49 protein-coding genes (1 of these 49 running past the window's edge) are annotated in these 57,671 nt (G+C 65.3%); 31 read left to right on the top strand and 18 right to left on the bottom strand.

The features are described 5' to 3' along the window. The 5 genes in view from B0T44_RS18765 to B0T44_RS18745 are tightly spaced (at most 3 nt apart) and all read left to right on the top strand, a layout consistent with a single transcriptional unit that may run on beyond the window. Positions 1–10: the final stretch of a hydantoinase/oxoprolinase family protein gene (locus B0T44_RS18765; protein WP_077116736.1), read on the top strand. 1,844 nt of this gene lie to the left of the window's left edge; 10 of the gene's 1,854 nt are visible here — the last part of the coding sequence; its start codon lies beyond the left edge, outside the window; its stop codon occupies positions 8–10. Between the two features lie 3 nt (positions 11–13). Beyond that, positions 14–370 (top strand): acetone carboxylase subunit gamma, encoded by a 357-nt coding sequence (locus B0T44_RS18760; RefSeq protein ID WP_077116735.1) that lies wholly within the window; start codon positions 14–16, stop codon positions 368–370. After that, positions 370–2,502 carry a hydantoinase/oxoprolinase family protein gene (locus B0T44_RS18755; protein WP_077116734.1) on the top strand — a complete coding sequence of 711 codons (2,133 nt, stop codon included), beginning with the start codon at positions 370–372 and terminating at the stop codon, positions 2,500–2,502. Before B0T44_RS18760 ends, B0T44_RS18755 begins: the two co-directional genes overlap by 1 nt. Beyond that, positions 2,499–4,628 carry a hydantoinase B/oxoprolinase family protein gene (locus tag B0T44_RS18750; protein ID WP_081512293.1) on the top strand — a complete coding sequence of 710 codons (2,130 nt, stop codon included), beginning with the start codon at positions 2,499–2,501 and terminating at the stop codon, positions 4,626–4,628. The genes B0T44_RS18755 and B0T44_RS18750 overlap by 4 nt, the downstream gene beginning before the upstream one ends. Beyond that, complete coding sequence (locus B0T44_RS18745) at positions 4,629–5,420, top strand: hypothetical protein (RefSeq protein WP_077116732.1); 792 nt, start codon at positions 4,629–4,631, stop codon at positions 5,418–5,420. A 135-nt stretch (positions 5,421–5,555) separates the two neighbouring features. Here the strand turns inward: B0T44_RS18745 and B0T44_RS18740 are convergent, their stop codons facing one another. Further along, a complete protein-coding gene (locus tag B0T44_RS18740; protein WP_139347801.1) occupies positions 5,556–5,993 on the bottom strand; it encodes a hypothetical protein in 438 nt (145 codons plus the stop codon). Between the two features lie 650 nt (positions 5,994–6,643). Between B0T44_RS18740 and B0T44_RS18730 the strand changes: the two genes are divergently transcribed. Together B0T44_RS18730 and B0T44_RS18725 are read left to right on the top strand one after the other, a co-directional pair. Beyond that, positions 6,644–7,030, top strand: coding sequence for a VOC family protein (locus tag B0T44_RS18730; RefSeq protein WP_077116730.1), 387 nt, complete (start codon positions 6,644–6,646; stop codon positions 7,028–7,030). 336 nt (positions 7,031–7,366) lie between these two features. Continuing rightward, entirely contained in the window at positions 7,367–9,373 is a 2,007-nt protein-coding gene (locus B0T44_RS18725; protein ID WP_217697489.1) for a polyprenyl synthetase family protein, read from the top strand. Between the two features lie 68 nt (positions 9,374–9,441). On the opposite strand, the gene B0T44_RS18720 is transcribed toward B0T44_RS18725, so the two are convergent. From B0T44_RS18720 to B0T44_RS18700, 6 genes are all read right to left on the bottom strand, one after another. After that, positions 9,442–10,245: an ABC transporter permease gene (locus B0T44_RS18720; RefSeq protein ID WP_077116729.1), complete on the bottom strand. Its 804-nt coding sequence runs from the start codon at positions 10,243–10,245 to the stop codon at positions 9,442–9,444. Then, entirely contained in the window at positions 10,242–10,847 is a 606-nt protein-coding gene (locus tag B0T44_RS18715; RefSeq protein WP_077116728.1) for an ATP-binding cassette domain-containing protein, read from the bottom strand. Before B0T44_RS18715 ends, B0T44_RS18720 begins: the two co-directional genes overlap by 4 nt. Positions 10,848–11,140: 293 nt before the next feature. After that, the gene (locus tag B0T44_RS18710; protein ID WP_077116727.1) at positions 11,141–11,365 is read right to left on the bottom strand and encodes a hypothetical protein; all 225 of its coding nucleotides are present in this window, start codon (positions 11,363–11,365) and stop codon (positions 11,141–11,143) included. A gap of 339 nt (positions 11,366–11,704) precedes the next feature. Then, positions 11,705–12,493 (bottom strand): SDR family NAD(P)-dependent oxidoreductase, encoded by a 789-nt coding sequence (locus tag B0T44_RS18705; protein ID WP_077116796.1) that lies wholly within the window; start codon positions 12,491–12,493, stop codon positions 11,705–11,707. A gap of 673 nt (positions 12,494–13,166) precedes the next feature. After that, a complete protein-coding gene (locus B0T44_RS26655; protein WP_139347800.1) occupies positions 13,167–13,382 on the bottom strand; it encodes a hypothetical protein in 216 nt (71 codons plus the stop codon). Continuing rightward, positions 13,379–13,885 (bottom strand): DNA-directed RNA polymerase subunit beta, encoded by a 507-nt coding sequence (locus B0T44_RS18700; RefSeq protein WP_077116726.1) that lies wholly within the window; start codon positions 13,883–13,885, stop codon positions 13,379–13,381. The genes B0T44_RS26655 and B0T44_RS18700 overlap by 4 nt, the downstream gene beginning before the upstream one ends. A 224-nt stretch (positions 13,886–14,109) precedes the next feature. On the opposite strand from B0T44_RS18700, the gene B0T44_RS18695 reads away from it, so the two are divergent. Both B0T44_RS18695 and B0T44_RS18690 read left to right on the top strand, forming a co-directional pair. Next, positions 14,110–14,994, top strand: a complete 885-nt coding sequence (locus B0T44_RS18695; RefSeq protein WP_077116725.1) for a helix-turn-helix domain-containing protein — start codon at positions 14,110–14,112, stop codon at positions 14,992–14,994. After that, positions 14,991–15,200 carry a DUF397 domain-containing protein gene (locus B0T44_RS18690; protein ID WP_077116724.1) on the top strand — a complete coding sequence of 70 codons (210 nt, stop codon included), beginning with the start codon at positions 14,991–14,993 and terminating at the stop codon, positions 15,198–15,200. The genes B0T44_RS18695 and B0T44_RS18690 overlap by 4 nt, the downstream gene beginning before the upstream one ends. A gap of 97 nt (positions 15,201–15,297) precedes the next feature. On the opposite strand, the gene B0T44_RS28720 is transcribed toward B0T44_RS18690, so the two are convergent. Together B0T44_RS28720 and B0T44_RS18680 are read right to left on the bottom strand one after the other, a co-directional pair. After that, positions 15,298–16,098, bottom strand: a complete 801-nt coding sequence (locus tag B0T44_RS28720; protein ID WP_077116723.1) for a barstar family protein — start codon at positions 16,096–16,098, stop codon at positions 15,298–15,300. Between the two features lie 42 nt (positions 16,099–16,140). Further along, complete coding sequence (locus B0T44_RS18680; RefSeq protein ID WP_139347799.1) at positions 16,141–16,518, bottom strand: hypothetical protein; 378 nt, start codon at positions 16,516–16,518, stop codon at positions 16,141–16,143. Positions 16,519–16,706: 188 nt separating this feature from the next. On the opposite strand from B0T44_RS18680, the gene B0T44_RS18675 reads away from it, so the two are divergent. Both B0T44_RS18675 and B0T44_RS18670 read left to right on the top strand, forming a co-directional pair. Then, on the top strand, positions 16,707–17,354 hold the full coding sequence (locus B0T44_RS18675; RefSeq protein WP_077116721.1) for a TetR/AcrR family transcriptional regulator: 648 nt from the start codon (positions 16,707–16,709) through the stop codon (positions 17,352–17,354). A gap of 199 nt (positions 17,355–17,553) precedes the next feature. Next, positions 17,554–18,654 (top strand): alpha/beta hydrolase, encoded by a 1,101-nt coding sequence (locus tag B0T44_RS18670; RefSeq protein ID WP_077116720.1) that lies wholly within the window; start codon positions 17,554–17,556, stop codon positions 18,652–18,654. Here B0T44_RS18670 and B0T44_RS18665 read toward each other — a convergent pair. Continuing rightward, complete coding sequence (locus B0T44_RS18665) at positions 18,628–20,784, bottom strand: MMPL family transporter (RefSeq protein ID WP_077116719.1); 2,157 nt, start codon at positions 20,782–20,784, stop codon at positions 18,628–18,630. The genes B0T44_RS18670 and B0T44_RS18665 overlap by 27 nt on opposite strands. A 470-nt stretch (positions 20,785–21,254) precedes the next feature. On the opposite strand from B0T44_RS18665, the gene B0T44_RS18660 reads away from it, so the two are divergent. The 6 genes from B0T44_RS18660 to B0T44_RS18635 all read left to right on the top strand — a co-directional run bounded on the left by B0T44_RS18660 (position 21,255) and on the right by B0T44_RS18635 (position 34,214). Further along, positions 21,255–27,746 (top strand): type I polyketide synthase, encoded by a 6,492-nt coding sequence (locus B0T44_RS18660; RefSeq protein ID WP_077116718.1) that lies wholly within the window; start codon positions 21,255–21,257, stop codon positions 27,744–27,746. Positions 27,747–27,765: 19 nt separating this feature from the next. Further along, entirely contained in the window at positions 27,766–29,169 is a 1,404-nt protein-coding gene (locus B0T44_RS18655; RefSeq protein ID WP_077116717.1) for a condensation domain-containing protein, read from the top strand. A 12-nt stretch (positions 29,170–29,181) separates the two neighbouring features. Then, the gene (locus B0T44_RS18650) at positions 29,182–29,880 is read left to right on the top strand and encodes a hypothetical protein (protein ID WP_077116716.1); all 699 of its coding nucleotides are present in this window, start codon (positions 29,182–29,184) and stop codon (positions 29,878–29,880) included. Beyond that, positions 29,877–31,334 carry an MFS transporter gene (locus B0T44_RS18645; protein WP_077116715.1) on the top strand — a complete coding sequence of 486 codons (1,458 nt, stop codon included), beginning with the start codon at positions 29,877–29,879 and terminating at the stop codon, positions 31,332–31,334. The genes B0T44_RS18650 and B0T44_RS18645 overlap by 4 nt, the downstream gene beginning before the upstream one ends. Positions 31,335–31,507: 173 nt before the next feature. Then, positions 31,508–32,791, top strand: coding sequence for a PucR family transcriptional regulator (locus B0T44_RS18640; protein ID WP_081512289.1), 1,284 nt, complete (start codon positions 31,508–31,510; stop codon positions 32,789–32,791). Positions 32,792–32,828: 37 nt separating this feature from the next. Continuing rightward, positions 32,829–34,214 carry an ABC1 kinase family protein gene (locus B0T44_RS18635; RefSeq protein ID WP_175648012.1) on the top strand — a complete coding sequence of 462 codons (1,386 nt, stop codon included), beginning with the start codon at positions 32,829–32,831 and terminating at the stop codon, positions 34,212–34,214. 12 nt (positions 34,215–34,226) lie between these two features. Here the strand turns inward: B0T44_RS18635 and B0T44_RS18630 are convergent, their stop codons facing one another. Continuing rightward, a complete protein-coding gene (locus tag B0T44_RS18630) occupies positions 34,227–34,823 on the bottom strand; it encodes a TetR/AcrR family transcriptional regulator (RefSeq protein WP_077116713.1) in 597 nt (198 codons plus the stop codon). 440 nt (positions 34,824–35,263) lie between these two features. Further along, positions 35,264–35,845 carry a G/U mismatch-specific DNA glycosylase gene (gene mug / locus B0T44_RS18625; protein ID WP_077116794.1) on the bottom strand — a complete coding sequence of 194 codons (582 nt, stop codon included), beginning with the start codon at positions 35,843–35,845 and terminating at the stop codon, positions 35,264–35,266. Between the two features lie 335 nt (positions 35,846–36,180). On the opposite strand from mug, the gene B0T44_RS18620 reads away from it, so the two are divergent. Continuing rightward, on the top strand, positions 36,181–36,708 hold the full coding sequence (locus tag B0T44_RS18620; RefSeq protein ID WP_081512287.1) for a DUF6924 domain-containing protein: 528 nt from the start codon (positions 36,181–36,183) through the stop codon (positions 36,706–36,708). Between the two features lie 77 nt (positions 36,709–36,785). Here B0T44_RS18620 and B0T44_RS18615 read toward each other — a convergent pair whose 3' ends face one another. Both B0T44_RS18615 and B0T44_RS18610 read right to left on the bottom strand, forming a co-directional pair. Next, positions 36,786–37,337 (bottom strand): hypothetical protein, encoded by a 552-nt coding sequence (locus tag B0T44_RS18615; RefSeq protein WP_077116712.1) that lies wholly within the window; start codon positions 37,335–37,337, stop codon positions 36,786–36,788. 27 nt (positions 37,338–37,364) lie between these two features. Further along, complete coding sequence (locus B0T44_RS18610; RefSeq protein WP_077116711.1) at positions 37,365–39,014, bottom strand: AMP-binding protein; 1,650 nt, start codon at positions 39,012–39,014, stop codon at positions 37,365–37,367. A gap of 162 nt (positions 39,015–39,176) precedes the next feature. On the opposite strand from B0T44_RS18610, the gene B0T44_RS18605 reads away from it, so the two are divergent. The 10 genes from B0T44_RS18605 to B0T44_RS18560 all read left to right on the top strand — a co-directional run bounded on the left by B0T44_RS18605 (position 39,177) and on the right by B0T44_RS18560 (position 51,241). Next, positions 39,177–39,776, top strand: coding sequence for a TetR/AcrR family transcriptional regulator (locus B0T44_RS18605; RefSeq protein ID WP_077116710.1), 600 nt, complete (start codon positions 39,177–39,179; stop codon positions 39,774–39,776). Positions 39,777–39,936: 160 nt separating this feature from the next. Then, positions 39,937–41,913 carry an MFS transporter gene (locus tag B0T44_RS18600; protein WP_245839111.1) on the top strand — a complete coding sequence of 659 codons (1,977 nt, stop codon included), beginning with the start codon at positions 39,937–39,939 and terminating at the stop codon, positions 41,911–41,913. Beyond that, the gene (locus B0T44_RS18595; protein ID WP_077116708.1) at positions 41,910–42,500 is read left to right on the top strand and encodes a TetR/AcrR family transcriptional regulator; all 591 of its coding nucleotides are present in this window, start codon (positions 41,910–41,912) and stop codon (positions 42,498–42,500) included. Before B0T44_RS18600 ends, B0T44_RS18595 begins: the two co-directional genes overlap by 4 nt. Before the next feature lie 442 nt (positions 42,501–42,942). Then, on the top strand, positions 42,943–44,142 hold the full coding sequence (locus B0T44_RS18590) for a low temperature requirement protein A (protein ID WP_077116707.1): 1,200 nt from the start codon (positions 42,943–42,945) through the stop codon (positions 44,140–44,142). Between the two features lie 665 nt (positions 44,143–44,807). Beyond that, positions 44,808–45,596, top strand: coding sequence for an SDR family NAD(P)-dependent oxidoreductase (locus tag B0T44_RS18585; RefSeq protein ID WP_077116706.1), 789 nt, complete (start codon positions 44,808–44,810; stop codon positions 45,594–45,596). A 59-nt stretch (positions 45,597–45,655) separates the two neighbouring features. Next, positions 45,656–46,804, top strand: a complete 1,149-nt coding sequence (locus B0T44_RS18580; protein WP_077116705.1) for an acyl-CoA dehydrogenase family protein — start codon at positions 45,656–45,658, stop codon at positions 46,802–46,804. A gap of 246 nt (positions 46,805–47,050) precedes the next feature. Next, positions 47,051–47,953, top strand: a complete 903-nt coding sequence (locus B0T44_RS18575; RefSeq protein WP_077116704.1) for an SMP-30/gluconolactonase/LRE family protein — start codon at positions 47,051–47,053, stop codon at positions 47,951–47,953. A gap of 14 nt (positions 47,954–47,967) precedes the next feature. Beyond that, a complete protein-coding gene (locus tag B0T44_RS18570; protein ID WP_077116703.1) occupies positions 47,968–49,533 on the top strand; it encodes a class I adenylate-forming enzyme family protein in 1,566 nt (521 codons plus the stop codon). A 106-nt stretch (positions 49,534–49,639) separates the two neighbouring features. Further along, positions 49,640–50,455 (top strand): enoyl-CoA hydratase/isomerase family protein, encoded by an 816-nt coding sequence (locus B0T44_RS18565; RefSeq protein WP_175648006.1) that lies wholly within the window; start codon positions 49,640–49,642, stop codon positions 50,453–50,455. Between the two features lie 24 nt (positions 50,456–50,479). Continuing rightward, entirely contained in the window at positions 50,480–51,241 is a 762-nt protein-coding gene (locus B0T44_RS18560; RefSeq protein ID WP_077116702.1) for an SDR family NAD(P)-dependent oxidoreductase, read from the top strand. Between the two features lie 257 nt (positions 51,242–51,498). Here B0T44_RS18560 and B0T44_RS18555 read toward each other — a convergent pair whose 3' ends face one another. After that, positions 51,499–52,092 carry a TetR/AcrR family transcriptional regulator gene (locus B0T44_RS18555; protein WP_081512281.1) on the bottom strand — a complete coding sequence of 198 codons (594 nt, stop codon included), beginning with the start codon at positions 52,090–52,092 and terminating at the stop codon, positions 51,499–51,501. A gap of 152 nt (positions 52,093–52,244) precedes the next feature. Between B0T44_RS18555 and B0T44_RS18550 the strand changes: the two genes are divergently transcribed. Further along, on the top strand, positions 52,245–53,432 hold the full coding sequence (locus B0T44_RS18550; protein ID WP_077116700.1) for a thiolase family protein: 1,188 nt from the start codon (positions 52,245–52,247) through the stop codon (positions 53,430–53,432). A gap of 112 nt (positions 53,433–53,544) precedes the next feature. Further along, positions 53,545–54,354 carry an enoyl-CoA hydratase/isomerase family protein gene (locus B0T44_RS18545; RefSeq protein WP_077116699.1) on the top strand — a complete coding sequence of 270 codons (810 nt, stop codon included), beginning with the start codon at positions 53,545–53,547 and terminating at the stop codon, positions 54,352–54,354. Between the two features lie 286 nt (positions 54,355–54,640). Here the strand turns inward: B0T44_RS18545 and B0T44_RS18540 are convergent, their stop codons facing one another. Next, positions 54,641–55,528 carry a Rieske (2Fe-2S) protein gene (locus tag B0T44_RS18540; protein ID WP_081512279.1) on the bottom strand — a complete coding sequence of 296 codons (888 nt, stop codon included), beginning with the start codon at positions 55,526–55,528 and terminating at the stop codon, positions 54,641–54,643. 538 nt (positions 55,529–56,066) lie between these two features. On the opposite strand from B0T44_RS18540, the gene B0T44_RS18535 reads away from it, so the two are divergent. Next, positions 56,067–56,597 carry a VOC family protein gene (locus B0T44_RS18535; protein WP_077116791.1) on the top strand — a complete coding sequence of 177 codons (531 nt, stop codon included), beginning with the start codon at positions 56,067–56,069 and terminating at the stop codon, positions 56,595–56,597. Positions 56,598–56,666: 69 nt separating this feature from the next. On the opposite strand, the gene B0T44_RS27215 is transcribed toward B0T44_RS18535, so the two are convergent. Continuing rightward, positions 56,667–56,804: a hypothetical protein gene (locus B0T44_RS27215; protein WP_175648005.1), complete on the bottom strand. Its 138-nt coding sequence runs from the start codon at positions 56,802–56,804 to the stop codon at positions 56,667–56,669. A gap of 268 nt (positions 56,805–57,072) precedes the next feature. Continuing rightward, on the bottom strand, positions 57,073–57,671 hold a 599-nt coding region (locus B0T44_RS18530), incomplete at its 5' end, for a GTP-binding protein (protein ID WP_081512277.1).

Here is a 57,671-nt window from a genome sequence, read left to right as displayed (position 1 = left end):
GAGTAACTGACCGATGAGCAGCGAAGCTGTTCGGATCACCGAATACCTGCAACTGGACCCGAAACTCGAGACGTGGAACTGTGTGCGCTGCGGCCACGTCATCGGTTCGGCACGCGAGAACTACAAACGCGGATTGCTGCTGCACGACCGTGATCCCCGGACCATTTACCCAGCCCGATTCGACGGTGAGCACAGCTTTGCTCCCGATCCCGGATGGTGCCGGATCGTGGAGTACTACTGCCCGGGCTGCGGGGTCCAGATGGAGACCGAGTACCTGCCGCCAGGGCACCCGTTGGCCCACGATATCGAGGTCGACGTCGATGCCTTGCGCAGCGGCGCCGAGAGCAACAGGGAAGGGCGGGCCGGCTGATGGAGATCAACGTCGATATCGGAGGAACGTTCACCGACTGTTTCGCCACGGCGGCGGACGGTCGGGTTACGACAGCGAAAGCTCTGACCACCCATCACGATCTGTCCATCGGTTTCCTCCGCGCAATAGCCGATATCGCCGAGGAAACGGGCTCGGACACCGACACGCTGCTACAGACGACCACGACGATCCGTTACGCGACCACCCTGGGCACCAATGCGCTGATCGAGCGGAGCGGACCACGGCTGGGTCTGCTCACCACCCGTGGGCACGAGGACACTGTTCCGATCGGCCGATGCAGGCAGTGGGCAGACGGCCTGCCCGCGACCGTGACACGTGACCTGTCCCGAGCGCAACGCCCGGTGCCGCTGATCGAACCCGAGCAGATCGCCGGACTCACCGAGCGAGTGGACGCCGCAGGCCGGGTGGTGATTCCACTGGATCCCGACGAGGTTCGTGACAGGGTGCTCGATCTCGTCGACCAAGGGGTCCGAGGTTTCGTGGTGTGTCTGCTCAACAGTCACATCAACGCAGCGCACGAACAAATGGTGCGCGCCATCGTCGAGGAGGAGTATCCGAACGCCTACCTCGGTCGGTTCCCGACGATCCTGTCCCACGAAGTATCCGGGCGTGCAGGCGAATACGCGCGGTCGATGACCGCCACCATCAACGCCTACCTGCACCGTTTCACCGCCGACCGGCTGTCCTCACTGCGTGACGAGCTGCGTGGCCGCGGCTATCGGGGTGAACTGCTGCTGGTGCACAACAGCGGCGGTATGGGTAGCCTCGCGGGCACCACACCCATCCAGACCGTGCATGCGGGCCCGGTGGCGGGCCTCTACGGGTCGCGGCATCTGGCCCAGGCCCGAGGCTTGGACAAAGTGGTCACCACCGATATGGGTGGGACCTCTTTCGATGTCGGGATCGTGGTGCAGGGGTCGGTCCGGTTCTACGAGTTCAACCCGGTGATCGACCGGTGGCGGGTGCAGATCCCGATGATGGATATCTCCGCGATCGGGGCCGGCGGCGGCTCGATCGCACGAGTGGATCCGATCTCCGGTGTCGCGGTCGGCCCGGCGTCGGCGGGATCGGACCCGGGCCCGGCCTGTTACGGACAGGGTGGCACCGAGCCGACGGTAACCGATGCGAACCTGGTACTCGGGTATCTGGACCCGGACAACTACCACGGCGGCAATCTGACGCTCGACATCCGGCGTGCCGAACGCGCGATCGAGCGACGGGTGGCTAAACCATTGGGCATCTCGGTACCGGAGGCAGCGCGGCAGATCCGCAGGGTGGTCGACGAGACCATGGGTGCAGAGATCTTCAAAGGCATCACGGCCAAGGGATACGACCCCCGCGAATTCACTGTTTTCTCCTTCGGCGGTGGCGGCCCTCTTCATGCCTGCGGCTACGCCCGGGCGCTCGACGTCGACGAGGTGGTGGTGCCTGCGCACAGCTCCGTGTTCTCCGCCTCCGGGGCGGCGGGTCTCGAACGGTTGCACATCTACGAGCGGTCGGTGTGGATGGTGCTGTTCAACCCGCTGACCAAGCAACTGTTCGACAACTTCGCCGAATTCAACACCATCGTCGACGAATTCCACGCCGAAGCGGTCTCGGATTTCGGTGGGCAGGGCTTCGGGATCGAAGACATCGACACCGTCGTCGAACTCGATATGCGCTCCACCGGCCAGCTCTATGTCATCACCATCGCCAGCCCGGTACGTCGACTGGAGACTCGTAGTGATCTCGCCGAGATCATCAAGGCGTACTTCGACGAATACGGTGACCGCTTCGGCGATCTGGCGTTGACCAAGGAGATCGGTATCTCGATCGATGCGATCCGTTTACGCGCCTGGATTCCGCGCCCGGCGCCAGGGCAGATGGAACGCCCCGTGTCGAGCGAGCCTGTGAAGGTCGCCCACAAGGGAAGCCGCAGCTGCTGGTGGGTCAGCGCCGACCAGCCGCAGGAGACCGAGATATACGACTACGCGGCGCTGCGCCCGGGCCACCGGCTGACCGGGCCCGCGATCGTCGAAGCCACCGATACGAGCATCCTGATCGAGCCGGGGTGGCAGGGCGAAATGGACAGCTACGGATTCTTCACGATGCGACAGGAGGCCCGCTCATGAGCATGACCGATGCGAGTGCGGAGGAATTCCTCGCCGATCTGCTGAGCAATCAGCCGGTGATGTACGGTCCCGACCTGGAGATCACCGGGGAATACCGTCTGCGTCCGCGAACCCGGCGCGAAGACGAGGCGTTGGCCTCGATCTCCGATCCGACCGATCTGGCGGTCGGGCTCAGCAGGGTCGAGGCCGTGCTGGAATCATCGATGGAAATGCTCCAGCAGATCAGCGCGTCGGCCGCGGCCAAATGGGGTGATCTGATCATCGGGATCTACACCAAGGAGGGCGATTTCGCGATCGCCACTTCCAGTGGCGTGAACATCTTCTCGGCGACCACCTCCTCGGTGCCGAAGTTCATCGCGCGCTACTGGGCCGATGAACCGACCGTGGGTCTCGCCGAAGGCGATGTCTTCTACCACAACGACGCCAATTACGGCGGCACCCACAATCCGGACCACACTCTGCTGATCCCGCTGTTCTGGGAGGGCGAGCACGTGGCGTGGATCGGTGCGATCATCCACGAAGGCGAGAACGGAGCCGCGATCGACCAAGGCGGCCTCTGTATGCGGGCGACAACCACATACGGTGAAGGTATTCGTATTCCGCCCATGAAGATCGGCGAGAACTACGTGGTTCGCCGCGATGTGGTGAATCTGTTCCAGAATCAGGTCCGCGATCCGATGCTGTGGCTCACCGATATTCGCGCCAAGCTCGCGGCTGCGCGGACCGTGGAACACCGGATGCACGAGTTCATGGGCGAGCGTTCGCCGGAGTTGCTGATCGCGACGATGCGCTCGGTCCTCGAGACCACCGAGGCCGAGGTGCGCCGGCGTATCGCGTCCTGGCCGGACGGTATATATCGCGGGGTTCATTTCGGCGACAGCACTCTGATCGAAGAACGGTTGTTCAAACTGTGCGTGGAGCTGGAAAAGCGTGGGGACCGGCTCACCGTTCGCACCGGTGGCAGCGCCCCGTCCATCGACCGCGCGCTGAACGTCCAGGCGCATTTCACCCGGGCCATGGTGGGCAACCTGTTCATGAACTTCCTGTACGGGGACCTGCCGCGTACCGCCGGGTTCATCGCTGCCCTGGATTTCGAGCTGGAGCCAGGGTCCATCGTGACAGCAGGTCCTGAACAGCCGAGTTCACTGTCGCTGCTCACCATGTTCAGCTTCAACGCCGCCCTGCACCAGGCGGTGACGAAAGCGATGTTCGCGGCGCCGGGAACAGCTAAGCCGATGGCGCCGTGGTACGCGATGATTCCCACCCTGCAGTACGGGGGCTTGAACCAGCATATGCAGGTGACCGCGAACGTTTCGACGGAGATGAACGCCGCAGGCGGCGGAGCGCTCTGTGATCGCGATGGTGAGCACGCCGCCGGTCCCGTCTTCGCCCCCGTGTCGGACTGGGGCGAGATGGAACTGCGGGAAGCGGAGCTGCCGGTACTCGGGCTGTGGCGGCGCATACCACCGGACAATCACGGGTTCGGCAAGTTCCGTGGCGGGTCGTCGGTGGAATGGACCTACATGTTGTACGGCAGTCAGATGTTCGCTTTCGGGATCGCAAGCATGGGCGGACGATTCCCGGTAACCGGCGGCATGTTCGGCGGTTACGGAGGTCCATGCACTCCATTGACCAGGATCCGTCCCGAAGGCGGCGTGGACACGGTTCTCCGCTGGTTGGCCGAGGGCGGTAAGGGCCTGACCTATGACGGAGCGAGTACCGTTGCCACCCAGCCGGTTCCCGGCGAATACATGGTCACCAATCCCATGCAGGCGGCGGACCCGATCCTGGAAGGTGATATCTGGATCCAGCGTGTCGGCGGTGGCGGCGGTTACGGCGACCCGCTCGAACGGGATCCCGAGTCGGTGATGGTGGACCTGCGGCGCGGTCTCATCAGTCAGGAAGTGGCCACCTCGGTCTATCGGCTGGTGTGGGACAGCGAGCATATGAAGGTCGACCACGAGGCCACCTGTGCCGCCAGGGACGACGAACGCGCGGAACGATTGCGCCGCGGCCGGCCCTATGACGACTTCGTGGCCTCGTGGCGAACCGACTCGCCACCGGATCACCTGGGTTTCCTCGGCTCATGGGAGTGGGGCGACGACGCCGGCGCGGGTGAGGCATAAATGCTCTTCGCTCCGGTGTTGCAGGAGGTGGCCGCCCGGATGGCCGGGGTGGCGGCCGGTTCTCGCGCCGATCCCGTCCGGCAGGCATACCGGCTGCGCGACGCGGTAGCGCTGGTGCAGCCGGATTGGGTGGTGACCCATTACGACCCCCGCGTAGAAGCCGACACGGTGCTGGCGGCCGGTGCCGATATCGACCTGATCGATATCGCGCTGGCCGCAGGCTCGCCCGTCGGCGACTACGTGGAACTGACTCGGATCCTGGCAGCGTTGTACCCCGGCGGGACGGTGGCGGCGTCGGTCACCGGCCCGGTGGGTATGGTCCAAGCCCTGGGGAGATCGACCGATGATGCTGCGGACCTGCTCGACTGCGGCGATGTGCTCGCCGAACTGGTTTCACAGTATGTCGGGGCAGGTGCGTCCCGAATCGTGGTCTGGGAACCCGACGGGGCGGCAGCGGTCGACGGAGTGTACGAGGCGCACATCCCGCTGGTGCGGAAAATGCGCACCCTGGGCGTTCGGAGCGTGCTGTGTGGCGGGGCGGGCATGACCGATCCCGGCTATGACGCGCACGCTCTACCCGGCCGCGGCGTGGGTGCGGCACTGCTCGATCCGGAATGCTTCCGGGATGGAGGGGATGTGGCGTCCTTCGATGGATTGTGGCAGCAGTGGTCGCAGTGCCACCACATCCCGCCCGGGCCGGACGGGCAGGCCCCGGTGCTGCTGAGTGACGGCCCGCTACCCGCAGAATGCGATATGGGCATGTTGCGTGCCGCAGGCCGACGAGGGCGCTGAGGAGTGCGATGCGCCGATGAGCTGTGCCGCCGCCATGGCGGCGGCACAGCGAGCCTGTTCGGGTACGTCGGAATGCCGCGCAGGTAGGTCGGGTGGTTGCGGAACGCTGCGACGGGGCCCGATCACTACCCGTTCTCAGACGATGATGCTGACTTCGCCTGGATTCGTACTGACCGTGACGACCACCCTGCCCGGGCCGGTATCGGCCGACGTCCAGCCGTAGCCGTGGTCGGGATCGAGGAATCCGCCGGGCTCGGGAACGGACGACACGGTGAGTTCCTCGGATCCGCTGGCTCCGGAATCGACATTGCGCCAACCGACCGTCGTCGTCACCGCGCAGGCCGGGTCATGCCGGTCTGCTTTGAACAGCACTACCGCACGGACTCCCGCGACATCGGTCGGCAGCGGACTAACCGATACCACGGTGCGGACCAAGCCGGCGCAACCGGGGAACACCTCCACCCGAGCGTCCTCGAAATCGGCTGCTGTTTGGGCACCGGCGGGCGCGGCAACCGGCAGTAGAGCCGTCGCGACACATGCGCTGAGGACCAACGGGCGCAAGAGTATTCCCAAAACGACAGTTCCTCTCTGCGGGCCTCGGTGCGGGTTACCGCCCTCAAACAATATCGACGACACCACCACACTGCAGGCCGATACATCGAAAACCCCGGTCGGGCGGGCCGAAACCGACGTAATCGTCACCGCATTCGTGGCCCGCCGAGCGCTCGCATTCCCGTTTTTCGCCCCCCAGGTGACCCCCTATCCGCTGGCCTCGGTGCTACAGCTGTGGAAATTCATGGGGATCTCGCCCACATCCGGAGCCGGACCTATGTCTACGCCGCCGGATGGGAAACTCCTCGCCGTTCACCGATCACTGGTCACGATCGGAGCCAGGGGCGGGGACAGCGTCGGTTGAGGACTTGGCGCGAGACGCGCATCTGAGCCCCGGCGATTGCGATACGTGATGCGGCGCTCACTGGGAATCACCCCCCAAAAAAATCGCCTCCCGCCTCCCGCCTCCCGCGTCTGGCGGATGCCGTGAGCCGTGCCGGCGCAGGTGCGGACTCGTGGACCCAGGCGGCAGCTGAGTCCGGCTACCACGATCAGAATCACCTTGTGCGTGACTTCCACGACCTCATGCACACGACACCGACCGGCATGGCTCGTCGAAGAGGGCCGAAATCTACAAGGCTGGCGACGCCCTTCCCCGTGATCATCGAGGCATGAGTAGCGAACTGCGCCCCAAACTGCTGGTCTCCGATGCCGACTCCGCAATCGACTTCTACACCCAGGCTCTCGGAGCCGAGCTGATTCTTCGAATTGCCGATGACCACGGTGTGGTGAACCACGCCGAACTCACACTCGACTCCGTCGTCTTTGCGCTGGCACAGAGTGTCGAGGAGTGGGGGTGGAACGACCCCGAGTCAGTGGGCGGTTCACCCGTCCTGATCATGCTCACCGTGTCGGACCCCGACGCGACAGTGGGACATATGGTGAAGCACGGGGCTGAGCTCGTGATCCCGGTCGACAACCGCCCTTACGGCAAGCGGCAAGGCAGAGTGAAGGACCCGTTCGGCCACCTCTGGGTCATCAGCGGAGAACCTCGATAGACGGCTTGCTCCCCGCCGTGAACGGCGGGGATTCCCCACCCCGCAGCAGAACGTTCCTGTTTCGTCGACGGTTGCCTTCAACACAACTGCGTGTGGTGCAGTCGATTCCGGGTTCCTGAGGACCGATTCTCGGCGGTTACGGGTTGGTGTCGGCAGTCCGGATACCCGGGCATCGGCAGACACCCAGCAGGTGCGCGCCGACACCCACGTAGCACCATCCATCGTGTGCGGGTAAACCAGAAGCTGTTTCCGCCAACATTTTTCGCGTGTAAGTGGTCAAATACTCTTGATCGACTGCGTTGTGGACCAGCGATGTACCCAGTCAGGAGCGTGCGCGTGCCCGGTGAAATCTTTTCCGCTGTTTTCCCCCATCTGGAGGCGGACCTGGACCGTGTCCGTGATGTTCTCGGGCCCGTGCAGTTTCCGGGCCGGCCCGAGTTGACCGCACTCACCGACCAGGGGCCGGACACGTCGCGACGTCTGGTGCGTCCGACATTGACGTTGCTGTCGTATTACCTGCTCACCGATCCCGCAGTGCCGGCCGACGACCGGGCCGTGCGCGCTGCGGCCGCGGTGGAGTTGCTGCACCTGGGGTCTCTGTATCACGACGACGTCATCGATCACGCGTATGAGCGTCGGGGTCGTCCCAGCGCGAACGCGGTGTGGGGATCGCATATGGCCGTGCTGGGTGGGGACTCGGTGACGGCGGAGGGTATGCGTCTGCTGATCGAACTCGGTCGACGTGAGGCGTTGGCGGCGGCGGACGCGAGCAAGCGGATGTGTGCGGGCGTGGTGATCGAGGCCGCCGACCAGTATGAGGCGTCGCGTAGTGAGCAGGCCTACCTGGACTCGATCGACGGCAAAACCGCCGCGCTGCTGTCGCTGGCCTGCCGGGTCGGCGCCATGCAGGCCGGGAGACCCGAGGAGCACGAGGAGGCGTTGGCGCGGTTCGGCCGGGACTTCGGGCTGGCCTACCAACTCTACGACGACATCCTCGATCTGACCTCGACCGCCGAGGAGATGGGAAAACCCGTCAACGCAGACCTGCCCGAGGGCATCTACACCCTGCCCGTGATCCGCGCCGCCACCCGCAACCGCGACCTTGCCCGCCTGCTGCGAAGAGCGATGACGGCCGAGGACGCCGCCCGCGCCCGGGAGTTGGTCCTCGCCTCCGGCGCCGTGGACGAAGCGCACAAGATGGCCGAGGAATTCATCGACCAGGCCGCTGGCCAACTCGCCGCTGTGGCCGTCGATCCGCGCGCCCGCGACGCGATGATCGCCTACATCCGGTCCATCCTCGATCGGCGCACCGCCCGCCCCGCAACTTCTCCGCCCTCGACGCCGCCGCAGGACGACAGTGGTGTGTTTCCGCCGCAGGTCATGTCCTGGCTGCGGAACTGGATGGCCGAGGTCGGTCTGATCGCCTCCCCGGCTGAGTTCGACCACCACCACCGATGGGCCGGAGCGTTCCGGTTCCCGGCACAGTTCGCCGCCGCAGTGGACCCGGCCCGGGAACAGGCCTTCGCCGGCATGGCCGCGCTGTTCTTGGTGTGGGATGATCTGTTCGAGGATCCGCAGTTGCGGGACCCGCAGGCCGTCACCGCGCTGCGGCGGGGACTGGTGGCAATCCTGCGCCAGGATCCCCAGACGTCGTGGCGGTCCGGTGCGGTCGCGACGGCATGGGCGAGCCTGTGGCCACGCCTGCGCGAGGGTCGCAGCCTCGGGTGGCAGCAGCGGTTTCTCGACAGCGTCGAGGAATGGTTCGAGGCCTGCGAACGCGAAGCCCACCACCGCATCGACGGCTACATCCCCACCACGGCCGACTACCTGCCCCTGCGGGCATCGACCAATGGGACCGAGATCTTCCTTGCCGGCCTGGAGGCACACCAAGACCTCGAAATGCCGCCCACGCTGCGAAACCACCCCGTGATCCGCCGTCTCGAAGAACTGCTCTCCTGGGTGGGCTTCGTGGAGAACGACCTGGCGGGACTGGACCAGGACGAGGCCGACCGCATCCCCTACAACCTGATCCGGGCGATCCGCCACGAAACCGGATGCAGCCGAAACGAAGCCATCGAGCAGGTGCAACACCAGCTGAACGAGAAACGCGCCCAGATCGACGCGGTGACCCGCTACCTCCCCGTACTGCTCCGCCTGATCCCCGGTCTGTCCGGCCGGCGCAAAGAGTACCTGGCGATCCTCGAGAACAGCAGGGACCTGGCGTTCGGGCTGCACCGGGCCGGCCGGTACACCCCCACCCCCACCTCCGCGGCGCCGGAGTTGGAACGGCTGCGCCGTGAGCTCTACTATCCGGCCACTGACCCCGCGCCTACCGGGGTGTAGGTCCCGCGTCGCCGGCGAAGCGGGTTGTCCTCGCACGATTCACCGGGAGTGGTCGTGCGGGATACCGGTCACTGCTTCGCCGGCTGTCCGGGAACGCCGCTCGGCATCGTGGCTCCCAGAGCCGAACGGGTGCGCAGGTGGAAAGCGACCAGCCCGACCAGGGCGCTCGCGGTGAACCAAGCCAGTTGCACGGCCAAACCCGGCAATGGTGTGGTGTCGGAGAAACCGGTCGCGGTCGCAGCCTGCATGGCACCGTAGGAGGGCAGCAAGCGCACGACATCGCTGTCGGCCCCGATGCTGGCGATGGGGTTCTGTACGACCATGTCGAAGCAGCTGATCATCGCGATCGCGAACATGCCCTCCACCTCTCGGCGCAGCAGCGCGCCCAGAGCGACACCCAGCGCCCCGTAGGTCATCGCAGCGCAGAAAAGCGCCGCGGCGAGCAGGATCGGCTGCTGCGGCGACCACGACAAACAGATGGCCAGGGTGGCGTAGGCGCTGACCGCTATCGCGGCCACCACCAGGCAAGCGATTTTCGCCAGCCCCAAAGCGACCCGAGGATACCCGGCCATGCACAAACGCCGGTCGAATGCCCCGCTGCTGAACGTCGCCGCGAACATCATGAACCCGACGATCAGACAGACCGCGGTCAGGGCGCCGGAGATCTGGGCGAGCTCGTTGCCTTTGGCGTCCAGGACCACACCGGTGTCTCGAAGCCGGAACGGTACCGGTGTGTCGGTGATGATCAGACCCGCCAGAGTGACGAACAAGGGGATGAAGGCAGCGACCAGCAGCATGGCGAAGCGGTTGCGGGCATGCTCGATCAGAGCGTAGCGCGTGGCTGTCATGAACAGCCGTAGGTTCTCGTTCATCCGGTCTGTTCCGCTCCGTCCTGGAGGACACCGTCGCGTAGCCGCCACACGTGATCCAGCCGGTCGGTGTCGTAGGCCAGATGCGACACGACCAGAACCGAGCCTCCGGCGTCACGGAACTGCGCGACCAGATCCCAGAAACGCAGATACGTCTCCCAGTCGAAACCCTGATACGGCTCGTCGAGTAGCAGAACCTGCGGGTCGTGCATCACCGCCAGCGTCAGGTTGAGCTTCTGCCGGGTGCCGCCGCTCAGCGTCGCGACCCGTTCATCGGCGTACTCGGAGAAACGTAGAATCTCCATGGTCTCCTCGGCCCGCCGCAGGTCCGGGACTGCGTAGGCCGCGGCGAAGAAATTCAGGTGTTGACGTACCGTGAACGCCTCGTTCAAGATCACCTGCTGCGGGCAGTAACCGAACCGCCCACGGTGGCGGACCATCCCCCGGTCGGGGCGTAGCTCTCCGGAAAGAACCTTCAACAGCGTCGACTTGCCCGTCCCGTTCTCACCGACGATGCCCCCCAGCATCCGGGGAGGCAGTGCGATATCGATGCCACGCAGCACCGCCCGCCTGCCATATGAGTGGTGGACGTCCTCCACTTCCATCAACACCCCTTACTCGCCGATGCAGTCGCCCGACCACCGCTCGAATACTACTCATAAGCCGCGAAAAACGATGCTGGGAAGGTAAATTCGTGGCTCCATGTACTGTCTCCGTCCAGAAGGCCACGAACAGGCGCCACCCTTGCGTTCGACGGAAGGGTTCGGCTCGACGAAGCCCGGCACACGTGCAGACCAAGAGCCCGGCGCTCCCACCATCACCCCGCCGGGCCTAGGGTGTGAAATTATTCGCTGACGGGCCCCGAAGAGCCTTCCCGAATCTCGGGCACCTCCTCGAATCACCGACTGGCCAGTTGCTCACTGCCATCCGAATACGGTTTGCCACTATCGCTTTCATATGGCATCTCACCGGTGCGTTGAACCGGGGAACATGAGTTCGGCGTGAGGACCTCGTCGGAACCGACCACCACATCACCGCCGATTTCGATGTCGTACTCAGCGGTCGAACCCTTGACGCGCCCCTGAGGCCAGCTCTTTCTGACGAAGCCGCTCACGCCGTACATCAGGACACCTATAGGAACGAAAACCTTCGCGTGACTGTCGGTTCGATGGGTGCTCTCGTGCGATTGTGGCACCGTTGTCCGGATGATCTCGTTCCTGGCCGGGATACACCCACCCACAACTGTGACCGGCGGCGAGACCCGGTCTCGAGAGGGGCCCGAAGTACGATGCGATGCCGACAGCGGTGGGCAGGCACAACCGGCGGCAGAACAGAGCCTTGTCGTGTTCGAGGGCGATGAGTTGCCGGCCAGGAATGCGCCGGCGTCGGCATCGAGATCATTCAGATCGCAACGTCCCCGCGTGCGGCTACCTAGGAATCCCCCGTGCACGGCGGGAGGAAGTCAAGGCAGGATCGAATCGACGTACCCGCCGTCGGCTCGAAGTGCTCCGCCGGTGGTCGCCGAGGCCAAGGGCGAGCTGAGGTAGACCACCATATTGGCGATCTCCTCCGGTTCGATCAGCCGTTGAATCAACGACTGCGGCCGATGCTTGCGCATGAACTCACGCTGGGCCTGGTCCCAGGGCAGCGACTGGTCCACGAGCTGATAGACGAACTCCTCCACCCCACCGGTGTGAGTCGGACCGGCTATGACCGAGTTGACCGTGACACCCGTGCCTGCGGCGTCTTTGGCGAATCCGCGTGACAGCGCCAGCAGCGCGGTTTTGGATACCCCGTAGTGAATCATTTCCTCGGGGGTGACCACCGCTGAGTCGCTGGCGATCTGGATCACGCGCCCCCAGCTCTGGTCGATCATGCCGGGTAGATAGGCCCGGATCAGCCGTGCTGCCGACAACACGTTGACCTCGAAGAAGGTGCGCCACTGCTCATCGGTGATCTCGCGTGCCGGTACTGCTCCGAAAATCCCCAGGTTGTTCACCAGGATGTCCACGGCGGGGAGCTCGTTCAGTAACTGCTCGACACCCTCGGTCGTCGCGACGTCAGCAGCGAGACCGGTAACATCGCCTCCCGCCCCGCGCAGCTCGGCGACTGCGCTCTCGACTCGGCCGGGAGTGCGACCGTTGACCGCAACCTGAGCGCCGCTGCGCGCCAAGCCTCCGGCAATCGCCAGCCCGATACCCTGTGTCGAGCCGGTGACGAGTGCGGTCTTGCCGGTCAAGTCGATCTTCACGGGCGACACTCCTTCACAGTTGTGCGGCTGCAACATGAGCGATAGCAATTCCGCTCCGAACGCATGTTCGCGGCACTCGGAACCTTACGCACAATCCTCCAGCAGCTGCGCAGAGCGCGCCGAGTGCGGACACATTGATATGCCGCCGACCGCGCATATCGTCTTCGGTGGGTTGCTCGCCCGTGATCGTCTCCGGGTGCACCCGCAGCCGCGCCCTTGTGGATCTGCCCGCAGGCGAGGTGGTCGACGGCACACTGATTCTCGATCTCAAACCCGTCCTCACACCTGACCGTTGGCCGCTCCTGCAACGTCCGTCCGGCCCCAGCTCACGCACGAAATACCGCATACCCTTTGGAGGCCGTTGTTCCAACACTCACGCGGCTATCGAGGGGGTTCGGGCCGACAGGGGGCGCCCTCCAGTTCTGGCCATGCCTTACGCATCGCTGCCGCTGCACGATGCAGCAGTTCGATGGATACGCGCTCGATGGGAATCGTCGGCGGCGGTATGCCGTGCTCGGTATCGACAGGGTGTTGGGGCAAATCCTGCTCGGTCGAGGTGTGGCAGTGCGAGCCGTCGAATATGGAGCCGGACAAGTGTGATGACCGTCTTGGTTCTCCTTCGACTCGCTCCCCGAGCGGATGGTCCCTTACTGCTGGGATGCGCTGCGTCATGTCATAGATCCAGATAGAGCCGTTCGTTGGGAAGGCGAGGGAGTCCGGCGGGGCGGCCCGGGATGATCGATGCGGCGTCCTGATGATGGTGGACCTGCCACTCCTGGAGGAAGAGCGTGGCGGCGGTGCGGCAGGCAGCGTAGTCGAAACGGAGGCCGTGAAGATGGATGCTGAGGTGGACGTCGGGTTCGTCGGGTCGTGGTGAGCCGTCGGTCATGGGCGGTGTCCGATGGTGGGGGTGCGCAGCCAGCCGGTGCGGGTGGCGCAGGCACGGATGGAGCCGATGACGGCGAGACCGGAGGGGCGGAACGGGCAGCGCGGCAGTTGGATCCATTGGCGGAAGTGGTCGCCGCGGTCGGTGGGGGAGGGGAGGGCGATGGTGGTTCCGGCGCGGGCGATGGAGACGTCGAGGCGGAACATTTCGGCGAACAGAGCGGTGTCGTCGGGGATGTCGGGGCGGATGAGGAAGGTCCAGCGCCCGGAGCGGGGATGGGCGATGATGGGGCCGGTGCCCGTGCCTGCGCCGTGGTCGCGGCAGTGTTGCAGGTCGGTGCGTACGGCGAAACCGAGTGCCGAGGGCATGACGAGTGCCCAGGTATGTTCGGCGCGGATGATGATCCGGCCGAGTTCGGGTGGGTCGATACAGGCGGGGAGATCGCAGACGCGGCGGTAGAACACGCAGCGGGTGTACGGGGTGTCGCCGAACGGAACATGCTGCATCACAAAGCCTTCGGGTTGGGGTCAGGGCAGTTGCTCACTTGTGTGAGCCGATGCGCTCCGAGCGGTACGCGAAGTTGCCCGGCGTGCGTAGAGCAAGCTGACCACGGCGTCTCGCGTGCGCCAATAACCATGCTGAATATTCATCGAAACCGGCTCATAGCCGCTGGGTATTACCTACTGTGAAAGCCGTCGAAATTCACTGTGAGACAGGGAGGGCGGGTTCGATGACGGGAACACCAGCTGGTTCGACCGTTCCGCGTAGGCAGTTGGGGCGCCACCTACGCGAACTGCGCACCGCGGCGGGCTACACGATCGCCACGGCAGCGGAGATGATCCAGTGGAGCCCGAGCATGTTGCAGCGGGTGGAGAAAGGGAATATGGACAAGGTCCGGGACGTGGATGTGCGGGAGCTGTGCCGGATCTACGATGCGGAACCGGAATTGGTGGAGGCGCTGATCGGGCTTGCCCGGCAGGCGAACACGGAGGAGTGGTGGCATTCCTATGGGGATCTAATTCCGGAGAACTTCGATGTGTACGTGGGACTCGAAACAGTCGCCACCAGTTTGACGGCGTATCAATCCGAACTGGTGCCGGGGCTGCTTCAAACCGCCGACTATGCGCGAACGCTGATCCGCACTGGGTATCCGAATGGTACGGATGCCGAGATAGAGCGCCGCGTTCAGCTGCGTGTCAAGCGACAAGCGCTGCTGAAGCGTTCGATTCGTCCGGTCCGCTACGACGCGGTACTGCAAGAGGCTGTGCTGCGGCGAGTCATTGGTTCATCGGCCATCATGAAGGCCCAGATCAAAGCGTTGGCTGATGCCAGTACCCGGCCGAATGTGAATATACGAGTACTCCCCTTCTCCGCCGGATATCCAACAGGCGACCTCATCGGCTCGTTTACGATTCTGAGGTTCGACAGCGGCGGCAAAGGGCAGGCCGCTGAGCCACCAGTGGTGTACATGGAAGGATTCACTGGGGCGTTGTACGTGGACAAGCCGAGCACTGTCGAACGGTACGGCAACGCTCACTATGCAATCCAGAGTGCGGCTCTGGGTGATCAGGAAAGCCGGAGCCTGCTCCGGAAGCTCGCGAAGGAGTACGTATGAGCATGGACATGTCAGAGGCGCAGTGGTTCAAAAGCACCCGTAGCGGCGCCTCCCAGGATTGCGTCGAGGTTGCGCACCTGCGCGGTGGCATGGTCGGTGTCCGCGACTCCAAGAATCCCACTGGTCCGGCCCTGGCTTTCGCTCCGGATGAGTGGGATGCCTTCACTCATGCATTGCGGCGTGATGGCTTCGAGGGCAACGCATAGGGGTGGGTTTGCCCTGGCCCCGTAGTGTCGGTCCAGGGCAGGCCCAGGGGCCGGCCACGGCCGGTAGGACCACTCGAGCCGAGAGACCAGCAGAGCCTCAGCGGAACACGAGGTCGACTTGTCGCTGGGCGCAGATCTCCCTGATGGCCTCAAAGTATGTGGTCGCTCCCGGAAGCGCCGATACCTCGAGATATGGCCTGGCCGTGCTGTATTCGGTCCAGACGATGGTGAATGGTGGTGTTGCGCCGAATCCGCCGCGCATGCAGTCGTCGAGTGCGTCGAGGTTCCAGCCGAAGTATCCACCGGGACCGTTCACCGCTTCCCCGATAGCGCAGTAGAAGCTGTCCTCGTCGACGATGTACCGGCCGTCGAGTTCGTAGCGTGTGCCCGGCGGGTCGTCCGGTCGAGATAAGTATGAACGACGGTGCAGTGCCACCGATAACCATGCCCGGCGAGCTGCCGGGCCGAGCGGCCGCCACATGCCGTTCGGGACGGGGCGGCCGGAGCGGAAGAGTTCCCAGGGCCACTCGGCTTCGGGTCGGAGCTCGTCGCATGTCAGGCTCACCGTGACGTCGAACAGTTCCGGTTCGGTCGGGCTCGGTCCGGCCTGTTCGATGGTGATCCCGTTGACGAAGTAGCTGCCGATGCACTGTCCTGCTGTGTCCAGGAAGTCGAGATAGGCGTTGCCGACGGTTGCGTGGCGCGTGCCCAGGTGTTCGATAGCGTGTCGCAGGGATCCCTGGGGTGCGCATCCGAGGAGTTCGACTCGCCGTGATCCCTTGTCGTCCGGTGGGGACGGAACCGGCACGAACAATCCTGCTGCCTCGCGTGTGTAGCCCCAGGGTTCATCGGCGTCGTCGCCGATCAGCCGGTATTTCGCTCCAGGTACTGCGTGCACGCTGAATGCTCCCGAATATGTTCACCCATTTTCAGCGTCCTCCTACCCAGCTTGTCTGGGCTGGGAGGCCTTTGCTCGGTCATCGTATCTTCGGGTAGAGCCGATGCCGTCTCGGTTGTCCATGCTTACTGGCTCCGGGAGAACGGTCGTGTTCCGGTTCATGCTTGCTGACCTGAGACGGATGCTCGGGTCAGTGGCGTCCGAGCAAGCCGCACAGCTCTCGGCGAGGATGTCCAGCATCTCGTCGTGCTCGACTCCCCAGTGTCCGGGAGCCCAGTGCCGCGCGACATGGTCCAGTTCAGTGATCGCGACAAGGCCGCGGAAGTGGCGGGTTCCGGCGAGGAACCGGTCGAATCCATCCTTGATATCGCGGATGGCTTCGTTCGCGGCGTTGAGTCGCTCCGAGATGAGAGCCTTCATCCGGTCGACCATCATGGGGAAGTACGAGCAGAAGGTGTCTCGCGCCGTCCCCGCTGCTGAGGTGCGGGCACATGAACTCGGGTATCGGCCTGGCGGTGGAGTCCGGTGCGGGTCATCGCATCTTTGTGTGGCGAGCGGGCTGGTACCCCTAAAGTGAGGGTTACTCAGGTTCGACGGTGAGGAGCAGGGTGTCCAGGGTTGCCGGTCAGCGGAAGCGTCCGAGGCAGGAGCGAGCCAAAGCGACCCGGAACCAGATTCTCGATGCCGCCGCCCGGTTGTTCGGTGAGCGTGGCATCGCCGACACCTCCACCAACAAGATCGCGGCCGAGGCCGGGGTCAGCATCGGGACGCTGTACCGGTATTTCGCCGACCGGTCGGTGATCGTGGATGATTTGCTGAACCGGCTGATCGACCAGGTCGAGCACGGGTTCACCGAGCGTGTGTTCGAGGTTCCCCGAGCAACGGCTGAGATGGGTGCCGACGAGTACACCGCATTGGTGGCAGGAATCCTGGAAGTATTCACCGATGTACTGGTTGCCAACGCGGCTCTGGTCAAAGCCCTGGTCGGGGGTGTGCAGTTCTACAGCAGCGGTCTGCCCGATCTGGAGCCACGGCTGCGGCTACTGGTCAAGGTCATCCTGATACAAGGTCTCGGTCCAGGGGACGACGCCACGTACGACACGATGGCCTTCGTGCTCATCAACACCGGTTTCGCAGCGGTCCTGCGCGTTTCGGCCGTCGAGGTGAGTGCCGAGGAACGCGATAAAGCGCTCGCGATGACCGCGCGCATGATGGGCCTCTGGCTCTACAGCGAGTCGCGGCGCGGCGGTGAGTGACACGTTCGCAACTGCCGAGTAGCGGCGGTGTTCGTGCGACTGCCGGACCGATCGGTGTGCCTGCTTGTGGCTGATACCAGAGGGCGCATAGGCGCGGCTGGCACCATGCCCAAAGCTCGATCGGATCGTCTCGGCGCAGCAGAGCAGGCCGTAGTCTCGGCCGAACCTTCTGCATCCGAAACCCCTTGTGAGGTACCGAGTGGACGTCGGCGTCGGCAAACGCTCCAGGATCCGCGCGACGCGAAGCAACCATGTCGCGGTGCTGGCCCTCGTCTTCGTTCTCGGCTGTTCCCACGGTTATGGGTGGGCGGAGCCCGTCGCTGCGGGTGATGTGCCGACACCGGTGCGGACGATGGCTGCCGCGCAACCGGCAGGTAACGGGTCGCGTCTGGTCGGCGTCGAGCAGGGACCGGGGCGAATACTGGACCTCATGGTCCACTCGGAGTCGATGGGTCGTTCCGTGACGGTCGAGGTCCTTCCGGCACCGGATGGTGCGAGGCCGGCCCCGACGCTCTATCTGCTCAATGGAGTCGACGGCGGGTCCGGCACCGGCGGCTGGAGTGCGGGCAGCAACTGGTTCACCAAGACCGATGCCGCGGAATTCTTCGCCGATAAGCAGGTCAACGTGGTGATGCCGGTCGGGGGTGGGGCGAGTTTCTACACCGATTGGCGCGCGGACGACCCGCGATTGGGCAGGCAGCGGTGGACCACCTTCCTGACCGAGGAGCTTCCGCCGATCATCGATGCTGCGCTGCGAACCACCGGCGTCAATGCGGTGGCCGGCTTGTCGATGGCGGCCGCCGCGGTTTTCCAGCTCGCCATCGAGGCGCCGGAGAAGTTCCGTGCCGTTGCCTCCTACAGCGGTTGTGTACGGACCAGTGACCCGAGCGGTCAGGCACTCGTCGATGCCGTTGTGCTGGGCCACCAGGGCAACCCCCACAATATGTGGGGACCGCCCACCGACCCGCTGTGGGCGGCCAACGATCCCTACCTGCGTGCCGAAGAACTCCGCGGCACCGCCATCTACGTGGCCACAGGTAACGGTCGGCCTGGGCCCCTGGATACCTGGGACGGTCCAGGAATTCACCGCAACCCGGTGAAACTGGCCGATCAACTCGTGATCGGCGGCGTGCTGGACGCGGTCGCGAACCTGTGTACCTGGCAATTGCGGGAGCGGCTGCGGGAGTTGAATATTCCCGCCACCTTCGACTTCCGGCCCAGCGGAACCCACTCATGGGGATATTGGGAGCAGGACCTGCATAATTCCTGGCCGTTACTCGAGGCCGCGATCACCGAGTGATTTTCCCTTACTCATCCGCGTGGGCGTCCACCAGCAAGCCTCGCCCAGCAGCCGCATGGTCGCCGGGACCAGCAACACCCGCAGAATCGTGGCGTCGATCAGTAGCGCGGCCACCATACCGAAGGCGATGTACTGCATCATCACCAGATCGGAGAGGACGAACGCGCCGGTGACCACCAGCAGGATCAGCGCCGCCGCCGTGATGATACGGCCGGTACGGGCCACCCCCGCCCGGATCGCGTCGGTGGTGGACGCACCCGCCGACCGTGCTTCGACGATGCGGGACAGCAGGAATATCTCGTAGTCGGTGGACAGGCCGTAGATCACCGAGACGATCACCACCAGCACCAGCGCCATGATGGGCTGCGGGGTGAAACCCAGCAGATCGGCACCATGGCCGTCGACGAAGATCCAGGTGAGGATGCCGAGCGTGGAGCCGAGCCCGAGCAGGTTCAGCGCGGCCGCCTGCAACGGCAGCACCAGGGAGCCGAGGGTGAGTGCCATCAGGACGGTGGTGGCAAGGAAAACCAGCGCGATCAAGTAGGGCATGCGATCGACGAGCGCATCGATGCTGTCTTTCTCGACGGCGGGCTGACCGCCGACCAGCAGAGTCGTGCCGTTGGGCAGGGGCATGGACCGCAGGTAGTCGACGGTCGTCCCGGCATCGCCGGAACTCTCCAGCACGGTCTGCGTGATGAACACATTGGGTTGTGACGGTCGCTGCATCAGCGCGGGGAAAGGCGCCGCCAACCCAGGGGCTTGATTGGCGTGCGCCAGTACCGTGTCGCGGGCGCCTCCGTCGAAGGTGATGACAACCAGGTCGATCGGGTCGATCCGGCGTAGCGGGAACAGTTCGTCGAAATGCTGCTGCGCCAGCCGCGTGGGATGCTCCGGCGGTAAGAATTTCTCGTTGATGGCGCCGAAGGCGAGGTTGCGCATCGGCAGGATGAGCAACAGCAATCCGGCACAGACGACAACCGCCACCACGAGCGGCCGCTTCGTGACACGTCCGGCCACCCGGCCCCACATATTGTCGGGTTCCTCGTTCGGCGCGGTGACCTTGCGGAACCAGTCGACACCGAGCCGGTCCACTCGGCGTCCGAGCACGGCCAAGAGGGCGGGCAACAAGGTGATCGAGGTCAGCGCGGCCAAGGCGATGGTGATGATGGCGCCGTAGGCGAAGGACTTCAGGAAGCCCTGCGGGAAAACGAGGATGGCGCCGGCGGCGACGGCCACGATGACGGCGGAGAACAGCACCGTGCGGCCCGCGGTCGTCACCGCCCGGCGCACCGCGTCGTCCACGTCGCGGCCTGCGGCCAGCTCTTCCCGGAAGCGGCTCAGCACGAACAGGCCGTAGTCGATGGCCAGCCCGAGACCGATCATCGACACGACCGGCGAGACGAACGAATTCACCTCGGTGACCGTGGTGAGGCAGCGGATGAGCCCCCACGCGGCGAGCACGGTGAGCCCGCCGACAATGAGAGGGAGGGCAGCGGCGACGGCGCCGCCGAAAAGGAAGAACAGCAGCACCGCGACGGCGGGGATGGCGAACAGTTCCATCCGCCGTTGATCGTGGGCCATGGTGTCGTTCAGCGCGCCGGCCACCGGTTGACCGCCGGCGACCTCCATCTCCACGCCGGGTACGTCGAAGGCATCGGCGACGGTACGGAAGTTACGCATCTGCTCGGTGTCGTCGCTGCCGCTGATGGCGATCGACGCGAAGGCGTGCTTGCGGTCCGCGGAACCGAAGATATCCGGTAGCGTCACACCGGTTTCGGTCGGCCAGTACGCGCCGTTGACCCGATCGATCTGGTCGGGGAACCGCTGCGGCAGGCTGTTCAGGCTCGCCACGATCGGTGCGGCGAACGCCGGATCGTCGATGGTGGTGCCGTCGGGGGCGTGGAACAGCAGGATCACATCACCGCTGTGGTCCTGCCCGAACACCTTGTCGCGCAACTGGGCCGCGCGCACGGATTCCGAGGCGGGATCGTCCCAGCCGCTGGAACTCAACTGGCCACCGAGACCGAGCCCGTACCAGCCGAGCGTGAGCAGCCCGGCCACCATGACACCGATAACGGTGAATCGTCGGCGCACCACGATATCGGCCCAGTGTGTCAACTCGGCGAACAATTGTCGTCGCCTCCCAACTGTGTTCCACGGATCGGCCCGGTCTGCTGCTACGCGACGCCGATTCCGCCGGGCAGCATCGGACAAGGCGGGGCAAAAATATCGTCCTCACGAATTCGCGTCCGCGATATCGGTGACGATCCCGGACGTGCGTGAGGACCGAGGCGACGATACTGCTCGGCCCATGAATTACGGGGTCGCGAGCAATGATTTCGATGTATTCACAATCGCGACGGGTTTGCCGTTGTGATGCGCTCATATCGTCGGTTCCGCTGCCATATCCGGGTACTGGGCCCGGTCACAAGCCGGGACCGTCCGACCACTGTGGAATTTCCAAACTCCGGCGAAACCTTTCCTCGTCCTTGTGTTTGATCATATTTTGACGCCATCGGTCGATGCGAAGGGCGCATGGGCGAATGTGATCACCGGGAGGGCTACGGTGATCACCGAATTCCGAGACACCGGAGGAATGTGTGTCTGATATTGCTATCGTGGGTATTGGTTGTCGGTTCGCGGGCGGAATCGATTCACCCGAAACATTCTGGGACTTCGTGATCGAGAAGCGGGACGGCGTCGTCGATATCCCCGCCGACCGGTGGGATTTCCGGCGCTACTACGACCCCGAGCCGCGGACGCCGGGGCGCGCCTACACCAAGCGCGGCGCCTTCATGACCATCGATCCGTGGGAGTTCGATCCCGATTTCTTCGGTATCTCGCCGCGGGAGGCGACGGTGCTGGACCCGCAGCAGCGACTGATGCTGGAGGTCACCTGGGAAGCGCTCGACGATGCGGGGATGGCTGGGCGTGCGCCCGGCCGATCGGTCGGCGTCTATGTCGGCGGTTTCGTGGTGGACCAGTCGGTGATCGGTGTGGTCGGGCCGGCGCTGTTCCACACCGATATGCACACCCCCGCGAGCGCGTCGTACACCATGCTGTCGAACCGGATCGCCTACGCGCTGAACCTGGTCGGCCCCGCGATCACCGTCGACACCGCGTGTTCGTCGTCGCTGGTCGCGTTCCACCTGGCCTGCCAGGCACTGCAGAACGACGACTGCACGGTGGCGCTGGCCGGTGGCGTGAACGTCATGCTGCAACCGGAGACGTTCGTGCTGATGTGCAAGGGCGGTTTCCTTGCCACCGACGGTCGCTGCAAATCCTTCGATGCCTCCGCCGATGGTTACGGTCGTGGTGAGGGCGCCGGAATGGTCGTGCTGAAGAAGCTCGACGATGCGGTGCGCGACGGCGACCGCATCTATGCCGTCGTCAAGGCCACCGGCTCGAATCAGGACGGGCGCACCACCGCGATCACCGTGCCGAACGTCGACTCGCAGGAGGCGCTGGCGCGCACGGTATGTGCGCGTTCAGGGCTGGCGCCGGAAACCATCACCTATCTCGAGGCGCACGGCACCGGAACCCTGGTCGGCGACCCGGTCGAATTACGTGCCCTGGGAAAGGTGTTCGGTGCGGCAGCCGGGCGCGCCGCAAGCGTGGGCGTCGGTTCGGTGAAGGCGACGATCGGCCATACCGAGGCCGCGGCCGGGATCGCCAGTGTGATCAAGGCGGCGCTGGCCATCGAACATCGCACCCTGCCACCACAGGGCTGGCTGGACAAGCAGAACCCGGACATCCCGTTCGACGAGCTGGGTCTGCACATACAGGTCGAGGCCGAGCCGCTGGCCGCGGACGCGCCGCCGATGTCGGTGGCGGTCAACGGTTTCGGCTACGGCGGCACCAACGCTCATGCCATCCTGCAGGAGTACCGTGCCGATTCGCGGCCGATCGCTCCCGAGCGGCACGACAGGCACCTCGGGATACTGCCGATCTCGGCGCGCAGCACCACGGCGGCACGTGCGCTGGCGGGCCGGTTCGCCGATCTGGTCGACGCGGGAGCCGATCCGGATCATCTGGCCGAGGCGGCGTGGACGCGTATGGCGCACCATCCGTTCCGCACCGGTGTGCTGCTCGGCGATTCCACCGAGGAACTGGTACGGGAGTTGCGGAAATACGCGGCCGGGGAGGGACGCGACGCAGCGAAGACCCTCGTTTCCCGTGCCGCGGAGCCGGTGTTCGTGTTCTCGGGTATGGGCCCGCAGCACTGGAAGATGGGACGCGGACTGCTGGCCGCGGGCGGTGTCTTCGCCGAGACCGCCGCAGAGATCGACGCCGAGTTCCGCGCGCTCGCGGGGTGGTCGATCGTCGAAGAACTGCGGAAACCGGAGACCGAATCGCGGATCGCCCGCACCGAAGTGGCGCAGCCCGCCAATTTCCTCGTGCAGGTGGGGCTGGTGCGTGAGCTGGCCGAATACGGGATCACACCGGCGGCCATCGTGGGCCACAGCGTGGGTGAGGTGACCGCGGCGTACGTGAGCGGGATGCTGTCGCTGCCGGACGCGGTGCGCGTCGCCTACCACCGGGCGCGGTTGCAGGCGACCACCGCGGGTACCGGCGGGATGCTCGCGGTCGGCCTGACGAAGGACCAGGCGATCGAGCTCATCGGTGACGACGACCGCGTCGATATCGCGGCCGTCAACAGTCCCACCGCCGTCACCCTCTCCGGCGCTGTCGAACGGTTGGACGAGCTCGCCGAAAAGCTCACCGAGGACGGTGTTTTCGCCCGGCGGCTGCGCGTCGAGGTACCGTATCACAGCCGCCTGATGGAGCCGATCGAGGCGGAGCTGCGCACGGCACTCGCCGAGCTGACACCGCGACCACCCGCGGTACCGCTGTACTCCACGGTGACCGGCGGACAGGTCACCGACGGCGATTGGAACGCCGAGTACTGGTGGTCGAACGTGCGGCAGCCGGTCCGGTTCTTCGACGCCATAAGCGCCCTGATCGCCGCGGGCAGCCGCGTCTTCCTCGAAGTCGGTCCGCACCCGGTGCTGTCGGGCAATATCCGTGAGGCGCTGCTCGGCGCGGACGTCAACGGCACCACGGTGGCGACACTCGACCGGGAGCAGCCGGATTCGGTGAGCATGCGCCGCACGCTCATCGGTGTGCACGCCGCGGGTGTGCTCGACCGCGAGGTGTTGTTCCCGGCCGACCAGCCGGCCACCCCCCATGTGCCGCTGCCGCGCTACCCCTGGCAGCGGACCCGGCTGCATTCGGCGCTGCCGCTGTTCGAACAAGCCCGGCTCGGCACCCCGAACACGTACGCGATGCTGGGTGATCCGGACGTCGAAGACCGCCCGGAGTGGTTGCTGCAGGTCGGCACCGAGCTGCTGCCCTGGCTCGCCGATCATGTGGTCAACGGCATCGAGATCATGCCGGGTGCGGCGTACCTGGACGCGGCGCTCAGTGCCACGGCGTCCCGGATCGGTGCCGCACAGGTAGCGCTGGAAGGGGTGCGGTTCCTCGCACCGCTGATCATGGGTGCACCGGACGTACCGCTGGTCGCGGTGAGTGTCGAAGAGGCCAGCGGCCGGTTCTTGATCAGATCGCGCAGTGCCACGGGCACCGCATGGACCGTGCACGCGACCGGCCGGACCTTGACGGGCAGTCATGAGCAGACCAAGGTCACGGTGCCGACGATCGATATCGGTATCGATGTCGACCCGGCGATGTTCTACTCCGGCCTGGCCGCGGCGGGGCTGCAGTACGGTCCGTCTTTCCGCCGGGTGACCTCGGTACGGGTCGGTGGGGATACCGTGGTTGCGACGGTCGACGGCAGCATCGCGGCCGGTTCCGGGCATCTGGCGCACCCGGCCGTCGTCGATGCGGCGATGCAGTGCGCGGCACTGCTGTTCGCCGACGAGCGCATCAACGAGGGCGTCATGGTGCCGGTCGGTGTGGCGGCGGTACGGCTGCTCGCCGATCTCCCGGAAACGATCACCGTGGTCGCGCAGCGCGATCCGCATGCCCGCCTGCGGGCCGACGTGGACCTGCTCGACGCCGAGCACAACCTGGTCGCCCGGCTGACCGGGTTGCAGATCGGCGCTCTCAAACCCGGTGACGATCCGCTGCACCGCATGGCCGACTTCTACTACAGCGACACCATGGAAGAGCGGGACCCCGTCGAACCGGCCGCCCTGGCGGATGCCGGCTCGGTGACCACGGTCATCGTCGCGTTCGGTGCAGGGAGCCGGGCCGGTGAACTCGCGGCCGCGATACCCGGCTCACGGTTGTATCGCGCCGATCCGGCCGGGTCGGGACTCGAGGCGGATCTGGTCGCGAATCTGCGCGCTGCCGCCGCGGAACAGACCCAGCGGCTGCACGTCTGCCTCGTGGCCGGCGCGGTCGAGGACGATCTGGCCGACCTGTGGACCCTCAAGCGCATCGCGGTCGCCGTGGACGAATTCGCCGACCCGCCCGCCGAGGGCGATGCGCCGCAGTCCGTTTTCGGTGACGGCGCCGTGCACTGCACCCTGGTGACCGAACGCGCCTTCACCCTGCCCGACAGTCCCCTCGCACCGGATCCGAGGCAGGCCGCATTGGCCGGGGCGCGCCGGGTGCTGCTCAACGAGCAGACCCCGCTGCGGTGGCGGTTGATCGACACCGAGCCGGAGACCCCGACCGCCGATCTGGTGGCCGAGCTCGCTGTGCCCGGCGCGTTCTCGCACGACTACTGCGACGAGGTGCTGTTGCGCGACGGCAAGCGCTGGGCACCGGTGGTGACCAAACCCCTGCCCGACTGGCTGGAGGGGCTGGACACCGCGCAACCGCTGACCGACCCGGAGGCGAACTTCGAGCTGGATATGCCCAGGACGCGATTGCTGTCGGCGCTGGCGTGGCGTGCGTGCCCGCGTCCCGACCCCGGTGCCGGGGAGATCGAGGTCCGCATGCAGGTCATCGGGTTGAACTACAAGGACCCGCTGAAGGTGATCGGGTTGCTCGGCGAACGTGAGCTGGCACCGACGTATTTCGGCGCCGTACCCGGTATGGAGGGCGTCGGAACCGTGGTGCGGATCGGGCCGGGAATCGACGATGTCGCGGTCGGAGATCTGGTCGCCGTGGCGTCCAAGGGCATGATGCGCCGGTTCGCCGTCGTCGACCGGCAACTGGTGGTCGCCTTGCCGCCCGGTACCGATCCCGGGCATTGCACCAGCACCATCACCTTCGGCACCGCCGAATACGCACTGCTCGATCTGGCCCGCCTGGAGCCGGGGGAGACGGTGCTGATCCACGGGGCCGCCGGTGGCGTCGGCACCGCGGCCATCCAGGTGGCGAAGGCCCACGGCGCTCGCATCATCGGTACGGCGAGCACGCCGGAACGACGCGCCCACGTTCTGGCCATGGGCGCCGATCACGCCGTGAACTCGCGCTCGCTCAATTTCGTCGACGATGTGCTCGCCTGGACGGGCGGGGCGGGCGCCGATGTCATCATCAGCAGCGCCCCCGGCGAGATCCTGCGACAGAACTTCAACGCCGCAGCGGAATTCGGGCGGATCGTCGAGGTCGGCAAGGCCGATATCTACACCGGCGGCTTGCTGGAGCTGGCCAATTTCGACAAGAACCTCTCCTATTTCTCGATGGATCTGGACCGTTTGGTTGCGGTGCGCCCGCAGCGGCTGGCGCGTCTGCTGGAACGGGTATTCCAGAAGGTCACCGAAGGCACCTACTCGCCGCTGCCGTACCAGATGTTCGAGACCGAGGAGGTGAGCAAGGCCTTCGAGGAAACCCTGCGCTCCTCGCGGCTCGCCCGGATCGCCTTACGCATGGACTCCCCGCAACCGCCCGTCCGACCGTACCTGCCCGATATCGAGATCAGCGATATCGCAAGCTATCTCATCACCGGCGGATTCGGCGGTTTCGGGTTGGCGATCGGCCGCTGGTTGACGCTGCGCGGGGCACGCAGGCTGGTGCTGCTCGGCCGCCGCGGCGCGACCACCGAGGAAGCCAGGCGGCAGCTGGAGGCGTGGCGCACGGTCGGCGTCGAGGTGGTCGAGGAACTCGTCGATGTGACCGACGCGGCCGCGATCGCCGAGGTCGTGGCGCGGGCACACAGCGCCGAGCATCCCTTGCGCGGGGTGTTCCACGCCGCAGGCGCGGTGGCCGACAACCGCGTCAGCAAGATGGAACCCGAGCAGCTGGACACGGTGTACCGGCCGAAGGTGCACGGCGCGCAGGTGGTGCATCAGGCGGTCGCCGACGCGGGGATCACACTGGACATGTTCGTCCTGTGCTCCTCCGGCGGCTCGATGTACGGCATTTACGGCCAGTACAACTACTGCGCGGCCAATGTCGCGGTGGAAGCGCTGGCCGAGAAGTGGTCGCGGGCCGGCGAACGAGCGCTGTGCATCGGCTGGGGGCACCTGTCCGGGGCGACCGGAGGTATGGCCGCCGACGAAACGGCCGAAAAATATCTCGATCTGGTCGGGTTCGGCCCGATCGATATGGCCGACGCCACCGCCTACCTGGAGCAGACGCTGCGGCTCGGCGCGACCCGCGCGGCGATCATCCCCACAGACTGGGCCAAACTGACCGGCACCTTCCCGCAGCTGACCCGCACGGGCCGCACGATCGCCTTGGCCACGGCCGCCGCCAAGGACACTTCCGAACTGGCGCGGCTGCGCGACGAACTGGCCGCCATGGCCGAGACCAAGCGCGGACCCTACATCGCACGCAAGATGGCCGAGGAACTGGCGGTGGTCATGGGCGTGCCGGTGGAGACGATCGATATGACCGTCCCGGTGCCGGAACTGGGGCTCGATTCACTGATGGCGGTGGAGCTCGGCGCTCGGGTCACCAAAACACTCGGGATCGATCTGATGTCGCTGCAGATGGGTCGGTCGTTCAGCCTGGAACAGGCCGGTCCGAAGGTAGCGGAGTTGATTCTCGCGCACGATCCAGGGGGTGCGCAGCCGCTTCCCGGTCCGGCCGCGGTGGCCACGGCAACCGCGGAGCCCGCAGCCGACGGGGCCGCCGCAGCGGCCGACGGTCTGCCGGTCGGGCAACCGTCCGCAGCGGCGCGGGCCTCGGCATCGGCCGACCGGGCCGACGAGGCGACCATGGCCGTGGCTCGGTGAGGAAGCGGAGGTAATCGCGATGGTCGATTTCGGCCTCATCGATGAATGGGAGCCGTCACCCGGACGGCTCACCACCTGGGTCGCGTCACCGGAATCGCTGGAGCGCGCGCAGCGGGCGCCGGTGCATCCGGCCCCGCCGTCCCTGCAGCAGGAGCAGTACCTGCGGCTGGCCGACCGGCACGCCGCCGCCGACTTCCGCTTTTCGGGGCTGTGCCTGGTAACCGCGCAGATCCCCACCGGCGATCTCGACCGGGACGTGATGACCCGGGTCGTCAACCAGTTCCTGCTGCGGCACGACACCTTCCGGACCTGGTTCACGATCGCACCGGACGGCGCCGTGCGACGGCACCTGGTGCCCGAGGAGGTGGTCGACTTCATCCCGATCGACTACGGGCGACTCGACGACCCGGAATCGATTCGCCGGCACGTCCAGAAAACGACACCAGGGCCCTTCCACTGGGATTGCTTCACCTTCGGTGCGATCGAGCACGGCGAGGCAACCACCGTCTACCTCGCCGTCGATCACCTGCACACCGACGGCTTGGGCCAGTACCTGTCCGCGTCCGACTTCGCCCAGCTGTACGCGGCACAACTGTGGGACGAGGCGGAACCGCTGCCGCTCGCGGCGAGCTACCTGGATTACTGCACCGCCGAGCGAGCCCACAGCGCGCAACTGACGCTGTCGTCACCGGGGGTCCGGAAATGGCTCGAACTGCTGCGGGGAAACGACAACAAACTCCCGGTGTTTCCCTTGGACCTCGGCAAGCGGTCCGATGGCTACAACCGCAGCGCCCATCGCAGCCTCCTGCTGGTGGACGAGCACGACGCCAAACGATTCGAGGAGGTCTGCCGAGCGCACGACGCCGAATTCGTCGGCGGCGCGTTCGCCGTCGCGGCGCTGACCGAACGCGAACTCACCGGCTCCGACTACTACTTCGGCATGACACCGATCAGCACCCGGACCTCTGCGGCGGAGGGCAATTCGGTCGGCTGGTATGTGACCTTGGTTCCGGTCGCGTTTCCGCTCGGACCGAGCACACCGTTCACTCGTGCGCTGACCATTGCCCAGCGCGCCTACGAGAACGGTCTCCGGCTGGCGCCCACCTCGTTTCACCGGGTGCTCGAACTGCTACCGCCCGACGCGGAGATCAAGGCCGAACCGGGCTGGGTCACACCGATGATCTCGTTCATCGACGCCAGGGATTTCGCAGGTCACGAGTTCTTCGATGAGATCACCGCCGGTGTGTACGCCAACCGCGCCGCCTCCGAGGAGGTTCTCATCTGGATCAACCGGCTGCCGTCGGGGACGACGCTGAGCGTTATTTACCCGGACACCGAGGTGGCGCACGAATCGGTGGAGCGCTATGTCGCCGCCATGAAATCGGTGTTCGTGGCGATTGCCGCGAGCGCAGAACCCCAGTGACCAGGAGGATACGTGCCCACCGCATTCCGTGACCCGTGCATCCCCGACGGCGAGAAGTCCGTGTACTCCGTCCGGCTCGCGGACCGGCCGCAAGGATTCGAGATGACCAATATCGTCGCCGGTGCGGTCGACGGCTATCGGGCCACGCTCGAGGCGTGTCTCGGCAGCGGCAATCCCGGCGGCACAGATCTGGCCCTGACGATCGAACAGCGGTTCAAGCGGGTCGGCGAGCGGCTACGTGCCGAACACTATCGAGCCGAGACGCGCGCGGGCGGCACGTTGGTTTCACGGGAGGAAGCCAATTTCCTCGATACCCATCACCTGCAATTCGGCGGCGCGCCCGCACCTTTCCCCCTGAACGTCATGCCGATCGCCGCGGGGCTGACCCTGCTGCGCGGACTGGACTTCGCGGAGGGGCACGCGGAGACCATCGATGTGTGGCTGGCCTTCTCGGTGCATTGGCCGCTGATCGTCCGGGTGGAAAAACGGGTGACGACAGAAGTGCCCGCGGGCAGCGTGCCCTGCTGGCAAGTACGGCTCAGACCCGGGTTCGCGCAGGTGAATACGTTCCTGGACAAGGTGATCGGCGGCATACTGCCGCCGTTCGTCGCGCACTTCGCGGAGGCGGCACCGCACCGGCTGGTGCGGTTGAGCTTCCCCACTCAGTTGGCCTTGTCCGGCCCGCGCACGCTCCTGGAGGTCGTCTCATGACCGTGCGGGCGGGCCTGGCCACGCTCGAGCAGCGTTTGCGTGGTGAGCTTGCCGCCTGGCTGGCCTTCACCGGATGCCTGATCGCGGTGTTCATGCAGATGATCGACGTCACGATCGTGAACACCGCCCTACCCAGCCTGACCGTCGACCTGGGCGCCTCCCGGTCGGCGCAACTGCTGGTGATCTCCGGCTATTCGCTGGCCTTCGCCTGCACCCTGCTCACCGCCGCCCGGATCGGCGCGATCATCGGGCGGCGGGTCATGTTCCTGACGTCGGTGGCCGCCTTCACCGCCGCGTCGCTGTGGTGCGGGCTGGTCACCGACGCCACGGAGCTGGTGATCGCCCGGGTGGTGCAAGGCGCAGCGGGTGCGGGGATGGCGGCGCAGACGATCGCCGTCTTGACTGCCAGCTTTCCGCGTGAACGGCATCCGCTGGCGTTCGCGCTGTACGGGGGAGTTGCGGGTTTCGCCGGGATGCTCGGGCCGATCGTCGGCGGCGCCCTCGTCACGATCGATATCGGGGGCTGGGGCTGGCGTTCGGTATTCCTGATCAATCTGCCGATCGGTGTGTTCGCGTTCGCCCTGGCCTGGCGCTACCTGCGGATGGGGCGGCCGGACCGTCGTGACGGCCTCGACCTCGGTGGCGTGGGTCTGTCCACGGCCGGGTTGTTCGCGTTGATCTTCGCGCTGGCCGAGATACAGCAGCGTGGCTGGCGTCCGGAATTGATCGTCCTGCTCGGGGGCGGCGCGGCGTTGGCGGTGCTCTTCGTGGCGCACCAGCGTAGGCGGGCGGGTAGGGCCGGGAGCCCGCTGGTGTGCCTCGAGCTGTTCGCCGACCGCGGCTTCCGGATCGGCTCGATACTGGTCGGCGTCTTCTTCGGGTTGTTCACCGCGTTCGTTTTCGCCGCGTCGATCACCATGCAGGATGTTCTGGGCTATTCGCCGTGGCGGACCGGGCTGGTGATGACGTTGTTCGCGCTCGGTGCCGGTACCGGCGCGCTCGGCTCCCTGATTCTGGTGCAACGCTGGGGGATTCGGGTGCTTACCGCCGGTATCGCACTGTACGGCGGCTGTCTGGCCGCGGGCGCGGTGTATCTGTGGCTGACCTCGGGGGTGGTGAACGGGCTGCTTGCCGCCGGTCCGGTCTTTCTGTCGGGATTCGGGGTCGGCCTGTTCGGCGTGCAGTTGCAGCCGATGATGCTGGCAGGGTTGGATACCGACCGGATGGCGGAGGCCTCCGGCGTATCCCCGACTATCGAGCAGGTCGGCAACGCAATCGGACTCGCGGTATTGACCACCCTGTTCTTCCGTTCACATAGTCTCACCGGCACCATCACGATGATGGCGGCCCTCGCGGTCGTGGCCATGGGCCTGGCGGTGTCGACGCTGGCGATGCCTGCGCCCGGCGCGGCAACCCGAAAAGTGAGCAGTAGTCAACCATTTACCGTCATCTGAGTCCGCGTCGGTAGGTTCCGGCCACATATGACCAGGTAGAAGGGCTGACGAAGAGGGAGATCAACTGCGAGAAACGGGAGTAGAAGGTGAGCTCGAGCTCGTTATATTGTCCACCTTGTGTCGGTGATCACTGGTAACGGCAACGTATATGCGGCGTTGCTCGGATCGGTGGGATGTGCGCCGTGACAAGGAGGTCTGACGTGACGACTGGGGTTCGCGCTGCGAATACTGCCGCTGAATCAGCGGCGACCGAGGTCCCGGATGCCGGGAGCCTTGCCGATGAGTTGGCCGCTCATCTCGTCAGTACGGTTCCGCGATTCACCACTTGCTCGGACAACGTTCTGAGGGGTGAAGTAACCGCCCTGACACGGGTATGTGTGCGGTGGTGGCTGCGACACACCCGAGACGATGTCGTGACCGACTGCGGTGATCTCGTGCGTGCGGCGGCCGGTCGCTGGGCGCGGCACGGTATCGAGATCGATGTCGTACTGCACGCCGTGCACGCGGGATACCAGACCGCCTTGGACTGGCTGAACACTCGAACAGGCGCGGCCGAACCCGGTGGTGCCGTCGAAACCGATACGAAGGCAATAGAACTGCTGGACCTGATCACTACGGCGGTCAGTAAGGCCTACATCGGCGAGGTCCGGGCGAGCGCCGCCGAACACCGGACAGCAGTGCATACCCTGGCCTCGGCGTTGCTCGGCGGGCATGCCACCGCCCAGGTGGCGCGCGAATGCGGAATCGCCATCGCGGAAGAGTATTTCGTGCTCGCCGTCCACCTGCCACCGAGCCGGAACGAGGAACATCCTCACCTCGGTGCGCAGGTGAACGCCCGGCACGCGCTGCGCCGCGTTCAAGCAGCACTTGCTGACCTTCTCGGTAACCAGGCGCCGGCCGTACTGTCTGTCGCAGGCGGCACGGTTCTGATACCGCAGAAAGCGTGCGCCGATCCAGATCTCGACGCGATGGTGGAACGGCTGAGCACGCTCGCGGCGGTGCCGATCACCGCAGCCGTCGTGCTTGCTCGCACGGCCGCTGTTCCGAGCGCAGCGGAACAGGCTCATGAGTTACTGGATACCGCCATACGCCTTGGGTATGGACCCGGTGTCCACCGATTCGCCGATCTGGCATTGCATTACCAATTGACCCGACCGGGAGCTGCCCGGGACGTCCTCGGTGCCGTGCTGGCACCCCTCGATGGTCACCCGGAACTGATGGAAACCCTGCGGGTCTTCGTAGCTACCCAACTCGATCGTCGTCGTACAGCTCGGCAATTGTTCGTCCACCCGAATACTGTCGATTACCGACTCAAGCGGATCGGTCAATTGACCGGGCACGATATGTCGATGACCAGAGGAATGTGGTATCTGCGCTCGGCGCTCATCGCACGGGCCAGTGGGAATGCCGAGTGCTCTGCTCATCATCCGCTCCATGGTGGGCGGCGGCCGGCATGACCCACGGGACAGACGTCGGCCAGGGAGGTCGTTGATGGTGAAAAGTCGGATGCCGGTCGGTCGGGTGGCACGCAGTGCTCGACTGGGACGTTTGGCTGCGGGGCAGGCCGTACGCGGGGTCGGTACCCGGTTTTCGGCAATCGGGCGAACCGACGAGGCCCGTCGAGTCATGGCGGAGCGGTCGGCCCTGCAGGCCGCCCAGCAGATCGTCACCGTCCTCGGCGGCATGAAAGGCGCGGCGATGAAGCTGGGGCAGATGCTTTCGGTGCTGGATATCGACCTGATACCAGAATCGCACCGGGAAATGTTCCGACAGAAACTATCCGAGCTGCGTGACCACGCACCGGTAGTGGCTTTCGAAGCCATGCGGAAGGTGATCGAGGACGATCTCGGTCCGTTGTCCCGTGTTTTCACCGACTTCGATGAAGAGCCGGTCGCCGCGGCGTCGATCGGCCAGGTATATCGGGCGCAGCTGCGTGACGGCCGGGTCGTCGCGGTCAAGGTGAAATACCCCGGGGTCGATGCCGCAGTCCACGCTGATATGCGCAACCTGCAGTTCTTCAGCAAGCTATGGAAATCGATCCTACCGGCCGCTGCCGACACAGCGGTGCTCGACGAGATCACCCGCAATATCAGCGCTGAACTGGACTACGTGCGCGAAGCGAACACACAGCACCGGGTGGCCGCACGCTACCGTGATCACCCCTTCATCACCGTGCCCGACAGCATCGGTGCGTTCTGCACTGGCAACGTGCTGGTCACCGAGTTCCTCGATGGCCTCACATTCGACCGGATCCGGCAGCTGCCCCGGACCGACCGCGATCGGATCGGGGAACTGGTCTACCACTTCTACATCGGTGGATTGTTTCTCGATCACGAGTTCTGTGCCGATCCGCATCCGGGCAACATCATGCTCGCCCACGACGGCCGCGTGGGTTTCGTCGACTTCGGTCTCTACAACCAGATCGCTTCCGAGCACGTCGATCTGGAACGCGACGTTCTGCGCGCCGCGGCCGAACATCGCGCCGAGGACATATTCGAGCTGTGGCGGGCACGCGGAATAGTCGACGCCGACTCCGGTGTCACAGCCGAGGAATGTCTCGAGTACGTGTGGGGCGCCGCGGGCTGGCACCTGCTCGACGAGGAGACCACGATCACCGCCGAACTCGCCAGCAGTGCTGTCGTCCTGGCCGTGGATCCCCGTTCCGCGCAGCATCGGAGTGTGCGCCATCAGGCGCTGCCCCCCGAACACGTCTTCTCGCGCCGCGCCGATCTGTTCACCTTCACCGCCCTCGGCCAGCTCGAAGCCACCAACAATTGGCATCGCCTGGCCCGCGAATGGATGTACGGCGAGCTACCCGCTACCGAAATCGGCCGCACGATCGCTCGCTGGCGGCGGGCGCGAGGAACCGTCGCACTCTGACCGCAATGCGCGTCATGGGTGGCCGGCAACGTGGTCGGTGGCGGGGATCGCGCGCTCCACTGCCGTTCGCACCAGTTCTTTGGCCTGTTCCTCGGTGAAGACGCCGGGCAGGGTGAGTCGTTCGAGGATGAGCCAGTTCAGGGTAAGGAACAGCAGTACGACGGTGTTTTCATCGCCCGGCATTCCGTAGTCCAGATGGTTGCGAATGTTGTAGTCCAGATCGGCTCGTACCCGCTCGGTGAGCAGGGCCTGCAGTTCGGGCCGCCGAGTGGCTTCCAGCCGGAGTTCGAGGAGCGCGAGATAGCCGGTGCGGAAGCGGGTGACGCGTTCGACGACCTCGGTCATGAGTTCGGTGACGGTCTCGCGGGTGCGCGGTCCGTGCAGTTTCGCCGTGGTCGATTCGTCGGGAATCAGCCGCTCGTAGTACCGGTGGCCCGCTTGGACGAGTAGTTCGTCGCGGTTGGTGAAGTAGTTGGATGCGGTCCCGGCAGGTACTTCGGCCTCCCGGTCCACTGCGCGAAATGTCAGTCCGCGGGCTCCTTCTCGGGCCAGGACCTCGATTGATGCATCCAGCAGCGCTCGGCGACGTTCGGGGTTCGTGCGGACCACTTGACACCACTCCATCTGTAGTACTACAGTTCAAACCACTTAGGACATAGTACTACAACATGGGCGGTAAGAGGGCAGGGGCCTTCCACTGCCCCGCAAGCCCGGCCTCCACCGGTTTCTGGAAAGGCGCTATCGATATGCCAAAACAACATCGCACCCTTTCGATTCGAAAAAAGCAGCCGCGTTTCGTGGCTCGCCCTGTGCCTCCGCGGACGGCCGCCACCTTCCAGAACGGATGGCCCCGGCACGGCAGGCGCGGCGCCCGGTAACGACCGGCGGAAAACCTGCTGCCCCCGGGCCTAGGTCGATGACACGGATTGGAGAGCGCACCTGCCACTCGGCGGGCGTGCTGCTCGGCCAGCACGTCGCGGTGGAGCTGCGCAGCTCGGTCCCTGATCGAACCCGTCTCGGGGAAGGCCCTCGTTCTTGTGAGGAGGAAGTCAAGACTCTTGCGGTCGGGAAGCATGTTCTGCTTCTTCACGAAGGGCGCGGAATTCGGCGGCCAGTGCGGCCGGCGGGTAGTGGGCGTTGAGGCCGCTCGGGTTGGGGAGTACCCAGATCTCGGTGTTGTCGAGTGCATCGGGTTGGCGCCCGACGGTGGTACGTGGACGGTTGAATGCGGTTCGGTAGGCGCCCAAGCCCAGGACCGCCAGAATCTGCGGGCGGTAACGCTGCACCCGTTCGACGAGGACACGGCCGCCGTCACGTAACTCCTGCATCGTCAACTCGTCTGCCTTAGCTGTCGCGCGGGGTACCACATTCGTGATACCCAGGCCGAGCGTGAGCAGTTCCTCCTGCTCGTCGGGGCGGAACAGTCGTGGAGTGAATCCCGACCGGAACAGTGCAGGCCAGAAGCGGTTTCCGGGGCGAGAGAAATGGTAGCCGGTCGCTCCCGACCACAGCCCCGGGTTGATCCCGCAGAACAGCACACGCAGATCCGGCGCCAGCACATCGGGAATGGTTTTCCCTGCCGCAGCAGTCAGGTCGGCCGATGTGGGGCGATGCGCAGCAGAACGTGCCATCTGCCCAGTCTGCCCGAGTGGCGTCACGAACAGCGAGCCCTCAGGCACTGATGCCGTGGGTGAGGATGGCAGCGGGTTCGCGTAGGCACCGGCGTCGTCGAGCCCCGTGCTCGCGCACCCGCCGCCCTGCTGGATGCGCACCGTCATCGTCGCAGCCAGGTCCGCGGCGAAAGCGGCATGGACACCGCGGAATTCGTCGCCTGCGACGCCGTCGGTGATCAGTTCCTGCACCTGGTCGGCGGCGATGCGGGTATCGACCTCGGCCGCCGTGGAGGCGGGCTCTGCCGAAGGGGAACGGCCGCGATACGAACTCCGGATGTGTAGGCTTCCCGCTCATGAGGTTCGGCCGGCTGGCGGTGACTGCGTTGGCTGTGATCGTGATGATCGGATGTCCGGGGGATACGGGACCGGTCTCGGTGAGGAAGGAAAAGGCGATTATGTTGCCGGACGGCGATTCCTTGTTCATCCGAACCTATTTCGCTGACGACGCCGCCTGGGCCGAAACTGTGGACGCAGCGTTGCGGCCGTGGGATCTCGGTGGCGGGACACTCGCGTACGCGGGCATCACGCCGATCGACGACCCTTGCTTCGAGGCTCTGACAGTGGAGAAGTTGGAGAGCCTTCTCCCTGCGCCGCCGCCCTACTACCTGTTCCTGGTGGACAAGCAAACGATCATCGATCCCGAACATCCGATCCTCGTCGTGGATACGAGCCGGGGTAACGCAGACGTGATGGGCTTTCAGACCTTCCGAGTGGTGCCCAGCGAAATGCCGGCAGTAGAGAACAACCTGTCGTTGGCGAACCTGGACTTCGAGGACTTCTCTACCAGTGTCGACGCAGATGGCGTATTCCGCGGCTTCTGACACCGAGGCGAGGTTGCCGGCCGAAGAAGGTGCGCTTCGGTTGGTACAGCGGCTACCGACGGGTCGTACCGGGTCGGTCAGGATCGGGTCAGTGCGACGAAGTACGCAGGCAGCTCATCGTCTTCGAGAACCCGCATCTCGAGAGGGCCGCCCGTGTAGGAGTCCTCGCCCACGATCATCAGATCCTCGTCGAAAGACCAGAAGATCACATTACGCATCCGGACCAGGTAGTTCTTGTCGGCCTCAGCCATGTCGCCTGCCAGGGGATGCTGCACCATGAGCGCACCCGGCTGGATCATCGTGAGCCGGCCTTCGATCACGATGCACTGGTCATCGACCACCATCCGCTCACAGAAGAACTCGAGCACGTGGCCGTTGTTCTCGACCAGGTTGCGATAGTAGTCGCTGACACCTTGCCGGGTCTTGGGCCCGATGTCGCCTCCGAGCCCCCAGAAGTGGTAGTTCGTGGTCTCCCCGAGCGTGCCGACGAGCGTCTCGAGGTCGCCGTCACGCTCGGCGGTAGCGTGCACGCGCATCCGCTCCAGCATGGTGCGCTGGCGTGGCTGTTCAGTGGTGGCCAGACGCTCGGTGATGAAGTCGACCAGGTGGTCGCGGTTGAGTTCGATCATTGTGGTGCCTTTCGGTGGTTGTCGTTCTCAGGGGAGGAGGGACTGTCGGCCGTGCTCGGCGAAGGACGCTTCGCGCGCGGCGCGCTCTTCATCGGTCAGGGGTTGGTAGGCGCCGTGGCTCCGGGTGAAGACGGGGTCGGAGCAGAACCAGGCCTCGCGGCGGAGCGCCTGCTTGTCGACCTTTCTTGTCGCTGTCTGGGGGAGATCTCCGACGATGCGGACCAGGCTGGGGCGCCACTTCGGGCCCAGGTCGGGCTGGCTGTCGAGGAAGGCCCCGAACTCGTCGGCATCGAAGGAGTGGCCGGGAGCCAAGAGCAAGGCGGCCATGACCTGGTCGCCGGTGCGGGGGTCCGGGACGCCGTACACGACCGCAGCGGTCACACTGGGGTGGCGCGCCAGGATGCGTTCGATGGGCGCGGTCGCGAAGTTCTCGCTGTCGACTCGAATCCAGTCCGATGTTCGGCCGGCGAACCAGAAATTCCCGTCTGCATCACGGTAGGCGAGGTCGCCGGTCCAGTAGTCGCCGCCGCGAAGCTTTTCCGCCGTGGCCGCGGGATTGTTGTAGTAGCCCTCGAACCGGGCTGCGCCGCCGCGGACGACGATCTCGCCGATGGCCTCGGCTGCGTTGAGAAGGCAACCGTTCGCGGCGAACTCCGCGGCTGGGCAGGTTTTCCCGGCGGCGTCCACGATCTCCATGCCCATGTGCTCGTCGGGCCGCCCGAGCGCACCTTCAGGAGTGTCGGCGCCGCGAACGATGGCGCAAACGCCTTCGGAGGAACCGTAGGACTCGACGATCCGGCAGCCGAACCGCCGCTGGAACTCCTGCCTGTCCCGGATGGAGGCCTCGGTACCGAACCCGAGTCGCAGCCGCGTGGTCGCCTCCTCCGGGGTCTCCGGCTGGGCGAGTACATAGGAGAGCGCCCGGCCGACGTAGTTGAAAAACGTGGCGCCGAAGCGCTGTACGTCTGGGAGGAACCCGGAGGCCGAGAAACGCGGTCGCATGGCATAAGTGCCACCGACGACGAGAATCGGCGCCCACGCCGACATCAGCGCATTGCCATGGAACAACGGCATAGCGTTGTAGACGACGTCTTCCCGTACGAGGCCATGGCGGTTGAGCTGACCTATGGCGGCGAGCCGGAAAGATGAGCAGACGACGGCCTTGGGGGCCCCGGTCGAGCCGGAAGTGAAGAGCAGCAGCAGGGTGTGTTCAGGACCGGGTGGCGGGGCGGGCAGCTTCGTGGCAGCTCGAGCGGCGTTCTCCAGCGCACTGCGGTAGGCGTCACCGTCGACGTCGAGGATGTCGACGTTCGGCAGCTCGAGATTCTCCAGCAGCGAGCGATGGTCGGCGGCGACGATCAGAGTGTGTATATCGGTTCCGGTGATGTCTCCTGCCAACTCCGTGCCACGCCGGGTCGGGTTGACGCCGACGATCGTGGCTCCGGAGAGTGCGGCGCCCGCGATCAACAAAAGATACTCGGGATCGTTGTCCATGAGCACCCCGACGTGCCATGGGCCAGGACGTCGTAGCGCCGTGAGCGCGGCAGCCCGCACCTGTGCTGCCCGGACGAAGTCGCGCCAGTTCATCTGCTCGTCACCGAAGAGGAGCGCGGGGTGGTCATCCTCCGCTCGAGCATGGAGGAGTTCGGCGATCGAGGTGTACGCGAAGTCGGGCATCACGGCGTCTCCAGGTGATCCACATTACATTTCGTTGCGCAACAGAATCTAATACACAAGTGGTGACGGTCAAGGGGTTATCGCCGGATTCCTCGAAGCCCCAGTGATAATGGGCCGGTTGCGGCGAAGAAGGACTCGTTCCTACGGAGGAGGTGAAGCACAGTGCCAGATGCCGCGGCGCCCGCCCCCAGCGGCCGCCCCCGTGACACGCGGATCGATGACGCGGTGCTGGCCGCGACTCGGGCTCTGGTGGCGGAGGTCGGTTACGCCGACCTCACGTTCCGCGCTATCGCCGACCGAGCAGAGACATCGGTCCCGGCCATCCGTCGGCGATGGAAGTCCAAGGCGCACCTCGTGCATGAAGCAGTCTTCCCTGCCGATGTCGCTGCTGAGCCGACCGAGGACGGCAGCTTGCACAGCGTGCTCCGCGCGATCGTGAAGCGGTGTGTCGAGGTGGTCGGCTCGCCGGCAGGGCGTCGCGCCACCCCCGGTCTGATCAGCGAACTGATGGCCGATCCGGCGCTGGAGGAGGAGCTTTCCGCACGGTTGCGCACCAACGTCTGGGATCACCTCGCTGCCCAGTTCGCGGGTGCGGTCGAGCGCGGCGAGGCGCGCTCTGATCTCGACATTTCGATATGCGTGGAGACCGTCTTCGGAGCCACGCTCGCGGCTGTGGTCCTCCGGGGTCCCGCTGCCGTCGACGAAGCGTGGATCGACCAGTTCGTGAGCACGCTCGCCGACGGATTGGCAACCCACCCCTGACGACCAGTACCGATATGGCACGGTGCCCGCAGGATTTCGTGTCGCGGGCTGCACGCTCCTGCTGGGTGGACACCCGGGCTTGTGCATGAGGTGAACGTTTGTTCACCTCATGGGGTAAACGTCCGTTCATCCCCTGGATGCTGCGCGAATCGGAGACGCAGTGGTCACACATGCGAAGTCACCTGCCAGACCGCCCAATCGGTTGCTCACCATCGTGCTGTGCTTATCGGGCATTGTCGTAGCTCTGCAGCACACGCTCGTCGTTCCCCTGCTGGGCAAGTTCCCCGAGATCCTCGGCATCGGCTATCCGAGTGCCTCCTGGCTGGTGACCGTGACACTGCTGACCGCCGCGGTCGCCACCCCGATCCTGTCCCGCCTGGCCGATATGTTCGGTAAGCGCCGGATGATGCTGGTGTCGCTGGGGACGATCGTGGCGGGTTCGGTGATCGCCGCGGTCGGCGGCAACTTCCTCGCCGTGCTCGTGGGCCGTGGTCTGCAGGGACTCGCCTCGGCGCTGGTCCCGATCGGCATCGCCATGCTGCGGGATGAATTGCCCAAGGCGCGGGTGGCGAGCGCAACCGCGATGATGAGCGCGACCCTGGGAATCGGCTCGGCCCTGGGGCTGCCGCTGCCGGGGGTGCTGTACGAGCACTTCGGCTGGGAATCGATCTTCTGGTTGTCCGCGATCGCGGCGGCGCTGCTCTTCGTCGCGGTGCTGGCCGTCGTCCCCGAATCCGCGATCCGTGTCTCCGGACGCTTCGATATCGGCGGAGCGGTGCTGCTGTCGGTCGCCCTCGTCGCCCTGCTGCTCGTCATCTCCCAAGGGGGCTCGTGGGGGTGGACGAGCAGTTCCACTCTGACCGCGGTGGCAGTGGCCGTGTTCGCCTTCGCAGCGTGGTTCCCGTTCGAGTTACGCGTCGACCTGCCGATGGTCGACCTCCGCACCTCCGCGCGCCGCCCTGTGCTGCTGACCAACCTCGCCGCACTGCTCGTCGGGATCTCCATGTACGCCAACTTGCTGGCCACCACGCAGCAGCTTTCGATGACGACCGAGACCGGCTACGGCTTCGGGCTCTCCGTGCTGGCGTCCGGGCTGTGCATGGTGCCTGCCGGCCTGATGATGGTCGTGTTCGCGCCGATCTCGGCCCGGATGATCGAACGGATCGGCGCCAAGTACACGCTGCTGATCGGGACGGGTCTGCTCGTCGTCGCCTACACGGCCCGGCTGTTCCTGACCGGGTCGGTACCGCTGATCGTGATGGGTGCCATGTTCGTGATGATCGGGACGGCGATCGCCTACTCGGCGATGCCGATGCTGATCATGGGGTCGGTGCCGATCACCGAGACCGCGTCGGCCAACGGGCTGAACACGTTGCTGCGTTCGGTCGGCACGTCGATCTCGAGCGGCCTCATCTCCGCATTGCTGACCGCCGTCACCATGGACGTGGCCGGACAGGAGTTGCCGTCGCTCGGCGCTTTCCGGCTCGTCTTCGTGATGGCGGCGGTGGCGGCGCTGGCGACCCTGGCGGTCGCGGTCTTCATTCCGCGCGTCGAGGCACCCGCCGTCGCCTCGGCCCGCGCGGGCATGTCTTCCGGCGACGAGCAGGTGTCCGACGAGCTGATCGTCACCGGCACCGTGCGCAGCGCCGCCGGGCAGCCGATCCGCCAGGCCGTGATCACTGTGCTGAGCACCAGGGGCGAACCCGCCGACTGGAGCCGAGCCGACAACGCGGGGGAGTTCACGGTGGTACTACCGGCACCCGGCTCCTACCTCGTGATCGCCGGGGCCGACGGCTGGGCGCCGCACTCACAGGTGATGGACTTCGCCGCGGGTTCGGTTCGGCCTCGGGTGGTGCTCACCCGCCGTCTCAGCCTGCACGGCCGCGTTACCGCCGGGGGCCAGCCATGTGCGGGAGCGATGGTCAGCCTGGTCAAGGCGAGTGGGGAGCACGTGGCCGCCACGGTGACCGCGGAGGACGGCACCTACGAACTCGCTCAGCCGCCGAGCGGCCGCTACCTGGTGACCGTGCTCGGCCCCGACCGGCGCTCCGTCACCCGGCAGGTCGCGATCCTGACCCGGCCCCCCGTGGTCGATTTCGACCTCGAACACAACCTGCAGCCGACGGGGGCACAGTGAGCGAGCTCTCGACCCGCGAAACCGTGATCGCGGCCGCCCGGGATCTGTTCGCCCGCCGCGGCTACACCGCGACCACCATCAAGGACATCGCCGCTGCCGCAGGCTGTTCCCCGGCGCTCGTCATGAAACTGACCGGTAGCAAAGCCGAACTCTTCGCCGCCGCCGATCCTTCTGCCACGGCGCTGGAGGCGTCAGCGGCCGAGAAACCGCCACCGGCCGAAGAGCCGGCGGGCTTCCAGCTCGTCCGGCTGCTCGTGGAGCGCCGGCGCAACGATGAGCCCGAACCCTGGGCGATGGCCCCGATCCTCGTCCGCGAATCCGCGGACCCGGACAAGACCCGCGCCGATGTACAGGCTCGATACCTCGCCGCCATCGCGCTCCGGATCGGCGACACCTCTGCCGACCGGCTCCGCAGCCAGCTCGTGATAGCCCAGCTGCTCGGCCTCGCTGCCGCGATGCGGCACCTCGACCTGCTCGATCCCGGCTCGATCGACCCCGAATTGCTCATCCGGCGATACGGAGCACTGGTGCAGTCCATCGTGGACGGCGAGGGCGTCGGCGCGGTAGACGAGCCGGGGCGGTCGTGACGGGCAGAACACCGACACCCGACCAGATACGAAACGCTGGTGTAGCTTTGCCGGGAACCGTGGCGCACTGCCCGGACCGCTGGATCGAGCGCGACGCGTCGACCATGGCCCCGGCGGCGGTGATGCCACTCACACCGTAGATGCACCCGGTATGCCACCATCCCCGGTTTTCCGGTCAGCGGGAGTGCACCATCGGCTACTCGCCAGGCGGGCCGTGCGGCGGATCTGCTCGGCGAATCGGTGGTGGAGTGCATTCGGCAAACGCCGAGGCGAGAAGACACGGTGTCGCTCACGCGGCTCGACTCCGACGTAGGGCAGGGTTGGTCGCTGTGTCATCTGACGGGACCAACACCCGTCGCGCCCGCCGACGTGAGACCGGTACCGGAGGAGAACGATGTTCCGATCCGCCGATCGTTCAGCACCCCACCACCGATTCACCAGGATGGTTGGTCGTGACCCAGGTCAGGCGCATCGTGCCGCGACCCCGCTGGAGTTGCTCTTCGACCTGACGTTCGTGGTGGCGTTCAGTCAGGCGGGCAGCCAGATGGCGCATCTGCTGGCGGAGGGGTGCGTGGCAGCAGGAGTGGCGGGCTTCGGGTTCGCGGTGTTCGCGATCTGCTGGGCCTGGATCAACTATTCGTGGTTCGCGTCCGCCTATGACAACGACGACGTCTTCTTCCGGGTCGCGACGATGGTCGTGATGCTGGGTGTATTGCTCCTGGCTCTCGGTATACCGGTCGCGTTCCATTCGATCGCCGAGGGCCACCACCTGGATATCCGGATCGTGGTGGCCGGCTATGTGGTGATGCGCGTCGCCAACCTCACGCTGTGGCTGCGAGCGGCTGGACACGACGCGCAACGGCGGCGCGCTTGCCTGACCTACGCTGCCGCGACCAGTGTTGCTCAACTCGGCTGGGTGGCAGTGCTGCTGGTCGATCCACCGCTGTCGACGGTGTGGATCGTGTATCCGGTGCTCGTGGCGATCGAACTCGCCGGACCGGTACTGGCCGAGCGCCGCGACGGCGGCACCCCGTGGCACCCGCACCATATCGCCGAACGCTACGGACTGCTGGTGATCATCACCCTGGGAGAGGTGGTTCTGGGCACGATCACCGCGATATCCGCGGTTGTCGAAGTACAGGGGTGGACCGTCGAGGCGGTGCTGGTGGCGGTTTCCGGGACGGCGCTGGTATTCGGGCTGTGGTGGGTGTACTTCACCGTGCCATCGGCCGAGGTACTCGCCCGACACCGGGGTCGGGCCTTCCCCTGGGGGTATCTGCACATCCTGATCTTCGGTGCGCTCGCCGCGACCGGTGCCGGTCTCCATGTGGCCGCGAACGTGATCGATCACAGGGCACTGATCGACGACCCCACCTTCGCCGTTCTCGCCACCGCGATCCCGGTCCTCGTTTTCATCGCCGTCCTGTTCGTTGTGTATTCGCTGCTGATGGTCCGCATCGATCCGGTTCAGCTGCTGTTTTTCCTCGGTTCTGCCGGGGCTCTCGCTGGGGCAGTGGCGATCTCCTGTCGTGGAGCCTCCATCGGGGTCTCGTTACTGATCGTGGCTGCTTCGCCGCTGGTGGTGATCGTCGGCTACGAGACCGTGGGCTATCGCCGTCAGGCTGCTGCCCTCGCCGACTGAATGCGTGGTCGTGGTAACCACCAGGGCGAGAGTGGATCCGGCTGATCGTGGCAATGTGGGTTGCCACGAGGTAGCCGACGATGCGAATGCGAATGTCTCCACGGTGTGCAGCGTGCCCTCTGCTTGATCGTCTCATCCGAAACCGGCGGCCGGAGTTTATCTCCCGGCGATCTGGGGTAGAGGTATGTATCAATATTGATCTACCGGTTAATTTTCCGAGTTGTCAGCAGGCTGGAACGTCTGTTGTGGCGCCGCATCGGGGCCGGGTCGGGCTCGTCGGTCGATCGTGGGTCGGATGGTGTCTTCTTGTGTAAGCGTCGTCATGTGGGCGTGTCGGGGGCGGCGGTGTCGGTCGTTCCTTGGTCGGGGACCCTCCATGCATCGTGAGTGCCCCGGTCGGGGGAGTAATGCTCCGCTGTTCCCGCGTTCCGGCGGCGTTTGTCGAGAGGTGTCCGCCCTGTGGTCGTCGACCGGGGCTGGTCAAGGCTTGCTCTGCTCGACTCAGGGTTCGAACAGCTTCCCGCAAACCGTGTTCTGCGCGAAACCGCGGGCTGTGCGGTGGAGCAGCTGCCGATATCTCGCTTACCCCTTGACTCATGAAGGCGGAGGGTCTAATACTTACCAGTGAGGAAACTTATATCATTCATCGTCAGAAGGAAGGCGCAATGAGGCGGTCTGGGGACGACGATTCGCTTCCGTCCGGGACGGGCCGATTGGCCGGCAAGGTTGCGGTGGTAACCGGTGCGGCTCATGGCATCGGTGCAGCGATCGCTACTCGGTTTGTCGCCGAGGGAGCTCTGGTGACCCTCGCGGACATCGAGGAAAAGGCCGGGCGGGCGCTGACAGAGCGACTGGGTGCCGGATGCCGGTTCGTCCGCTGCGATGTCAGCAAGGAAGCCGAGGTCGCCAGTGCTATCCGTTCCACCACAACCGAACTGGGTAGGCTCGATATCCTGGTCAACAATGCCGGCTTGGGAGTCGGCGCGGAGATTGTCGACCTGGATGTGGACCAGTGGCAGCGGGTCGTCAGGGTCAATTTGGACGGTGCCTTCTACGGCATCAAACACGCTGCGCCGATGATGCGGCGTAGCGGTGGCGGGGCAATACTCAACTTTTCCTCGATCGCGGCCGGGCGTGCGATGCCAGGGATGGCCGCCTACTCGGCCGCCAAAGCGGGTGTGGAGGCCCTGACCCGAACCGCCGCCGCCGAGCTCCGGGAGGCCGGGGTCCGGGTCAACGCCATCGTCCCCGGCCTGGTGCAGACCAGCGCGGCCGAGAAGGGGTCGCAGATCTTGGGGCACGGGCTCGGCATGAACATCGACCAGTACCTCGCTACCAAGCAGGGACGCTGGGGGACCCCCGACGAGGTCGCCGCCGTCGCTGTCCATCTGGTCAGTAACGAGGCGTCGTTCACCTCGGGGCTGCTCTACCGGGTCGACAACGGTAGCGGCTGATTCGTCTCTCGTGCCGAGCACGTGAGCACCGACATTCCATGTACAGGAGAAATTCGAGTATGCAGACAGCGACGGTCGGTAATGCCGACCGGCAGGAGTTCGTGACGGCGCTACAGGAATTCGCCAAGCGCGAATGCGGTACCCGGGAGCAGCGTGAGGCGCTGACCGAGGGCGGACGGTTGTCCCACAGTCAGCCATTGCACCAGAAACTCGCCGACCTGGGCTGGGTAGGCTGCGCGCTACCGGAGGAGTACGGCGGAGGCGGCGGCAGCGCCACCGACGCCTGCCACTTGGTGGAAGAGATGGCCTATGGCCGGGCCCCGCTGTTCGGTCTGGCCGTCACCCTGGTCAGCGCGTCGGTTGTGGAACGGTTCGCCACCGAAGAGCAGAAACAGGACATCCTCACCTCGGTCTGCCGCGGTGAAATACTCGCCACTGCCATCAGCGAACCCGACACCGGCTCCGATGCGGGATCCCTGCGTTGCAAGGCGGAGCGCCGCGGCGACGATTACGTCATCAACGGCCAGAAAACCTGGATTTCCTGTGCCCACCTGGCCTCTCGGATCTTCGTGCTCTGCCGCACCGGTCGGGGCGAGGACAAACACGAGGGCATCACCATGATCGATGTACCTGCCGACACCCCCGGCATCACTGTGCGACCGATCCCCACCCTGGGCGGTGATGAAGTCAACGAGGTCTACTTCACCGATGTCGTGGTGCCCGCCGCTCGGGTCATCGGCGAGGTGGGCGGGGGCTGGCACCAGATGATGAGCTGCCTCAATACCGACCGCCTGATGTGCGGTGCGATGTTCCTCGGGCACGCACGTCGCATCTTGGACGACGCTCTGGAATACGTGCGCCAGCGACATCAGTTCGGGCGCCCTATCGGCAGCTTCCAGGCGATCCGGCACCGCATCGCCGACCTGGCCACCGAGCTGGAGTGCTCGCGGCTCCTGGTCTACGACCTCGCCCGGAAGCTTGATGCGGATCCGCACCGGCAGGTGCCGCGGGAGGCCTCCATGGTGAAGCTCAAGGTCACCGAGACCGCCAAGCGGCTGGCGGTCGAAGGTATGCAGCTGATGGGAGGCGCCGGCTATACCAAGGAGCACGATATGGAGCGGTATCTGCGGGAAGCAGTGGTGTCCACCGTGTACGCCGGCACCAGCGAGATCCAGCGCGAGATCATCGGCAGATCCTACGGACTGTGAAGCTGCTCCGCAGCAGCTACGAGGAAGCCGCTGCCGGTGTGTCGCCATGGCGCAGGGTCGTTGCGGCGCACAACCTGTCGGCGTCGTCGACGCAGTCCGGCGAGAGCTCAGGATCCGTCTTCACGCCGAACGCATTGCAAGCCCGACGAACTGGACTACCAGACCGTCCGGACGACATCTCTGCCGCGGCCTGCCGCGGCACTCCACTAGCTAGGACATCTCAGCAATACACCGAAAGGAACCCGGATGAGCAGGACATTCCACACCCTTGTCGACGGCGGCGATTACTTCGAGGGGCTGCGCTGGCACAATGGCCGCTGGTATGCCGCGGATGCCTTCGGCGGCATCGTCCTGAGCATCGACCCCGAGGGACGACGGACCGATCTGATGAAGGTCGATGCGCTGTGCTCCGGGATCGGTTGGCTGCCCGACGATTCGTTGCTCGTGGTATCGATCAAGGATCGCCGGTTGCTGCGCCGAACCGCTGACGGCGAGGTGTCCTACCACGCCGACTTCTCGGAGCTGTGCGAGTACTGGATCAACGACATGTTCGTGGATACCGCCGGTCGTGCCTGGGTGGGAAGTATGGGCTTCGACATCGTCAACGGCGCCGCACCCGCGACCGGCGACCTGCTCTGCGCGGAGGCCGACGGATCTGTGCGGGTGGCGGCGTCGGGATTGTGGTTCCCCAACGGGGTCGTGGTCACCGGCGACGGACGCACCCTGATCGTCGCCGAGACCTTCGCCGGACGGCTGACCGCCTTCACCATCGCGGCCGACGGAACACTTTCCGACAGGCGCGTACTGGCTCAGTTCGGGCCAGAGCCGGTGCCGACGGCGAGCGCGGCGGAGATGCTCACCACGCTGGAGCTGGCGCCGGACGGGTTGACCATCGACCGTGAGGACCATGTGTGGGTGGCGGACGCGGCGAACCGGCGCTGTGTGCGGGTCTCGCCGGACGGAAAAGTCACCGACGAGATCGCTGCCCCCGGCGGAACCAACCTCTATTCGTGTGCCCTCGGAGGTGCCGACGGTACCGAGTTGGTGCTCGCCCTGGCCGAGGGTTTCTTCGAGGCGGCCCAAGGGGTAACCGGCACAGCCTCCTTGGTAGCGACCCGAGTCGACGTTCCGGTCGCCGGAAACAGCTAGCGACAGGAGTAACCATGGATCCTGCACGGCTCTTACAGAAGGTTTCGCATATCTACCGTGATCACATCGCGGTCAGCTGCAGTGACCGGCGACTCACCTACGCCGAACTCGGCGAACGGGCGAGCCGTTTGGCGAATGCGTTGTTCGATCGTGGACTGGAGCAGGGCGACCGGGTCGCCCTGCTCGGCGACAACTGTCTCGAGTCTCTCGAGCTGATCGTCGGCACGGCGATCGGTGGCTTCGTTCGCTGTTCGCTACACGCTCACGACGCGCCCGAGCGCCACAAGTACCTCATCGAGCACACCGACGCGAAGGCACTCGTCGTCCAAGCGCACTACTACGAGCGTTTGGCCGGCCATCTCGCGGATATTCCCGGGCTACGGCATGTGATCGTGCTCGGCGACGTCGGGGAGGCAGAGGGAGTCACCCGGTACGAGGAGGCGCTGGCGGCGGCGTCTGCTGTGCAACCCGTCGTACAGCTGGGTGATGACGACCTGCACGTGATCCGGTTCTCCGCCGGAACCACGGGACTGCCCAAGGGAATCATGATCTCGGTCGGCGCGACCATGGGTATGGGCAACGAGTATGCGATGATGCTGCCTGGTCTCGACGAGACCGATCGCTACCTCGCCGCCGGACCGCTCACCCATGCCGCCGGTATGTTCGTTTATCCGTTGCTGGCGGTGGGCGCGACCACCATCGTGATGCCGAGTTTCGACCCGGGGGTGTTCCTCGACCTCGTGGCACGCGAGAAGGTCACCTGCACCCTGGTGGTGCCCACCATGATCCAGATGATCACCGACCGGCCCGGAGCCGAGACGTATGACCTCTCTAGCTTGCGGGCGGTCATGTACGGCGCCGCCCCCATCTCCGAGACCACACTGGGGAAGGCTCTCGGGCTGTGGGGCAACATCATGTACCAGATATACGGCCAAAGCGAGGTTCTTCCGATCGGCGTGCTGCCTCCTCGGTATCACCGAGTGGACGGCACGGATGACGAACGTCGCCGCCTCGTTTCGGCCGGACGACCCACCCCCAATGTGTGGATCCGAATCGAGGACGAGGACGGCAACGTGCTGCCGCCCGGCGAAATCGGGGAGGTGGTGGCCCATTCCCCGTGCACGATGTCGGGCATCTGGGCCGATGAGGCCGCGAGCGCTGCGCGGTTCACCGCCGACGGCGGTGTCCGCACCAGAGATATGGGCTATCTGGACGAGGACGGCTTCCTGTATCTGGCCGACCGCAAAGAGGACCTGATCAACTCCGGTGGGTTCAATATCTGGCCCGCCGAACTGGAAAACGCGCTGGCTGCGCATCCCGCCGTCCAGGAGGTCGCCGTTGTCGGTGTGCCCCATCCGAAGTGGGGTGAGACTCCGAACGCGGCGATCGTGATCCGAGCCGGCAGCGAGGTGACCGAGGACGAGTTGATCGAGTGGACCCGAGAGCGAGTCGGTTCGCACAAGAAGATCACCGCCGTCCGGTTCGTCGACGAGTTACCCAAAACACCGCTCGGCAAGATTCTGCGCCGCCAGGTCCGAGACCGTTGCTTTGTGGCCCCCGACGGGCTCGGCCGGGCTTGATTGCCAGGTAGCCAACACGTGGTTGCCGCGATCGGCGCCACGGGACTGATCATCTCGACGTTCCGGGTTCTGACGACCCGGGATCGTCACAAGTGAGGAGTGCACAGTGTCCGACCTCAACACCGGTACCGAGCCGGTGGTTGTGTACGAACGCCGTGGTCCGGCGGCATGGATCACACTCAATCGGCCGGCAGCTCATAACGCGCTCTCACCCGAAGTGGTTGTTGGTATCGCCGATGGACTGCGACAGGCGGAGGAGGACAAGGACACCCGCGTTGTGGTCCTCGCCGGGAACGGTCCGTCGTTTTGTGCCGGTGCCGATCTGAAGAGAGTAATGGCTCGCGGATCGGGTGCCGCCGGTGCGCGGGCGTTGTCCGAGTTTCTCCATTCGGTAGGTGGGGTCTGTGCCCAGATCTCCCGTCACCCGTTGCCGGTGATCGCCGCGGTGCACGGCAATGTGATCGCAGGCGGTTTCGAACTGATACTCGCCTGTGATCTCGTGGTCGCCGCCGAGGATGCTGTGCTCAGTGACGGGCATGCTCGTTTCGGGATGTTCCCCGGCGCGGGCAGCGCGGTTCGATTGCCGCGCAAGATCGGCAGTACTCGGGCCAAGTATCTGCTGTTCACCGCCGAACCCTGGGATGCCGCGCGGATGCGTGACTGCGGTGTGGTCAACGAGACCGTACCTGCGGATGCACTGTCCGCGCGGGTCCAAGCGCTCGCCGAACAACTCGCCACCCATAGCGCGGCGGGACTTGCCGCCATGAAACGGGTGGTCGAGGAGGGAATGGACCAGCCGTTGGATCAGGCGCTCGCGCTGGAGATCGCCGAGTGCGAACGCTATGTCGCAAGCGGCGGGGACTTCGACGAAGGGTTGCGGGCATTCGTGGAACGGCGCACCCCGCAGTTCAGCGACCGCTGAACTGCCGACGAGCGAGGAGGCTCGATGGATCTGAAGAACAAAGTGGCGCTCGTAGCCGGTGGTGCCTCGGGTCTGGGGCGCGCGGTCTGCGCGGACTTGACTCGTCACGGCGCCGTGGTCGCGGTCCTGGACCAGGACAAGGCCAAAGCTGAGGAAGTCGTCCAGGAACTCGGCGGTGGGCTCGCCCTCGCCGCGGACGTCACCGATGCAGCCGCCATCGAAGACGCTGTCGGTCAGGTGGTCCGAGAGCTGGGCGCGCTACACCTGAATGTCAACACGGCGGGTGTCTTGGCTGCCGCGAAGATCGTTTCGCGCAACGGGCCCGCTTCCCTGGAGGACTTCGACCGGGTCATCCGGGTCAACTTGTGCGGCACGTTCAACGTGATGCGGATGGCCGTTGCGGCCATGTTGAACAACGAGCTCGACAATGGTGAGCGGGGCGTGGTGGTGAACACCTCGTCCGGTGCCGCATATGAAGGGCAGACCGGGCAAGCGGCGTATGCCGCGAGCAAAGCCGGGGTTATCGGTTTCACCCTGCCGGTGGCTCGCGATCTAGCCGGTAGTGGGATCCGTGTGAACGCCATCGCTCCCGGATTGTTCGAGACTCCGATGTCGGAAGGGTTGCCCGACCGGGTCCACGACGGTCTGGTTCGGATGATCACCGAGCCTCGTCGGTTGGGTCAGCCCAGCGAGTTCGCCCATCTCGTACGCAGCATTGTCGAGAACCGCTACCTCAACGGTGAATGTATCCGCCTCGACGCAGCGACTCGACTCGGTGCTCATTAGTAGATAGCAGGCCGGATCGCCAGTGCCTCGGGCGGACCGCGGATGACGACGCGGTCTGCCCGAGCGTTCTCGGTATCGCCAGGATCGCTCTCGAGCGTCGATCGTGGTGGTCGGGACGCCCGACTGCCGGAGCGAACCGGCGCCGCGGGCGGGACATCGACCTCCGAGTGTTAGCGCTCTGTCCCGCTGTCGCTCCGCTATCCCTTGTCTCGGTGCTCATTCGCACATCAGCGGAAATGCGAGACGGACGAGGCGGCTCAATCAGCTGGAACGACAAGGATGTACCCGGAGAGCAGCCGTATCGTTTGATCTATCAGCTCTTCGGGACTCAACCGCCCGCTGTCGTCGTACCAGCGCGAAATCGATAGCATCATTCCGTTGATCAAGTTGACCATCGTCATCACGTCGACGTCCGCGCGCACAACCCCCTCCTCGGCGCACAACTCGAACAGGTCGGCCGCCGTCTGGTTCACTTCGCGGGCCCATGAGTTGTAGTTACGCAGCGCCTGCGGCGAGAGCTGGTGCTGGTCTGCGATGAGTACGGCGTAGTACGTGCGATACCGAATAGCGGAGTGCACCTGCACCTGCACGTAGCGCATCAATTTCTCCTGCGCCGAAAGGTCGCTGGTGACGATCTCGTCGATATTGTGCCGCAGCGGATAGATCACCTGCTCGACGATGGTCTCGAGCAGCCACCGCTTGGAGGTGACGTACTGGTAGACGGTGGGTTTGCTGACACCGGCCTCAGCGGCGATATCACTGATCGTGGCTTCGACAAAACCTTTACGTTCGAATACCCGCGCCGCTGCATCGACCAGTTGTTGCACGCTCGTCGCGCGCTTCCTTGCCATTTCAACCTCCTTATTATGCCAGCTTATCTCACTATTGGCGGCTCACTGCGCAACATGCTGTGCTTCTGGTAACACCGCATCGGTGGAGGCAAAATATATTGCCTGGTAAGTTAGAATTGAAGTGATCGTGACATCGAACGAAGGGAAGCGCCGTGCGGGACGTCGTCGTGGTCGGGTGCGGTATGACCGCCTTTGGTAAGCAACCTGCCAGAACCGTGTCCGGTCTGGCCGCCGAGGCCGTCGAGTCGGCTCTGGCAGATGCCGGCCTCGGTAGTGAGGTACCGGCCGAATTGGGGATGATCTACTACGCCAACGTGCTGTCCGGCCTGCTTCAGGGGCAGGAGTCGGCGCGGGGGCAGAATGCGTTGGCGCGCACAGGGGTGGCCGGAATTCCGCTGGTCAACGTGGAGAACGCCTGCGCTTCTGGTTCGACTGCGCTGCACCAGGCATGGTTGTCTGTTGCTTCCGGGCAAGTAGATGCCGCGCTGGCGGTCGGAGTGGAGAAACTGCACATCGAAGACAAGGCGCGCGCTCTGTCGGCGTTGACGTCTGTTCTCGACCAGGAACATCTTCCGGAAGTGCTCGCCGAACTCGGTTCCAGCGGCACCGGTTCAGTGTTCATGGACTTCTACGCAGGTGCGGCGAAACGCTATATGGAACGGACCGGGGCGACGCAGGAGGATTTCGCCCGGATCACGGTCAAGAACAGTGAGCACGGCTCACGCAATCCGAAGGCTCAATACGGCAAGCCGCTCACGATCGACGAGGTACTGTCGGCCCGCTGCGTCAGTGGTCCGCTCACAGTCCCGATGTGCGCGCCGATGAGCGACGGCGCCGCCGCCGTACTCGTCGCTGCCCCGGAGTTGGCCCGCCGTTGGGAGGCCGACGGTGTATACCTGCGCGGCACGGTGGTCACAGGTGGACGTAGGGGAGTGCTCGGTGAGTTGGTGCCGACGGCCGCGGCGCGCGCGTTCGAACAGGCTGGGATCGGGCCCGAGGATGTCGATGTCGTCGAATGCCACGATGCCGCGGCACCGGCGGAGCTGATTGTGCTCGAGGAACTCGGTCTGTGCGGCCCCGGCGAGGCATTGACGAAGCTGCGTGCGGGAGCAACGCGAATCGGCGGCGAGCTGCCGGTCAACCCGAGTGGAGGTTTGCAGAGTAAGGGACATCCGCTCGGGGCCACCGGTCTCGGCCAAGTCGTCGAGCTGGTGGACCAGTTGCGTGGCCGCGCCGGGGCTCGGCAGGTCGGTGAGCCGCGGGTCGCGCTCGCCGAGAACGCGGGGGGCTATATGGGGCCGGACGCCGCCGTAGCGACGGTGACGATCCTCAGCCGTTGACCCCCGAAGTCGGAAAGATCGCCGACACCGTGCCTGGTGGCGGGTGAACAACACACCCCGATCGGGTCGGCGTCGATTTCGATGCCCTCAGCTCTCTACGGAAGGAAAGACCATGGCCGTCATCGACTACAGCACGTACAACAATATCCTCGCCACCCGCGACGGTTCTGTGCTGACACTGACATTGAACCGCCCGGATCGACTCAATGCTGTCAACCACGACCTGCACGAGGAACTGAGCCGAATCTTCGCTGATGTTGCAGTGGACGACGAGACCTCTGTCGTGATCCTGACCGGGGCAGGGCGTGCCTTCTGTGCCGGTGGTGATGTGCAAGCGTTTGCCGAGGATGCCCAGGAGAAGGGCCGTAGCGGCTACTACCTCGGCGTACAAGACGCCAAACGGATCATTACCTCCCTTCTCGACCTCGAGAAGCCGATCATCGCCAAGGTCAATGGACATGCCATCGGTCTCGGCGCGACCTTGGCCCTGTTCTGCGACATGATCTACATGGCAGACGATGCCCGAATCGGGGATCCGCATGTCTCGGCGGGCGTCGTGGCCGGTGATGGAGGTGCAATCATCTGGCCGCAACTCGTCGGATATGCACGAGCCAAGGAGTTTCTGTTCACCGGAGACCAGCTCTCGGCTACTCGTGCCGCCGATATAGGGCTCATCAATTACGCAGTGCCTGCACAAGAGTTGGATACGGTAGTAGCCGAGATGGCGCGGCGCCTTGCTTCGGGAGCGCAGGAAGCCATCCGGTGGACCAAAGTGTCGGTGAATATCGGCCTGAAGCAACTCGCGCATTCGATTCTCGACGCCTCGCTGGCATACGAGGTCCTCACGATGCGCGGTCCAGCGCACGCGGAGGCTCTCGATGCTTTTGCCCAGCGTCGGAAGCCGGACTTCACCTCCTTGTGATCACAGCAGGCCGGAGAACTACCTGACGACCGCTGTGCGCACCTGTTCCACCAGCAGACAGTGAAGGGTTATCGGGTAGCTGTGGCACAGCTCGTTCGCGAACAGAGACCGGCCGCCTTGATCGGCCACTGCAGGCCAGCAGGTTGGGTCGCTGTATCGGACGCTGCTGTGTCAGTCCTGCTCGGTTGAGCCCTGGGCGGGCGGATCGGCGAAGATGCCACGCGCCCACTCGTCCGCAGCGGTATTCGAGTCAGCCCCATGCCGAGAGTGGGGATATCTGTCGGCGTCACCGGGTTGCGCCAGCCTGTGGGGATCGACGGATCTCGACGCGTCTGTCGCTCTCGCGGGTGTCGAATGCGGGCTGGCTTGTTGTGGCGGGTCCTCGCAGGAGGGTGCCGTCGCGGATATCGAATTGCGAGCCATGACACGCGCATGTGACGACGTGTCCCTGTAGTTCACCATTGCTGAGTAGACAGCCACGGTGTCCGCAACGGTTGTGGATGGCGTAGATGTCGCTGCCGTCGCGCACCAGCAGGACCGGGGTGTCCGCGGCTTCGCCCGGGTACGGTTGCCGGTCACGCAGTTCAGTGGCGTCAACCACCGGCGTCCACTCCTCGGGCCCGGGGTCGAATGCGGTCTGGTTCACGCCCACGCCGCGCACGTACGACATGTGGCCGCCGAGGTAACCGCTGCCGCCCAGCAGCGTGGCTCCGGTCAGTGCAAGCAGTTTTCCGCGGGTTCGCTTGCCGCGTCGGCGGGCGGTGAGCGACGCAGCGTAGATCAGCAGTGCGGAGGCGTTCGCCACAGCGTGGACCAGCCCGAGTCGGCGTACTTTCTCGTCGGACAGTTCGGTATCGGCCCAGTCACTGATCCCGGTAAGCGCGGTGGGGGTGCCTGCGGCGATGCCGACGGTTATCAGCAGTTGTGCCGCACGGTCCCCGGTGCGTGTGGCGAGAACATCGAGCAGCGATGTCGCCAGTAGGGGGCCGATCACCAGGTCCGTCAGGGGTGGATGCACGGGGTGGCCCACCGATGTGCCACTGATGGTGTCTTTCAGGGTGTGGTTCGAGAGGAGTTGGCGTACCGTCTTGGCGACAGTCTGTGCTGGCGCATCCAGTTTCCTGGCTTGCTCGAGCGTGTTGGTCAACGGTCGCAATGGGGTGGAGACGGGCACGGCATACCCCTTTCGTCGATACGGACTAGGTGCGCGTTACCCGACAGGCTTCGGGTTACACGCTGGGCCGAAGAGGTAGCCGATGCAGTGGTGCCGCTATTGCAGGGGGAGGGACTCAGCCGCTCCCGCCCGCGACGCGTCCGACCATGGTCACGGCAGTGATGCCACTCACGCCGTAGATACATCCGGTACGCCACCATCCCTGGTCTTCCTGGTCAGCGGGAGCGCACCATCGGCTACCCATCAGGTGTGCCCCGGGGCGGGCCGTGCTCGCGCTTTCGGCACAAGCGCCAGTCATTTCGCTATCCGTAGGGCCGCACCCTTGCGGTCGAGCATGTACTCGAGCGAGCGGTGTTCGGTGCCGGTGGTGATCGGTGGTACCCGATGCGACGCCGGGCCGGAAACAGTGGCACTCGTTCCGCTCTCCGGGAAGCATGGGGACATCGATCGCGCGGCCGAGGATGATGGAGAGCAACGGATTCCACTCACCGCCGCGGCTGAGTGGACGAAACCATCGGTCGAGGAGGCTACCCGGAGCATGCGGGGAATCAACCACGTCGTCCTGTACGTGTCGGACCTGTCGCGCAGTCTTGCCTTCTACGAAAAGGTGCTCGGGTTCCAGCGCCTTCCCGGCGCATTCCCCGGGGGTGCGTTCCTGCGGCATGCGGGATCGGCCAACGACCACGATCTGGGATTGTTCGAGTCCCGCGGAGCCGCGATTCCGGCTCCCGGGTCGATCGGGCTGTATCACGTGGCGTGGGAGGTCGAGACGCTGGCCGAGCTTTCCGCAGTGTGGAAGCGCCTGTCCGATGCGGGGGCACTGACCGGTGCGGGCGACCACGGCTCGACCAAGGCGTTGTACGGCCGCGACCCGGACGGGATCGAGTTCGAAGTGTGCTGGCTGGTGCCCGACGAGCACGTCGAAGAGGCGCTGCGACCGGGCGCGTCGCTGACCGCGCCGCTGGATCTCGCGGCCGAGATCGAGCGCTACGGCGCGTCATCCCCGGGCGGTCCGCGCGCTGACCCGACGGTATGGGCCCGGGTCGCGGCACGGCACGCCGCACAGTGAGCTGACGGTGAGCGAAGCGGTGTCTGCCCGGCCGGTGGGGTAGGCCGGTGAGAGTGGGTGAGGGCGAGGTCAGGTGAGGCGGCCGAGGATGGCGGCCAGTTCGCGGACTACGGGCGTCCAGTAGAAGCTGTTGCTGGACAGACCGTGTATGAACACGAACGTGGGTGCGGCGATTGCGTTTTCCAGTGGACGAGCAGCTTCGGACACTTATCCCCCAAGATCGAAGAAAGCGGCAGACGACAGTTCTTTACTCACGCTGGATGGCCGCCAACCATCCCCGTCGAGCCAGCGGAAGGGGCGAGTGTTCGGATCAGTGTGGCGGGGTTTCGCTTGACGGGTGCGCACCGGGCTGTGCGACCGGTGATCCGACGGTGCTCTGTTTGGGTGAGGGGATGCTGCGGGTGATCCTGGCGCTGCGCACACCGCAATGCCTAGGGTGAGCGCTGCTCGTGTCATCCGTCCATGACGGCGTCTGTCAATAGTCGAGGGCGTGTTCTGGTTGACAGACATGCATGGGAGACGGCAGATACCGGACGATGGCGTCCAGGAGCGGGGCGATGTGACTCCATGGGGTCGCATCGCACAGGACGGGCGCAGCGTCGCCGATATGTGTGAGGCAGCGGACGCGATCATGTAACTGTTCGGGTGGGATCTCTCGCAGACTGCGGATGTCGTTCGGATCTGTGGTGTCCTGTTCCATCACCGTATCGACGAGGTTGCGGTACCACTCCTCGGCGACTTGCCAATGGCTCCCGTAAAATTCGACGGCTATCGGTTCGAGCGCCCACATCGGGACCAGATCGACGACACCTTCGAATTCGGTGCCGATGCCGTGCGGAATCTGCAGCGCCAACGGCACCGCCCCGTGCATGTCTGCGATCGTACGGACACAGCGGTCGAAGTCGGCGGCGGGATGATCGAGTCCGGTCACCAGACACAGCCGTGCGACCTGATGGTCATCGGCAACTCGCAGTATCGTCTCGAGCCGCGGGGCGCTCTGCACGGCAGCGTTCATGACCGCGATCACGCCATCGGCTACCCGGATGGACCGTTCCAGAGCCGCTATGGGTGCAT

Source organism: Nocardia donostiensis (assembly GCF_002081715.1).
GTDB classification, from domain to species: domain Bacteria; phylum Actinomycetota; class Actinomycetes; order Mycobacteriales; family Mycobacteriaceae; genus Nocardia; species Nocardia donostiensis.
Note: the sequence above shows the minus strand (reverse complement) of the source record. Positions and strands in the feature narration are given on the sequence as shown.

Bases quoted from the DNA above. Each gene is read 5' to 3' on its own strand.
- B0T44_RS18760 (WP_077116735.1), top strand. From the start codon at position 14: ATGAGCAGCGAAGCTGTTCGGATCACCGAATACCTGCAACTGGACCCG.
- B0T44_RS18755 (WP_077116734.1), top strand. From the start codon at position 370: ATGGAGATCAACGTCGATATCGGAGGAACGTTCACCGACTGTTTCGCC.
- B0T44_RS18750 (WP_081512293.1), top strand. From the start codon at position 2,499: ATGAGCATGACCGATGCGAGTGCGGAGGAATTCCTCGCCGATCTGCTG.
- B0T44_RS18745 (WP_077116732.1), top strand. From the start codon at position 4,629: ATGCTCTTCGCTCCGGTGTTGCAGGAGGTGGCCGCCCGGATGGCCGGG.
- B0T44_RS18730 (WP_077116730.1), top strand. From the start codon at position 6,644: ATGAGTAGCGAACTGCGCCCCAAACTGCTGGTCTCCGATGCCGACTCC.
- B0T44_RS18720 (WP_077116729.1), bottom strand. From the start codon at position 10,245: ATGAACGAGAACCTACGGCTGTTCATGACAGCCACGCGCTACGCTCTG.
- B0T44_RS18715 (WP_077116728.1), bottom strand. From the start codon at position 10,847: ATGGAAGTGGAGGACGTCCACCACTCATATGGCAGGCGGGCGGTGCTG.
- B0T44_RS18710 (WP_077116727.1), bottom strand. From the start codon at position 11,365: ATGTACGGCGTGAGCGGCTTCGTCAGAAAGAGCTGGCCTCAGGGGCGC.
- B0T44_RS26655 (WP_139347800.1), bottom strand. From the start codon at position 13,382: ATGACCGACGGCTCACCACGACCCGACGAACCCGACGTCCACCTCAGC.
- B0T44_RS18700 (WP_077116726.1), bottom strand. From the start codon at position 13,885: ATGCAGCATGTTCCGTTCGGCGACACCCCGTACACCCGCTGCGTGTTC.
- B0T44_RS18695 (WP_077116725.1), top strand. From the start codon at position 14,110: ATGACGGGAACACCAGCTGGTTCGACCGTTCCGCGTAGGCAGTTGGGG.
- B0T44_RS18690 (WP_077116724.1), top strand. From the start codon at position 14,991: ATGAGCATGGACATGTCAGAGGCGCAGTGGTTCAAAAGCACCCGTAGC.
- B0T44_RS18680 (WP_139347799.1), bottom strand. From the start codon at position 16,518: ATGAAGGCTCTCATCTCGGAGCGACTCAACGCCGCGAACGAAGCCATC.
- B0T44_RS18655 (WP_077116717.1), top strand. From the start codon at position 27,766: ATGGTCGATTTCGGCCTCATCGATGAATGGGAGCCGTCACCCGGACGG.
- B0T44_RS18645 (WP_077116715.1), top strand. From the start codon at position 29,877: ATGACCGTGCGGGCGGGCCTGGCCACGCTCGAGCAGCGTTTGCGTGGT.
- B0T44_RS18640 (WP_081512289.1), top strand. From the start codon at position 31,508: ATGTGCGCCGTGACAAGGAGGTCTGACGTGACGACTGGGGTTCGCGCT.
- mug (WP_077116794.1), bottom strand. From the start codon at position 35,845: ATGGCACGTTCTGCTGCGCATCGCCCCACATCGGCCGACCTGACTGCT.
- B0T44_RS18620 (WP_081512287.1), top strand. From the start codon at position 36,181: ATGAGGTTCGGCCGGCTGGCGGTGACTGCGTTGGCTGTGATCGTGATG.
- B0T44_RS18615 (WP_077116712.1), bottom strand. From the start codon at position 37,337: ATGATCGAACTCAACCGCGACCACCTGGTCGACTTCATCACCGAGCGT.
- B0T44_RS18610 (WP_077116711.1), bottom strand. From the start codon at position 39,014: ATGCCCGACTTCGCGTACACCTCGATCGCCGAACTCCTCCATGCTCGA.
- B0T44_RS18590 (WP_077116707.1), top strand. From the start codon at position 42,943: ATGGTTGGTCGTGACCCAGGTCAGGCGCATCGTGCCGCGACCCCGCTG.
- B0T44_RS18585 (WP_077116706.1), top strand. From the start codon at position 44,808: ATGAGGCGGTCTGGGGACGACGATTCGCTTCCGTCCGGGACGGGCCGA.
- B0T44_RS18580 (WP_077116705.1), top strand. From the start codon at position 45,656: ATGCAGACAGCGACGGTCGGTAATGCCGACCGGCAGGAGTTCGTGACG.
- B0T44_RS18575 (WP_077116704.1), top strand. From the start codon at position 47,051: ATGAGCAGGACATTCCACACCCTTGTCGACGGCGGCGATTACTTCGAG.
- B0T44_RS18570 (WP_077116703.1), top strand. From the start codon at position 47,968: ATGGATCCTGCACGGCTCTTACAGAAGGTTTCGCATATCTACCGTGAT.
- B0T44_RS18560 (WP_077116702.1), top strand. From the start codon at position 50,480: ATGGATCTGAAGAACAAAGTGGCGCTCGTAGCCGGTGGTGCCTCGGGT.
- B0T44_RS18555 (WP_081512281.1), bottom strand. From the start codon at position 52,092: ATGGCAAGGAAGCGCGCGACGAGCGTGCAACAACTGGTCGATGCAGCG.
- B0T44_RS18545 (WP_077116699.1), top strand. From the start codon at position 53,545: ATGGCCGTCATCGACTACAGCACGTACAACAATATCCTCGCCACCCGC.
- B0T44_RS18535 (WP_077116791.1), top strand. From the start codon at position 56,067: ATGCGGGGAATCAACCACGTCGTCCTGTACGTGTCGGACCTGTCGCGC.